Origin of the sequence: Synechococcus sp. CS-1333, assembly GCF_025128015.1 — a bacterium.
GTDB lineage: Bacteria > Cyanobacteriota > Cyanobacteriia > PCC-6307 > Cyanobiaceae > MW101C3.
In genome coordinates this window covers 1-55,093 of sequence record NZ_JAHLYO010000019.1, presented here as the reverse complement: position 1 = coordinate 55,093, position 55,093 = coordinate 1, and the positions used below count along the sequence as shown (strand labels likewise).

The 55,093-nt window shown below is 65.8% G+C and carries 58 protein-coding genes and 1 riboswitch; of the genes, 27 read left to right on the top strand and 31 right to left on the bottom strand.

The features are described 5' to 3' along the window. On the top strand, positions 1-1,966 hold a 1,966-nt coding region (locus KQ303_RS08875; RefSeq protein ID WP_259730017.1), incomplete at its 5' end, for a hypothetical protein. A gap of 1,127 nt (positions 1,967-3,093) precedes the next feature. On the opposite strand, the gene KQ303_RS08870 is transcribed toward KQ303_RS08875, so the two are convergent. Next, entirely contained in the window at positions 3,094-3,375 is a 282-nt protein-coding gene (locus KQ303_RS08870) for a hypothetical protein (RefSeq protein WP_259730016.1), read from the bottom strand. 461 nt (positions 3,376-3,836) lie between these two features. Here KQ303_RS08870 and KQ303_RS08865 point away from each other — a divergent pair, with 461 nt between their 5' ends. Beyond that, positions 3,837-4,043, top strand: coding sequence for a hypothetical protein (locus KQ303_RS08865; RefSeq protein ID WP_255140900.1), 207 nt, complete (start codon positions 3,837-3,839; stop codon positions 4,041-4,043). 358 nt (positions 4,044-4,401) lie between these two features. On the opposite strand, the gene KQ303_RS08860 is transcribed toward KQ303_RS08865, so the two are convergent. Beyond that, complete coding sequence (locus KQ303_RS08860) at positions 4,402-4,824, bottom strand: hypothetical protein (RefSeq protein WP_259730015.1); 423 nt, start codon at positions 4,822-4,824, stop codon at positions 4,402-4,404. A 31-nt stretch (positions 4,825-4,855) separates the two neighbouring features. Continuing rightward, entirely contained in the window at positions 4,856-5,974 is a 1,119-nt protein-coding gene (locus KQ303_RS08855; RefSeq protein ID WP_259730014.1) for an Acg family FMN-binding oxidoreductase, read from the bottom strand. Between the two features lie 513 nt (positions 5,975-6,487). Between KQ303_RS08855 and KQ303_RS08850 the strand changes: the two genes are divergently transcribed. Beyond that, positions 6,488-8,008 carry an MFS transporter gene (locus tag KQ303_RS08850; RefSeq protein ID WP_259730013.1) on the top strand — a complete coding sequence of 507 codons (1,521 nt, stop codon included), beginning with the start codon at positions 6,488-6,490 and terminating at the stop codon, positions 8,006-8,008. Between the two features lie 398 nt (positions 8,009-8,406). Continuing rightward, on the top strand, positions 8,407-8,589 hold the full coding sequence (locus KQ303_RS08845; protein WP_259730012.1) for a metallothionein: 183 nt from the start codon (positions 8,407-8,409) through the stop codon (positions 8,587-8,589). A gap of 14 nt (positions 8,590-8,603) precedes the next feature. On the opposite strand, the gene KQ303_RS08840 is transcribed toward KQ303_RS08845, so the two are convergent. After that, positions 8,604-9,440, bottom strand: a complete 837-nt coding sequence (locus tag KQ303_RS08840) for a phosphatase PAP2 family protein (protein WP_259730011.1) — start codon at positions 9,438-9,440, stop codon at positions 8,604-8,606. 130 nt (positions 9,441-9,570) lie between these two features. Between KQ303_RS08840 and KQ303_RS08835 the strand changes: the two genes are divergently transcribed. Continuing rightward, positions 9,571-10,131: a DUF924 family protein gene (locus tag KQ303_RS08835; RefSeq protein WP_259730010.1), complete on the top strand. Its 561-nt coding sequence runs from the start codon at positions 9,571-9,573 to the stop codon at positions 10,129-10,131. A gap of 18 nt (positions 10,132-10,149) precedes the next feature. Here KQ303_RS08835 and KQ303_RS08830 read toward each other — a convergent pair whose 3' ends face one another. From KQ303_RS08830 to KQ303_RS08820, 3 genes are all read right to left on the bottom strand, one after another. After that, entirely contained in the window at positions 10,150-10,581 is a 432-nt protein-coding gene (locus KQ303_RS08830; protein ID WP_259730009.1) for a hypothetical protein, read from the bottom strand. 243 nt (positions 10,582-10,824) lie between these two features. Further along, positions 10,825-11,268, bottom strand: coding sequence for a nuclear transport factor 2 family protein (locus KQ303_RS08825; RefSeq protein WP_094511474.1), 444 nt, complete (start codon positions 11,266-11,268; stop codon positions 10,825-10,827). 70 nt (positions 11,269-11,338) lie between these two features. After that, positions 11,339-11,737 (bottom strand): thiol-disulfide oxidoreductase DCC family protein, encoded by a 399-nt coding sequence (locus KQ303_RS08820; protein ID WP_259730008.1) that lies wholly within the window; start codon positions 11,735-11,737, stop codon positions 11,339-11,341. A 180-nt stretch (positions 11,738-11,917) separates the two neighbouring features. Here KQ303_RS08820 and KQ303_RS08815 point away from each other — a divergent pair, with 180 nt between their 5' ends. From KQ303_RS08815 to KQ303_RS08800, 4 genes are all read left to right on the top strand, one after another. Beyond that, on the top strand, positions 11,918-12,166 hold the full coding sequence (locus KQ303_RS08815; RefSeq protein WP_259730007.1) for a hypothetical protein: 249 nt from the start codon (positions 11,918-11,920) through the stop codon (positions 12,164-12,166). Then, positions 12,094-12,642 (top strand): MotA/TolQ/ExbB proton channel family protein, encoded by a 549-nt coding sequence (locus KQ303_RS08810; RefSeq protein WP_259730006.1) that lies wholly within the window; start codon positions 12,094-12,096, stop codon positions 12,640-12,642. The genes KQ303_RS08815 and KQ303_RS08810 overlap by 73 nt, the downstream gene beginning before the upstream one ends. Beyond that, on the top strand, positions 12,620-13,201 hold the full coding sequence (locus KQ303_RS08805) for a hypothetical protein (RefSeq protein ID WP_259730005.1): 582 nt from the start codon (positions 12,620-12,622) through the stop codon (positions 13,199-13,201). Before KQ303_RS08810 ends, KQ303_RS08805 begins: the two co-directional genes overlap by 23 nt. Before the next feature lie 112 nt (positions 13,202-13,313). Continuing rightward, positions 13,314-13,529, top strand: coding sequence for a hypothetical protein (locus tag KQ303_RS08800; RefSeq protein WP_094511461.1), 216 nt, complete (start codon positions 13,314-13,316; stop codon positions 13,527-13,529). A 128-nt stretch (positions 13,530-13,657) separates the two neighbouring features. Here KQ303_RS08800 and KQ303_RS08795 read toward each other — a convergent pair whose 3' ends face one another. From KQ303_RS08795 to KQ303_RS08780, 4 genes are all read right to left on the bottom strand, one after another. Continuing rightward, a complete protein-coding gene (locus KQ303_RS08795) occupies positions 13,658-14,392 on the bottom strand; it encodes a hypothetical protein (RefSeq protein ID WP_259730004.1) in 735 nt (244 codons plus the stop codon). A gap of 121 nt (positions 14,393-14,513) precedes the next feature. Next, positions 14,514-14,663 carry a chlorophyll a/b-binding protein gene (locus tag KQ303_RS08790; RefSeq protein WP_094511454.1) on the bottom strand — a complete coding sequence of 50 codons (150 nt, stop codon included), beginning with the start codon at positions 14,661-14,663 and terminating at the stop codon, positions 14,514-14,516. A 69-nt stretch (positions 14,664-14,732) separates the two neighbouring features. Continuing rightward, the gene (locus tag KQ303_RS08785) at positions 14,733-15,557 is read right to left on the bottom strand and encodes a peptidoglycan recognition family protein (protein WP_259730003.1); all 825 of its coding nucleotides are present in this window, start codon (positions 15,555-15,557) and stop codon (positions 14,733-14,735) included. 284 nt (positions 15,558-15,841) lie between these two features. Next, positions 15,842-16,210 carry an AbrB family transcriptional regulator gene (locus KQ303_RS08780; RefSeq protein WP_094511449.1) on the bottom strand — a complete coding sequence of 123 codons (369 nt, stop codon included), beginning with the start codon at positions 16,208-16,210 and terminating at the stop codon, positions 15,842-15,844. Positions 16,211-16,339: 129 nt separating this feature from the next. Between KQ303_RS08780 and KQ303_RS08775 the strand changes: the two genes are divergently transcribed. The 8 genes from KQ303_RS08775 to KQ303_RS08745 all read left to right on the top strand — a co-directional run bounded on the left by KQ303_RS08775 (position 16,340) and on the right by KQ303_RS08745 (position 22,335). Then, positions 16,340-16,732 carry a DCC1-like thiol-disulfide oxidoreductase family protein gene (locus tag KQ303_RS08775; RefSeq protein ID WP_255100344.1) on the top strand — a complete coding sequence of 131 codons (393 nt, stop codon included), beginning with the start codon at positions 16,340-16,342 and terminating at the stop codon, positions 16,730-16,732. 38 nt (positions 16,733-16,770) lie between these two features. Beyond that, complete coding sequence (locus KQ303_RS08770; RefSeq protein WP_255140888.1) at positions 16,771-17,247, top strand: hypothetical protein; 477 nt, start codon at positions 16,771-16,773, stop codon at positions 17,245-17,247. 67 nt (positions 17,248-17,314) lie between these two features. Next, the gene (locus KQ303_RS08765; RefSeq protein WP_259730002.1) at positions 17,315-18,280 is read left to right on the top strand and encodes an ion channel; all 966 of its coding nucleotides are present in this window, start codon (positions 17,315-17,317) and stop codon (positions 18,278-18,280) included. Continuing rightward, positions 18,277-18,855 carry a gamma-glutamylcyclotransferase gene (locus tag KQ303_RS08760; RefSeq protein WP_259730001.1) on the top strand — a complete coding sequence of 193 codons (579 nt, stop codon included), beginning with the start codon at positions 18,277-18,279 and terminating at the stop codon, positions 18,853-18,855. The genes KQ303_RS08765 and KQ303_RS08760 overlap by 4 nt, the downstream gene beginning before the upstream one ends. Before the next feature lie 379 nt (positions 18,856-19,234). Next, a complete protein-coding gene (locus KQ303_RS08755; protein ID WP_259730000.1) occupies positions 19,235-19,780 on the top strand; it encodes a hypothetical protein in 546 nt (181 codons plus the stop codon). A gap of 313 nt (positions 19,781-20,093) precedes the next feature. Continuing rightward, positions 20,094-21,059, top strand: a complete 966-nt coding sequence (locus tag KQ303_RS08750) for a nucleotidyltransferase (RefSeq protein WP_259729999.1) — start codon at positions 20,094-20,096, stop codon at positions 21,057-21,059. Positions 21,060-21,062: 3 nt separating this feature from the next. Beyond that, entirely contained in the window at positions 21,063-21,683 is a 621-nt protein-coding gene (locus tag KQ303_RS14780; protein ID WP_399233300.1) for a hypothetical protein, read from the top strand. Between the two features lie 190 nt (positions 21,684-21,873). After that, positions 21,874-22,335 carry a hypothetical protein gene (locus KQ303_RS08745; RefSeq protein WP_259729998.1) on the top strand — a complete coding sequence of 154 codons (462 nt, stop codon included), beginning with the start codon at positions 21,874-21,876 and terminating at the stop codon, positions 22,333-22,335. Positions 22,336-22,517: 182 nt separating this feature from the next. On the opposite strand, the gene KQ303_RS08740 is transcribed toward KQ303_RS08745, so the two are convergent. Together KQ303_RS08740 and KQ303_RS08735 are read right to left on the bottom strand one after the other, a co-directional pair. Continuing rightward, complete coding sequence (locus KQ303_RS08740; protein ID WP_259730021.1) at positions 22,518-23,312, bottom strand: HAD-IC family P-type ATPase; 795 nt, start codon at positions 23,310-23,312, stop codon at positions 22,518-22,520. 117 nt (positions 23,313-23,429) lie between these two features. After that, positions 23,430-24,404, bottom strand: coding sequence for an SDR family NAD(P)-dependent oxidoreductase (locus KQ303_RS08735; RefSeq protein ID WP_259729997.1), 975 nt, complete (start codon positions 24,402-24,404; stop codon positions 23,430-23,432). A gap of 91 nt (positions 24,405-24,495) precedes the next feature. Between KQ303_RS08735 and KQ303_RS08730 the strand changes: the two genes are divergently transcribed. Next, entirely contained in the window at positions 24,496-26,586 is a 2,091-nt protein-coding gene (locus KQ303_RS08730) for a class I SAM-dependent methyltransferase (protein ID WP_259729996.1), read from the top strand. A 79-nt stretch (positions 26,587-26,665) separates the two neighbouring features. Further along, entirely contained in the window at positions 26,666-26,863 is a 198-nt protein-coding gene (locus KQ303_RS08725) for a hypothetical protein (protein ID WP_259729995.1), read from the top strand. Here KQ303_RS08725 and KQ303_RS08720 read toward each other — a convergent pair. The 7 genes from KQ303_RS08720 to speB all read right to left on the bottom strand — a co-directional run bounded on the left by KQ303_RS08720 (position 26,830) and on the right by speB (position 33,199). Next, the gene (locus KQ303_RS08720) at positions 26,830-27,615 is read right to left on the bottom strand and encodes an ABC transporter ATP-binding protein (protein ID WP_259729994.1); all 786 of its coding nucleotides are present in this window, start codon (positions 27,613-27,615) and stop codon (positions 26,830-26,832) included. The two genes, KQ303_RS08725 and KQ303_RS08720, sit on opposite strands and share 34 nt — an antisense overlap. 1 nt (position 27,616) lies before the next feature. Next, the gene (locus KQ303_RS08715) at positions 27,617-28,393 is read right to left on the bottom strand and encodes an ABC transporter permease (protein ID WP_399233294.1); all 777 of its coding nucleotides are present in this window, start codon (positions 28,391-28,393) and stop codon (positions 27,617-27,619) included. Next, on the bottom strand, positions 28,390-29,418 hold the full coding sequence (locus KQ303_RS08710; RefSeq protein WP_259729993.1) for an ABC transporter substrate-binding protein: 1,029 nt from the start codon (positions 29,416-29,418) through the stop codon (positions 28,390-28,392). The genes KQ303_RS08715 and KQ303_RS08710 overlap by 4 nt, the downstream gene beginning before the upstream one ends. 84 nt (positions 29,419-29,502) lie before the next feature. Beyond that, complete coding sequence (gene glnT, locus KQ303_RS08705) at positions 29,503-30,885, bottom strand: type III glutamate--ammonia ligase (RefSeq protein ID WP_259729992.1); 1,383 nt, start codon at positions 30,883-30,885, stop codon at positions 29,503-29,505. Then, positions 30,885-31,592 carry a hydrogenase nickel incorporation protein HypB gene (gene hypB, locus KQ303_RS08700; RefSeq protein WP_259729991.1) on the bottom strand — a complete coding sequence of 236 codons (708 nt, stop codon included), beginning with the start codon at positions 31,590-31,592 and terminating at the stop codon, positions 30,885-30,887. Before hypB ends, glnT begins: the two co-directional genes overlap by 1 nt. A gap of 5 nt (positions 31,593-31,597) precedes the next feature. Continuing rightward, entirely contained in the window at positions 31,598-31,990 is a 393-nt protein-coding gene (locus tag KQ303_RS08695; protein WP_094511388.1) for a hydrogenase maturation nickel metallochaperone HypA, read from the bottom strand. Between the two features lie 3 nt (positions 31,991-31,993). After that, a complete protein-coding gene (speB, locus tag KQ303_RS08690; RefSeq protein ID WP_259729990.1) occupies positions 31,994-33,199 on the bottom strand; it encodes an agmatinase in 1,206 nt (401 codons plus the stop codon). Between the two features lie 26 nt (positions 33,200-33,225). Beyond that, a riboswitch (guanidine-I (ykkC/yxkD leader) is annotated at positions 33,226-33,347 on the bottom strand. A 141-nt stretch (positions 33,348-33,488) separates the two neighbouring features. Here speB and KQ303_RS08685 point away from each other — a divergent pair. Then, a complete protein-coding gene (locus KQ303_RS08685) occupies positions 33,489-34,871 on the top strand; it encodes an APC family permease (protein ID WP_259729989.1) in 1,383 nt (460 codons plus the stop codon). On the opposite strand, the gene dnaB is transcribed toward KQ303_RS08685, so the two are convergent. The 3 genes from dnaB to KQ303_RS08670 form a co-directional block, all read right to left on the bottom strand. Then, entirely contained in the window at positions 34,831-36,291 is a 1,461-nt protein-coding gene (gene dnaB / locus KQ303_RS08680) for a replicative DNA helicase (protein ID WP_094511379.1), read from the bottom strand. The genes KQ303_RS08685 and dnaB overlap by 41 nt on opposite strands. Before the next feature lie 169 nt (positions 36,292-36,460). Continuing rightward, positions 36,461-36,919 carry a 50S ribosomal protein L9 gene (gene rplI / locus KQ303_RS08675; protein ID WP_259729988.1) on the bottom strand — a complete coding sequence of 153 codons (459 nt, stop codon included), beginning with the start codon at positions 36,917-36,919 and terminating at the stop codon, positions 36,461-36,463. A 114-nt stretch (positions 36,920-37,033) separates the two neighbouring features. Further along, positions 37,034-37,975 (bottom strand): fatty acid desaturase, encoded by a 942-nt coding sequence (locus tag KQ303_RS08670; RefSeq protein ID WP_259730019.1) that lies wholly within the window; start codon positions 37,973-37,975, stop codon positions 37,034-37,036. Between the two features lie 106 nt (positions 37,976-38,081). On the opposite strand from KQ303_RS08670, the gene KQ303_RS08665 reads away from it, so the two are divergent. Further along, positions 38,082-38,852, top strand: coding sequence for a hypothetical protein (locus KQ303_RS08665; protein ID WP_259729987.1), 771 nt, complete (start codon positions 38,082-38,084; stop codon positions 38,850-38,852). Here KQ303_RS08665 and KQ303_RS08660 read toward each other — a convergent pair. Further along, on the bottom strand, positions 38,834-39,721 hold the full coding sequence (locus tag KQ303_RS08660) for a fatty acid desaturase (RefSeq protein ID WP_233132887.1): 888 nt from the start codon (positions 39,719-39,721) through the stop codon (positions 38,834-38,836). The genes KQ303_RS08665 and KQ303_RS08660 overlap by 19 nt on opposite strands. Before the next feature lie 313 nt (positions 39,722-40,034). On the opposite strand from KQ303_RS08660, the gene KQ303_RS08655 reads away from it, so the two are divergent. From KQ303_RS08655 to KQ303_RS08640, 4 genes are all read left to right on the top strand, one after another. Beyond that, positions 40,035-41,306, top strand: a complete 1,272-nt coding sequence (locus KQ303_RS08655; RefSeq protein WP_259729986.1) for a methionine gamma-lyase family protein — start codon at positions 40,035-40,037, stop codon at positions 41,304-41,306. A gap of 52 nt (positions 41,307-41,358) precedes the next feature. Beyond that, a complete protein-coding gene (gene gcvH, locus KQ303_RS08650; RefSeq protein ID WP_094511364.1) occupies positions 41,359-41,748 on the top strand; it encodes a glycine cleavage system protein GcvH in 390 nt (129 codons plus the stop codon). A gap of 197 nt (positions 41,749-41,945) precedes the next feature. Further along, positions 41,946-44,888 carry an aminomethyl-transferring glycine dehydrogenase gene (gcvP, locus tag KQ303_RS08645; RefSeq protein ID WP_399233313.1) on the top strand — a complete coding sequence of 981 codons (2,943 nt, stop codon included), beginning with the start codon at positions 41,946-41,948 and terminating at the stop codon, positions 44,886-44,888. Positions 44,889-45,267: 379 nt separating this feature from the next. Further along, positions 45,268-45,480, top strand: coding sequence for a hypothetical protein (locus KQ303_RS08640; RefSeq protein WP_233132877.1), 213 nt, complete (start codon positions 45,268-45,270; stop codon positions 45,478-45,480). A gap of 9 nt (positions 45,481-45,489) precedes the next feature. Here the strand turns inward: KQ303_RS08640 and KQ303_RS08635 are convergent, their stop codons facing one another. The 3 genes from KQ303_RS08635 to KQ303_RS08625 all read right to left on the bottom strand — a co-directional run bounded on the left by KQ303_RS08635 (position 45,490) and on the right by KQ303_RS08625 (position 47,867). Next, positions 45,490-45,729, bottom strand: coding sequence for a hypothetical protein (locus KQ303_RS08635; RefSeq protein WP_255100362.1), 240 nt, complete (start codon positions 45,727-45,729; stop codon positions 45,490-45,492). Between the two features lie 151 nt (positions 45,730-45,880). Continuing rightward, on the bottom strand, positions 45,881-46,678 hold the full coding sequence (locus KQ303_RS08630) for a pirin-like bicupin family protein (protein ID WP_259729984.1): 798 nt from the start codon (positions 46,676-46,678) through the stop codon (positions 45,881-45,883). A 115-nt stretch (positions 46,679-46,793) separates the two neighbouring features. Continuing rightward, positions 46,794-47,867, bottom strand: coding sequence for an alkene reductase (locus tag KQ303_RS08625; protein WP_259729983.1), 1,074 nt, complete (start codon positions 47,865-47,867; stop codon positions 46,794-46,796). 242 nt (positions 47,868-48,109) lie between these two features. Here KQ303_RS08625 and KQ303_RS08620 point away from each other — a divergent pair, with 242 nt between their 5' ends. Next, positions 48,110-48,460, top strand: a complete 351-nt coding sequence (locus KQ303_RS08620; RefSeq protein ID WP_259729982.1) for a helix-turn-helix domain-containing protein — start codon at positions 48,110-48,112, stop codon at positions 48,458-48,460. A 35-nt stretch (positions 48,461-48,495) separates the two neighbouring features. Here KQ303_RS08620 and KQ303_RS08615 read toward each other — a convergent pair whose 3' ends face one another. Beyond that, positions 48,496-49,206, bottom strand: coding sequence for a rubrerythrin family protein (locus KQ303_RS08615; RefSeq protein ID WP_094511352.1), 711 nt, complete (start codon positions 49,204-49,206; stop codon positions 48,496-48,498). A gap of 249 nt (positions 49,207-49,455) precedes the next feature. Between KQ303_RS08615 and KQ303_RS08610 the strand changes: the two genes are divergently transcribed. Next, positions 49,456-50,100: a histidine phosphatase family protein gene (locus KQ303_RS08610; RefSeq protein WP_259729981.1), complete on the top strand. Its 645-nt coding sequence runs from the start codon at positions 49,456-49,458 to the stop codon at positions 50,098-50,100. Here the strand turns inward: KQ303_RS08610 and KQ303_RS08605 are convergent. The 3 genes from KQ303_RS08605 to KQ303_RS08595 form a co-directional block, all read right to left on the bottom strand. After that, complete coding sequence (locus tag KQ303_RS08605; RefSeq protein ID WP_259729980.1) at positions 50,094-51,944, bottom strand: diflavin flavoprotein; 1,851 nt, start codon at positions 51,942-51,944, stop codon at positions 50,094-50,096. The two genes, KQ303_RS08610 and KQ303_RS08605, sit on opposite strands and share 7 nt — an antisense overlap. After that, positions 51,944-53,683 (bottom strand): diflavin flavoprotein, encoded by a 1,740-nt coding sequence (locus KQ303_RS08600; protein WP_259730018.1) that lies wholly within the window; start codon positions 53,681-53,683, stop codon positions 51,944-51,946. The genes KQ303_RS08605 and KQ303_RS08600 overlap by 1 nt, the downstream gene beginning before the upstream one ends. Before the next feature lie 150 nt (positions 53,684-53,833). After that, positions 53,834-54,721, bottom strand: coding sequence for a DUF6671 family protein (locus tag KQ303_RS08595; RefSeq protein WP_259729979.1), 888 nt, complete (start codon positions 54,719-54,721; stop codon positions 53,834-53,836). Positions 54,722-55,093 lie beyond the last annotated feature (372 nt).

Here is a 55,093-nt window from a genome sequence, read left to right as displayed (position 1 = left end):
CTTCCAGCTCGCTGTTACCCCCACCGGCGGCGCACTCTCCACTGGCACTGCCACCATCAATGATGACGGCACCGGCAATATCTACCCTGATAACAACACCGGTAATACCGATCCAGGCGCTCTCAAAGATGACGATCGCGGCCCCGCAATCCTCGTTCCCACCAATGATGGCACGGGATTGGAGGTAATCGGAACGGAGGGGGATGAGCTCTGGGTCGACCTCTCAGTCGTTCTAGCGAATGCACTGAAGCAAAACGGGCTTGATCTCGTGCGGATCTCCTCCGACGGCAGCCAATCCAGAGTTGGCTCCATTGGAGCAACTCCGGATTCCGGCTTTCTAGGAGATACCCGTGTAAAGCTTGCCGTTGGTGATCAACTTCAGTTCATCCAAGTCAGGGGTAATCTGCCAGCCAATGATTCTCCCGCTTTGTCTATAAGCAGCGACGGTGAACGTGTCATCGTGCGACTTGACGACAACAGCGACGACAACGACTTTAATGACCTTGTACTCAAGGTAAAAACCTCAACCTTTGACCCCTTCCCTCAAAGTACAAAGCTCGCAAAGTTTCAACAGGCATCCGATCAAGCCTATCTGGATCTCAGCTGGATCTCAGCCAATGGAATCATGCTGAGTATGGATGTAACAACCGAAAGTGACTTTAACAACAGATTCGGCCTAGTGAAGGTTGACACTGACGTCAACGGAACCCCTCTCGGCACGGTAGGTGGCTTGGCCCCATCCGCAGGCGCAGACTTTGATGAAGCAGTTCGCAGGAATCTGCTGAGCTTCAGCTACACGCAATCTGGGAAACAGACAGTTGCTGGGCTTAGCGTAGCGCTGCAAGGCAGCCAAGCCGGGGTGTACGCACCTGTATTGATAACGCCGACAGGAGCGATCTACACCTTTGGTGCATCATCGAGCAGCGATCAGAAACAGCACATTAAAGTGCTTGGGGCCAATAGCTTCGGCTTTGAAGATTTACCAAGTGGCTCTGCGGACTGGGACTTCAATGACGCTGTGATTACCTTCCAGGCCACGAATGCCGAACCGCCCAAGTTAGTGATTTCAAGCGATGGTCAAGGGCTCACAGTGGTGGCTGGCACTGGCCAGGGAACAGGCCTTTGGCTGGACCTCAATGCCGTAATCGCAAACTCAGCGCTACAAAACAGCTTCGATCTTGTGAAGCGTCTTGCCAACGGCCAGGAGACATCGATTGGGAGTGTCGGTGCTACTGCGCAGGCCACCTTCCTGGGCGGCAAGGAGTTGTTCCTGGGCGTGGGTGAAACCCTAAGATTCGTACAGAACAGCAATGACGACAACGAAAACGTCGATCCTGCTCTCCGCATCGAAAAGATCGGCGAACGCTATCGTGTTTCTCTTGACGACAATGGAGATCCTAGCCCTGACTCTGATTTCAACGATCTGATCGTTGATGTCGACAGCACACCATTGGATCCGTTCGAATCGGTGGTCTCGCTGGCAAGTCAGCAGCGTACAAGCTCTGATGGCATCCTCGATCTCACAAATCTACAAGAAGGCAAGTTAACACTGAACCTCTCGATCGTTACAGACTCCGAGAACATCAACACCCTAAGCTTCGTAAAGCTCGATGTAGATCCTGTGACAGGCAAACCACTCAGCCAAGTCGCCGGAGTTTCTGCTAGCGAAGGCGAGGCGTTTAGAACTGCTGTACGCGACAATCTCGTGGACTTCAGCATAGCGGCTGGTGGTCAAGCAAAGAGTCTTGCGACATGGGAAGTTGGAGCATCCGACAGCGGCTATTACGCAGCTGTCGTGGTTTCATTCGAAGGTAATCTCTTTACGTTAGGAGATACCACTGCGGCTGACGGTCGCCAGCACCTCAAGGTGTTTGGCGACAACAGCTTCGGATTCGAAGACCTTCTCAGCTCCGGTGGCGCTGACTGGGATTACAACGATTTGATCGTCACGGTGACGCCGTTCTGAGTTCCTCTTCAGGAACTAGCCCACTAACCACATCCAATGGTGGTTCCTTACTACCAAGCTGTTCATTTCAGCAGCCGAACAAGACGCGGTGCTGATGCATGGCATCACGCAGACCCTCCCCAAAGGGACAGTGCGCCTGCGCTGAAATAGAACAAATTAGCTATCGACTTCAAAAATGATCAACTCGACACAAGTACAGCGAAAAGAATCCGGTTTGGCTGACATTGATCGGTGTAAGCGTCATCATTGGCTCTCGTTAGAGGCCTGCTTCATGCAATGTGGTGACAAGCTCTCTGGCACCAAATGGTAGATCAAGCTCGCTGAGCTCATTTCCAAGGATGAACTGGAGGATGACTACGTGCCAGCTCTGCAAAGACATTGGGTCACCTGCCAAGCTATCTCGAGTGGCACTGGTTGCCAAGCTCATCAAGGCTCGCCTTGTGATCACAAACGAAGGGTTGGCAAAGCAAATCAAGAGAGCTCCGCATCTTCAGTCCTTCATTGGATTGGAAACGTACCAGTGATGATGAGGATACCGTGAAGGTGGTGGTTTTTCATCAGGGCATTGCAGCAGGAATCATACGCCTGCGCCATCACTCAACCAAGCACCACTCTTGAGGAACGCCACCTGCGCACCTGTTGGTATGAACAACAGAGTAATGGATCCCTGCTCAACGCAGCCAAACAAGCTACGTAGAAACTGAATGAGACGATGGGTCCACGAATTCGTGGAGCACTTGATCAGAAGCCACGCACGAATCGCAAGATGTGCTGGTAGCAATGTCTTACTGTGGCTAAACGAAGTGTTCTCGCATCCGCAAGGATCGCAAGGCACTCAAGTGGCAGGCCGGCCATCTGGAGCACATTCTTACGGGCATTGATGCTCTTATCCACTACGGTGGCTGGCCGCTGGCTGCAAGAAGACACTGGTGCCAAAAGCTCTTGGTGAGGAGCAGACTGGGACTCCAGCGGAGAACTCTCTACCACTCAGGTCGCAGAAGCTGCTACGATTGATTCGTGAACCTCATAGATGCTTCTCTCAGGTCAACTGTTCATTGCGAGGCTAGGTTCAATGTCGAACTCGAAGCCCTTGTCTGTATCGAGTCAGCATGTGGTAGATCTCTCTATCAGTCACGGGTGATGGGTTCACCAGTGTGGATCAGTTGAGCCACGCCCCCTCCAGTGAAGGAGCAGGCCTGAAGGATCAAGCGAGAGTCAGTCGCTGCCGTCATGGTCATCAGCCAGAGGTGATCGATGCCGACAGGATTCATCGGACGCGAGCCAACCGTACGCTCTGGCAGCGTCATCGCAATCGCATGGGTAGAGCTCGACTTGATCGGTCCAAGAGTGATCCCAAGTATGTCGAAGAAGAGAAGGGGCAATATCTTGATGATCAGCTTGGGGATCATGCTGTCAGTGACAACGTCGCACAAGGGAGGCAGCGGGATGAATGGGGACTGATTCACAAGCAACTAGCTGCCACAAAACAATCAACAGTGTGATTGTCTGCACTGGTGAGGAACAATGACAAGCAGGTAGGGTGTCTCTCTATCCGCGTTGGCTTCTTGGCGCAGCTGGTGATGTCGATGAAGCCATCAGAAGAGTCGAGTATCGACCCCTGAGCAATCAAACAGCTGCAGCCTGAGGATCGCTCGGAGGTGAGTCAGTCTTCCCCGGTGTGAGACAGGGGAGGGGTCGTTGTTCCTCAACAAACCCAAGACCAACCGCTTGAGGGCTTTCCACTGTAAAAACCAGCGTGTCTAAACAATGGTCAACGCCACTGTTTCCCTATCCCAGCATAAAGTCAGAGACCAAACTTGGTGGCAGCCTGCTGCTTGCAGATTGTCTTGGCATTGCTGATGCTCACACGTTGGTGCACCTGATCAACGACACAGGTGCACGTGTACGTAGCCAGACCGGCGGGCGCTGGCTTGCCCGAAAGGGCAACTTCAGCGTTGACGGCATTGGTGCGGTAGTGCATGATCAGATCATCTTCCATATTCTGCGCATGGGCGCCGCAGGGGAAGCAGGCAAGGGTGCCGCAGCTGATGGCCGCGAGAGCAAGCAACCGGGCTGATGCCATCACTGATCAGATTGGAGGCTGGTGAACGTAGCTTACAGGCATTGACAGATCTGAGCGAAAGCCTGGGCTCGTGGGGTTGATGTGCCGATAACTCACAGTGCCGGAAGACCGGAGGCCCCCACACATTGAGTTCAGCGGGAAGGCTCTGATACAGGGAATCCGTGTATGGAATCCGTGCATGGATTTTGTGTATAGATTCTGTGCATGGGTTCTGTGCATGGAATCAAGGCACACTGTCTGCCGATGCTGCCGGTGTGATTGGGCACTCCTCGCAACTTGTCTGTGCGGCGCTGGGAACCAACGACAAGGCGCGGCATCATCAGGCAATAGGTGGCTGGATGATGGAGAAGGCTCACACACGGGAAGCCGATGGGAGGCGCGCCAGAACAAGCGGCATCACAGCAAACAGCACCAGCATGGCCAGATAGACACCACCAGAAACTGGATCCCGGCTGGCTACATACTCGCCAAGTGTGCGCTCCTGAATGGCAACTGCAAGCAAGACCTCGGCGCCAACCAACAGACCCAGCGCAAGACATCCAGCCCCCAGGCGGATCATGGAACTGGCGGGAAGGCGAAAACGCCAGATGATCAGACGGGCCGACACCACAATGGCCACGAACATGAACGGCATTTCAATGAGTTCCGCCGTCCGTTCACCAAGGCGCGGCACAAGCAGTGTCACACGAATCGCACCCAGCACAAAGCCCACACCGAACACCAATACGAAGTAAGTGATTCCAGCCTTAATGGTTCGAAAGGGGAGACGATCCATCAATCCATCAGTGGTAGCGCAGCCGTGCGAATCAAATCAGGACCTCCTGCAGTGGCCGTCGCAGTGAAGACGGCAGCTTGGGACCTCGGCCGAACCTGACGACAAGATCGGGCCGCCATCCTCCGAGAGCCAGATCATCAGCAAGCTGCGGGCGCAGCGTAGACACCTCAACAGGCTGATTGAGCATCGCAGTGCGAATGCCCAAGGCTGCCGATTGCAGGGCAAAGCGCTCATAGCAACGCCCCACCTCCACCCACTGCTGCGGAGTTGGGGATTCCGAGGCGAAGATCGCGATACCGGCAGAACTGCGCACATGCTTGGCGTACGAGTCGTTTTCGCCTTTCGGTGAAAGCAGCAGGCTGAAAAGCAGGCGTCCCAGCCATGTCGGCACAGACGGATGGCCAGACGATGCAGCGTAGAGTCCATCCCCCGTTCGAACCGCCTCACGGCCGTTGAATCGGATCCACTGCTTTAATTCAGCCACGAAGGCGGCATCATTCAACTGGATCGTGTTGCCTTCAACGACAGACTCCAGGAGCGTCTCCATGGCCTTGCGTTCGGTCAGGACAATCAGCTGAACACCAGCGCCCGTACCGGCCTTCACCAACAGTTCCAGTTCATCGCGAGCAAGGGGTTGGCCGTCATACTCACCACGTGTGCTCTGGCGCTCGGGAATCGCCTGAAACAGTGTTGACGCGACAGGTGTTGTGGGCGTTAAAGCGAAGCGCAAGATAGTGCCCCCTGCCGCATCAAAGCCGGAGTGGCTCATCCACCCATGGGCCAAAGCCGCCTGGCTCAGGTTCTCAGCGGCACAGCCAAGGGAAACGAACAGATGGTGGTTCTCCGGGTCGACAGCAGGGCAGCGTCGTGAAAGATCCGGTTCAAGCGAGATGGCGCCATCGCGGAGGCGGAACTTCCAGCACTGCGTGTTATGGCTGGACGGCGCCAGAGTGGCGTAGCGCACAAGCTCATGCAGCAGAGAAGGCATGTCGCCGGACGCGGCCTTGCTGTGACGCCAGGTGCGATCCACTGAGGCTTCATAGCTGTCAGCACTGGGCTCCGGTGAGCATGAAGAGATGCCGGCACTGGCGGTGGCAGTGCCGGCTGCGGTGGCCAGTGCGGTGACCACAAATTCACGACGGGTCGTCATGATTCAACCTACTGCTCATAAAACCAGACGGTTCAGCTCAGAGTGCAAAAAGAGATCTGAGGCTTAGCCCGTCGCAATGAGAGATTGCTGGGATGACGGTCTACTGGAGCTGCACGGTCACCGCAGGCTTCAGCCGCGCCTGCGCCTAACGGAAGTGAGCAAGCGTGGCAGCCGGCGGATTCCGGTATCGGTCATGGGCCAGGGCAGAAATGGGGATGGGAAATGGGGCGCATGGACCCAGGCGAAGGTGATGGTCAAGCATTCGCCAACGGCACAATCCTTCATCCTGCCAACCCAACGACAAGACAGAAAAGGGCGATGGCTCTCATCACGACGTGCAGGCAGAGGTCCCTGCCAATCCCGTCCACCTGCATGATCGTTCGACCATAGGGTCACGTCGGGCCCTGGCTATCGATCCCTGTGAATGCTTCAGCAGCGGCTCGCTGCCTTCCACGACCAGCACGTTACTTAGAGTCAGGCAACGAAGGCTTCTCTATCAGGGCACACACTGCCATGGTCTCAGTCAACCCAGCTGCCCTCACACAAACAGAGACGCCCCCGCCTAATCCCGATCGCTGGTGGACCCTGGCCGCCGTGGAATGCGGCAACTTCGTTGTTTATATGGATGGGTTCATCGTCACACTCGCCCTGCCGGCGATGGCGCGTGAGTTCGGCGTTGGCCTATCGGTTCTGAAATGGGTGATCGTCGCCTACATGCTTACCGTGACGGTCACCCTGCTGCCGGCCGGCCGCCTGGCCGACATCTGGGGACGCCGCCGCATCGTCGTTATCGGCATGGGCGTCCTCGTCGTGACGTCGGTCCTGTGTGCGCTGGCGCCCACGGTGGAAACCCTGATCGCCTTCCGCGTTCTCCAGGGTGTGGGCGGCGGCCTGGTGCTGGCCAACGTGATGGCCGAGATCACCGCCGTCTTCCCGAAGCAGGAGCGGCGCAAAGCCATGGCCGTCAATGCCTCGATCCTGGCGCTGGCTCAGGTCACGGGGCTGGTGCTCGGCGGCCTGCTGATCGGCCAGTTCGGCTGGCGCTCCCTGTTTCTGGTGATCCTCACTGTGAGCCTGGCCGGACTGATCCTCAGCCTCCGGATCCTCAAGGCCCGCCCCCGCAGCCTGGACCGCACCGCCATGGACTGGACGGGTGCCGTGCTGGCAGTCGTGGCCACCAGTGCTCCCTTCCTGGTGATTGAACAACTCTCCGAGGCTGGACTGAAACCAGCCAGCCTGGCGATCCTGCTGGGCGGCGTGGTGGCATTGGCCCTGTTCGTGCAGGTGGAGCGACGCCTGCCGAGACCGCTGCTGAATCTCGAACTGTTGCGACGGCGTGCCTTCACCTGTGGCTCGGTGGCTGCCGCCTTCTACTTCGTTGCCGCGGTGTCCTGCTATTTCCTGCTGCCGTTGTATGCGCAACTTGTGCTGGGACGCTCGCCCGTGATGGCGGGTGTGCTCATCGTGCCGCTCTCCTTGGTTCTCACGGCCACGAGCCTGACGGTCAGCAGCCAGGGCGATCGGATCGGTGCGCGAACCCTCAGCACAGCAGGAATGCTCTGCATCAGTACAGGCCTGGTCGGATTGTCCTGGCTGGGTCCCGACGCCTCCACCGCCAGCATTGTCTGGCCGCTGATCCTGCTGGGCATGGGCGGCGGGCTCTTCCATCCCCCCAACAACAGCGCCACGCTCAACACGGTTCCTGCCGAGCACCTCAGTGTGGCGAACGGCTTCCTGTCGATGGCTCGGAACTTCGGACAGGCGATCGGGGCGGCGCTGGCGGCATCACTGCTCGCCAGCGGCCTCGGCGCTGCAGGGGCAGAAGCAGCACTGGCGGGGGAGGTGGGTGCGCGGCTTGGCGGATCCCAGCTCGAGGCCTTTCTGGGGGCGCAGCAGTTGGCGTTTCGTTTGGCGGCAGCACTCGGGCTGGTGGGAGCGGCGGTGTCCGTTGGCCGCGGAGCAGAGGTGCCGGTGGTAACGCGCGTGACGGAGAGGCCCATCGCAAGCCGTAGCGATGGGAAGGGGATCCGGTGATGGGGATGCAGAGCGCACTCTCCAACTTCCGCACCACGCCTTCATGGCTGGGCTTGAATCTGTCCTTTCTCTTGTCAGAAAATCCAGCACCCCCTACCAATTGCCAGCGCTGAATAGCAGTTGCAACATCGCAAATCCCGCCAGACAGGTGGCGGCCAGGAGCGGAATGGTATGCAGCACGGTCGGAACATCCTGGTGCTTCGGTTTCGTCATGCTGCGACCGCTTGCGGGCCGCGCAATGGCCAGGTGCGGAGAAGCACAGACACACTCGTCCATGAAGTTGTGTGCCCGGCGCCAGCCTCTGCACGGCGATGGCGCCGCTCCATCCGGTTTCAGAATGAAGCAGCTGGGCGGCAGCGGCAGCAGAGTGGAGGCAGAAACCTGCTCGCGGAAAGGCTATGAATGCCACCCTGGAGAAAGCCACCACCACCCAGTGCGCCTGCCCCGGCTGCCACTGCAACGTGAAGGCCGACACCCCCTTCCGCAACGGCGCCCTGCTGTTCTGCAGCGACGCCTGCGCCAGTGGCCACCCCAACGGTGAACCCTGCCACGCCGGCTGCGGCTGCGAGTGTCACGGCTGAGGCTCGGCGGAGGGCTAGAGCCCCTCGCTATCTGTTGAGGCGTAGGTGAGCACCGGCAGACCGGCGGGCGGGGCCACCAGCAGCCGCTGGCGATCCTGCGCCACCTGCTGCCGGAACACCTGCCACTGGGGAGACGCGATCACCTGTTGGCTGATCGCCTTGGCCAGGCGCTGGCTCGCCAGCACATCACTGGGGTAATGCACGCCGCAGTAGGCACGGACATGGCCCCCCTGGCTGCCCACCAGCAGCAGCCGTTCCCGCCGTTCCGGCACGACATCGGCCAGGAGCAGGGCCGCCGTGGCAAACCAGGTGGCATGGCCACTGGGGAACGACCAACCCGATTCCAGCGGCAGGCAGGGCCTGAGATCCCGGTGGCTCAGAAAGGGGCGCGGCCGGGCAACGGCGTTCTTGAGCTGATTCTTGAGGGTGTCGGCACGGCTGAGGAACGCAGGAAGGCCCTGGTAGAGCGTCGGTGAGGCGTCCTGCAGGTTGGTGCCGATGGCGGCATCAAACACGCTGAGATTGCGGTTGAGGAAGTGCCAGCTGAGTAACACTCCCTCTGCCGTGCGGGTGCGCTGGTTCCAGCGCAGGATCGCCAGATCGTCGCGTTCCGCCTGGCTGGCGGGAGCGGGCGGCTGGCCGATCACGGCACGAAAGCCGGCCGGATCCAGCTGCAGGCCTGCCGCCGGATCGGCGGGCGGGGCGGCGGCTGGAACACCAGCCGTGCGGCCACTCGGCTGGCCCGAAGACTGGGCGACGGACTCGGTGCTGGGCCTGGCCAGGGCATCACCGCTGAACAGCACCAGGCAGGAGGGCAGCAACAGGCTCGACAGACAGAGTCCAAGGCGCATGAGCTTGATCCTCAGCTGCTCGCGGAAACCGACTGTAAAGAGTGGGAATAACGACCTATCACCATCTGAGGGGCCGCAGGATCTGCAGCCCCAGCCGGCCGATCAGGATGCGGGCAACTGCTGAAGGCTGATGGCTGCTGCTGCCGAGGAGCTGGGGGCTGAGGTGCTGGCCTTCTGGTTTGAAGCCGCGTCGCCCAGCCAGTGGTTCCTCAAGGATCCGGCCTTCGACCACCAGGTGCGGGAGCAGTTCATCGGCCTCACCCGCCAGGCGGTGGCCGGGGAGCTGGCGGCCTGGGGCCGGCAGCCGCACACCGGCCTGGCGCTGGTGCTGCTGCTCGATCAGTTTCCCCGCCAGATCTGGCGGGGCTCCGCCATGGCGTTCAGCGGAGATGGTGCGGCCCTGGCGCTCAGCCAGAGCGCGGTGGCGAACGGCTGGGTAGCGGCCGAAACCGACCAGGCCCGGCGGCAGTTCTGGTTGATGCCGCTGATGCATGCGGAAGACCTGGCCGTTCAAGAGGCGGCCGGCCCGTTGTTCGAGCAGTTCACCGATGCGCGCACCGCCGCCTTTGCCCGCCGCCACCTTGAGGTGATCGCCCGTTTCGGCCGCTTCCCGCACCGCAACGACTCCCTCGCGCGGGTTTCCAGCAGCGAAGAACTCGCATTCCTGCAGACCCCCGGCTCAGGGTTCTGAGGCGGCCAGGCCGATGGTTCACGCGGGATTGTTGCCGCTGATCTCTGTACAGGATGGCGAAAGGAACTGATCAGCCTTCTTGCGCTCGGCTTGCAGTTCGAGTTTGCAGCGATACACGAGCGCCTCGTAGCCAGGATCGCGATGGGCCGGGATGTATGGGTTTGTCCCAGAAGGCGCAGGGGCGGCCGCAAGATCAATGCCCGCAGTGCCTGTTTGCGGATTCTCCTGGGGTGGGGTCAGGGGTCCGCAACCCGGGTCGACGGATCCAAAGCCCTGGCCCATGGCTGAAGCTGGGTGCTGGTCCACCGGAATCAGAGAGAACAAAAAATGGCCAGGCAAGGCTGCAATCTGAAGCAGCTTGATATGAGCGCTAGTTTTACTCATTTGTAGATAAGAGTCAAGCACAGAATGAGCCAAGAGCTTCTCACTTCTCTCTAATAGTTCACTCATGCCTGCCTATCAATTTTTCCATCCCTGATCATTCTGCTTTGCCCTCTCGATCACTCACACAGCCAATCCCAAGGCAGCAACTGAAGATCCGCTGAGCACCCATCGTGAGCTGAACGGCTGAGGATCAGGCAGGACCAACGGTCGATGCTGCAGTCGTGCCGCCGCCGCCCAGCACCATCAATGGGCCCCCTCCACAGGCCTGTCTGTGCCGCCTTCCCCTGCTCGCACCGCTCCGGGGCAGCTTCAGCTCACGAAGCGGCGGTACATCCAGCGCACGAAGGGGCCGATCACGGGCACCGGGGCGAAGGTGGGGCCCACGAAGTCGAAGTAGTCGCGGTGGTCGACGATCCTGCCCGCCTCATCGAGCAGCAGGCGGGTGGTGCCGGGATAGACGAACTCCACACCCTTGATGCGCAGACCCATCACCCACTCCACGAAGGCGGTCCGGTCGCTGACGACCACCGCTTCGGAGCGCAGCATCACGTCGTCGCAGCGCTTCATCAGCCCCTCCTGGGCGGCGAGGTAAGCATCGATGCCGGTGGCCTCCTGCGTGGGATCACTGAAGTGCACGTTCTCGGCATACACGGCACGCCACTGCTCCGGCGTGGGGGCCGGCTGTCCATAGGGCTTGGTGAACAGGGCCTGCAGCGAGGCGGCGGTAAGGGGCGGGACGGCGGGATCAGTCATGGGGCAACGGGTTGGGGGTACGGGCTGAGGCAGAGCATCGCAGCGCTGAGCGGGCGGCCCGGCGCGGAGATCAGTGGGCGGCCCGGCGGGCGCAGAGGGTGTCAAGGTCGGGACGGCCGGTGAGGCGCAGCCGCCAAGCGGCCCAAAGCCGGTAGATGGCGTCGACGGCCGGGCCCAGCAGAGGCCAGGTGGTGGGGGCATAAATCCAGCCCAGACCCACCTGCCGGTAGGCCTCGCGGAACACCGCCACATCGCGCAGCACCGTGCCATCGGAGCTGAGGCCATGGATGCGGCCCATCGCGTCGCGGTAACTGATGCCGGCATAGGCAGCGGGGTCGTAGCCGGGGGCGTCGATATCGACGAACGCCAGCCGGCCCCGGCCGGCATCGCGGCGGCGCAGTACCGCCACCTCGCGCAGGCAGAGCGGGCAGGCTCCGTCGTACAGAAGCGTGAGAGCGGTGGCCGTCATCGACTGAGGCTAAGAAAATCGGTGCAGGGGCCGGGGGCGAGACCTTGCGTTGGGGCCCGTGCGCGGCAGCCTGCCGCTGCCAACCACCAGGGGAGTCCGCCCTAACGTCGAAGCCGGCACCAGCGCCCGCCACCATTCGCCGTCGCCCCCGCCGCTGCCTCGGAGTCCCATGGCCCGCCGATGATCGACACGCCCGGGCCGGCCGCCAGCGACTTCGAGGATCTCGCGCCTGCCCTGCTGGATCTGCCGCCGCGGCGCTGGATCCGCAGCCCCGCCCTGCTCTCGATCGTGGTGGGGGTGATCCTGACCCTGGCCCTGGTATTCGCCGCCACCCCCTACCGCGGGAGCGGCGCCAGGTGGGCCGCGACTGGGTGCCCCGCGGGCTGGTGGATCTGCGCCCGGCCGATTCCGATGTGCGCACGATGTTGATCCTGCTGGGCCAGCGCCGCAGCCTGATCGCCAATCGCCTCTGCCGGCTGCTGCGCTGCTTCCAGGATTCCCGCTCCCGCGGGGCCACCCGCGAGCTGCATCAGGACGACATCGCCCTCACCCAGGCCGACATCGAAGACGGCTACGGCGTGACCCGCACGATGATCTGGGTGTTACCGATGCTCGGATTCCTCGGCACGGTGCTGGGCATCTCGATCTCGATCGGTGGTTTTTCCGGTCTGCTGGCCAATGTGGAGGATCTCGACAAGGTGAAGTCGAGCCTCACGGCGGTGACCGGCGGGCTCTCCACCGCCTTCGACACCACCTTGCTGGGCATCATCACGGCAGTGCTGTGCATGGTGCTGATGAGCATCAGCGAAAGGAGCGAAAACCAGCTGGCCGGTGAAATCGAAACAGCCCTCAACGACGGATTCTTCCCCCGCCTGAGCCGTGATGAGACCAGCCCGGCGCCGTAGGCACGCGTCGATCGATCTGATCGGCTTCCTCGACATCCTCAGCGCCGTGATGGTGATCGTGCTGCTGGTGATCTCCGTGCTGGCGCTCTCGCTCGGGGTGGACCGCGGCCGCACGGCCCGGGGCGATCCCCGCAGCAAGCCCACCGCGAAACCGGCGGCGGCAGCAGCGAAACCGATCGCGGATCCGTGGATGAAGGTGCCCACCGCCGCGTCGTCCCCGCTGGTGGCGCTCAACAGCGCCGATGGGCTGCGCCCCCTGGGGCTGGGTGGTGAAGGCCTGCTGCAGCGCTATTTCTTCGTGACAGCGGAGCAGGGCCAGCTGGTGCTGGATCCCCGGCCCGCCTCGGTGATGAGCGCCGGTGCCTTCCGCGACTGGATCCGCACCTACAGCACCAGCCGCCATCACATCGTGGCGGTGGTGAGCCCGGATGGCGCCGAGCGCTACCGGGAGGTGAGGGAGGCGGCGCGGGCGGCCGGGTTCCGCTCCGGCTGGCTGGAGCATCTGGGCGGCCCACTGCGTGTGGGCGAGGGCGGCCGGAAGGGCGAAAGCGTGCAGTGAGGCCAGAGGGCGAAGGCGTCCAGCGGCCAGAAGGGCTGGCTTGCACAGCAAGGCCTGAATGGAGCCACGCTTAACAGAACGTCACACTAGAGTGGATAAAAGGATGTACCCCATGGACGCACTGTTTGCCTTCTTCTATTTCGCCTGTTTCGCGGCCATCGCTGGCGGTGCCTTTGCGTTGATGCGCCAGAACCTCCGCCAGACCGACTGGCGCGCCGCTCCCTCAGCCCCCCGCCCCCATCCCGAAGCCCCGGAACCAGGCGATTCGGTGATGTACGTCGACCTCAGCCGCGAACGGCTCGAGAGCCTCTACAACCAGGCCAGCTGAACGTGCCAGCTGAGCGGGGCCGCAACCGCGCCATCGAGAGGATCGAAGCTGAAACCATCAACCGGCTCCGGCCGGTTTTTTGATGGCGCACATGACCATGCAGTGAGCTCAACACTGCAGGGCCTGGATCAGCCCTGATACGTGGTGATCGTGGAGGTCACCTGCAGAGGTTGTTCGGCCTGGCTGTCCACCTGAAAGGCCATCCAGGTGGTGTCGACGGAGCGCTGGCGCTCGATCAGCGGGAAATCCACGCGGCGCCGCTCGTAGGTGAGGCCAACGCAGCGCAGGCATTCCTCATCGGCCATCAACGACCACAGCACCTTGATGCCGGCGCGGTCGTAGGCGAAGGGGGTGTCGCTGAAGCGCAGCTCGGGGGTGAATCCGGGCAGGCAGCGCACCTGTTCATTGGTGGCACAGGAAAGGTAACGGCCGTCGTCGGTGGGAAAGAACCAGCAGGTTTCGTTGGCCGCTGCGGCGAGCGGGAAACTGTCGAGCAGCCGCAGCTGGCGGGGTTCCGCCTGCGGCGAGGCGTTTTCACTCTCGAGGTCGTAGACGCTGAGCCAGAGACGCTCGGCCGCGAAGCGAGGAATGGTGGCGTTGCAGAGCAACCGCCGGGCCGGCGAGCTTTCGGCGGAAGCGTCTGGCAACGCTTCGAACGGATCGTCGCCGGCGGCGTTGGCCCGGCCGGCGCTCACCAGTTCATCGAGGGAGCCGTCCCAGCCGGGGGGGCAGCGAAAAATCCTGAGGGACTGGGCCTCCGTGATCGCCTCGTGCTGCTGGGCCAGCAGCTCTGACCACTGGGGCGGCCCGCTGGAGGCGCCGGTGGCGCTGCCGTGAAGAACGAAGCAGAGGGCGTGGGCCATGGCAGAGAGAAGGGGGCGAGGGCGACCGGATCAGGCAGGGCTCAGCTCCCAATAGCAAAGCCCACGGCAGGTGGACCGCCCGAAGCGATCGACCTGCCGTGGGCAGTGGCTGGGCCTGGGTTCAGCCGAGGCCGATCTGGGAGAGGATGCCTTGGCCGGTGAGCAGCTCGGTGCCGAGGCCGATCACGAAGCCGAGCATCGCCAGACGGCCATTCCAGGTTTCGGCGAAGGCAACGAAACCGAAGCGGGAAGGGGTGGTGCTGTTGGTCATGGGGTGGGTAGCGAGGTGCTTCGCAAAGCGTAACAGAAATCTTTGAACTTCGTTACGAAGCCGCCGCCATCAGTAGGTGGCCCGCTCGGTGTCGTAGGCGGTGAAGCCACAGGCCTTGGCGGCCAGGCGGTAGTGGGCCATGAACTGGTCCCAGCGGAAGCTGCGCGGGTCGTAGCGGGAGTGGCTGCGATCGACGGCGGCGTGGGTGGTGAGGCGGCTGAGCGGGATGCCGAAACGCGCCTGCCACAGCAGCACCTGGGCGGCGGCGGAGCGGTACTGGGCGTCGGTGTAGCCGGAGTGGCCGGGGGTGTCGCCACGGCCGTCGGCGGGTGACACCAGGGCGAGGTGCAGCGCCACGTTGTTGACCGAGCCCACTGAGGTGGGCCGGATCCGCACCGTGAAATCCCCGAAGGCCGACATGCCGGCGCCGTAGGCGCGGTTGGCATCGGGAACGATGCGCAGCCGATCGCCGGCGGGGTTGATCACCAGGTGGTAGCTGACCTGGTCGTTGTCGTTGGGGTGCGGGGTGCGGAACAGGGCCAGGGTCTGCGCTTCATCGATCACGGTTTCGTGCAGCACGATCAGGGCGGGCCCGGCCGGCACCGCACGACCGAAGGCATCAGCGAGCTGGCGTTCGCCGAAGTTGGTGGGATCGGCGGGCTGGTTGCGTTCCGGCGCCAGGCCGAGGGCGGCGGCGCAGCGGGCCAGCTCAGGCTCGGAGCGCCGCGGCAGGCCCGGATCCGCGAGGGTCTGCACCTCCCAGCTGGGGCGGGGGCCATCGGATCGGGGCGCCTTGGGCCCTTGCCCCTGGCAGCCGCTGAGCAGGGCCGCTGCGGCCAGAGCCGCCAGCCAGGGTGCGCGGGTGGAGGAGAACCGAACGCGTGGATGTTCCATGGCGGCCATCCTCAGAGCTCGCCGGCCAAGGAACACACCAGCGTGTCGATGCTGCAGCACCAGAAGCTGAACTCAGACCTGGACAACGGAAATGCCGCCCGAGACATTTCAGGCATGAACGCCAGAAATGAATCGAACGGCAGGGGTGGCAGCAAACCGGTGCAGATCTAGACGCAGGAAAAACGCGCGGCTAGAAGCAACGCATAGTCCAGCGCCAGAACCAGATCCGCAAGGAGCGACAGGGGCGACGACGGAATCAGGGGCGTTGTGCCACCCCCTGAAGCTCATTCGTCGGCTTCTTCGCCACCCACGGGCACGAGGCGGATCTGCTTCTTGCCGAGCTTGATTTCGAACTCATCGCCGGGCTGCAGACCGAGGATGGCGGTGTAGGCCTTGCCGATCAGCAGGTTGCCATTGAACTGGACCTTGGTGACGTAGCTGAGCTTGCGCCCGCCCTGACCAACGCCATTGCTGCTGGCGGAACCGAGGCTGACGCCCTTGGCTTCCAGCAGGGCTTCGTAGAAGGCCGTGAAGTTGAGACGCTCGCTGCCGTCCTTTTTGGTGCTGACGTACCCAGCGGCACGCACAAGCTCGGATTTACCGACATCACCAAGCTCCTTGACTTTCGCCAGGAGATCAGATCCGGTGAGCATGGGGTTGTTGTGTAAGACAAGGTCAATATAGCCACACGAGGCAATCGCTTGCCAGAGGGTTCCTTTCAGCCAGCCAAATCCGACCGCTCTCCCCTGCTTCCTAAGATCGGACCTGTTGGAAGTTGCCCAGTGAGCGCCGATCCCCACACTCCAGCGTTGCAGTTGGTGTATGACGGCGGCTGCCCTTTCTGCCGCCATTTCGCCAGCACAAGTGAGCTGCGCGGAGGAGTGCCCCGGCTCACGATCATTGACGGCCGCGCCGATGCGGAGCTGCGACATGCACTCCAGCAACAGGGATTCAACCTGGCAACCGGTGCCGTGTTGATGGAGGGAGAGCGGATCTGGCACGGCGCTGACGCAGTGGCAAAACTGTGCAGTGAACTGGAGCCCAGTGACGGCTTGTTAAGGCTGTTGCAGGTGATCTTCGGCAACCCGGATCGCACCCGTCTGCTCTATCCCGCGCTGCTGCTCGCTCGCCGCCTGGCGCTAGCTGCCAAGGGGCTGCCGGTGGATCCCGGCTGAAGGGCCGAAAGCGGCAGATGGCTTACGCTGCAGGGCAAGTGGCCGGAACGCTCTTGAGCTATCTGCGCGAGATCATGGGGCGGCTCAAAGAACGGGCCGAGGCTGATCGCCGCAGCCAGGCGGCACCGGCTGAGCCCCTGGCGGCTGGTTCCACAGGCGGCAAGGTACCGGCGCTGAGTGGGGCCGTCGAGCAACACATCGCCAGCTACCGCCAGCATCTGAACGCCTGCAGCGACGCCATGCTGCTGTATGAATGGGCCTGGATCGACGACCATCTCTCCAGCCTGCGGCTGTCGTCTGGGCATGAACCGATGCGCCAGGCGTTGGGCGGCAGCACAGCGGTGGATCAGTTGCTGCAGGAAACCAACGCCTTTCGCCAGGCGCTACGCGAGGTGATGCAGGCGCGTGACCTGGAGCCCAGCAACCGCACGGCGCCGATCGAACCGATGGAGCATGCCTGGGAACTCAGTCATCCTGTGATACGGGAGGCCTGGGGGATCGAACCCCACAGCTGAGGCCTGAAAGTTGCCCGCTGGCGGGCTACAGCTGGCGCCCTCCTGCCGCACGCCATCGCACCGCACCATGGCCCGCTCTCGCCCACGCTCCCGTCCCCAAGCCAGGCCCCGGCGGCTGAAACCGATCCACCTGCAGCGGGAAGGGGGGGTGTACCGCACCGACGAGATCGATCAGATCTTCTCGTTATGGCGTGAGCCCTACCGGCTGATGCTGTCGTGCCCATGGTGGGGCTTCCTGCTGCTGATCGCGGCCGGGTATCTGGCGATCAATCTGCTGTTCGCCGGCCTGTATCTGCTGGATCCGGCCGGCATCGGCGGCGTGCCGGAAGGGTCGGTGGCCGGCTTCAGCGAGGCCTTTTTCTTCAGCGTGCAGACGCTCGGAACGATCGGTTATGGGGTGCTGCACCCCCGCTCGCTGACGGTGCATCTGCTGGTGACCTTGCAGGCGCTGGTGAGCCTGATCTTCACGGCGGTGACCACCGGGCTGGTGTTCGCCCGCTTTTCACGCAGCAAGGCGGAGATCCTGTTCAGCGAGATCGCCACGGTGCAGCCGTGGAACGGGGTGCCGTGCCTCACCTTCCGCATGGCGAACGTGCACCACAACAGCCTGGTGGAGGGGCACCTGAACGTGTTCCTGGGCATGGACGAGTACAGCACGGAGGGGCAGCGCATGCGCCGCGTGCATACGCTCAAGCTGGTGCGCAACCATGCCTTTCACTTCCGGCTGATGTGGACGGTGATGCACCTGATCGATGAGCACAGCCCGCTGGCGGGGCTGGAGATCGAGGAGCTGAAGGCCCGCCATGGCGAAATCCTGGTGTCGTTCCACGGCATCGACGAAACGGTGCGCAGCCCGGTGTTCGCGCGCATGTCTTATCCCGCGTCGCAGCTGCGGCCCGATGAGACCTTCGAAGACATCGTGCTCGACCAGGGCGACGGCGACCGCACGCTCGACTTCAGCCGCTTCAACCTCACCCGCCAGCGGCCGCCCGCCACGCCACCCACCGATCCCACCCCCGCACCAGCCCCATGAGCGCCGCCGGCCCCACCCATCTGGTGTTCGTGTACGGCACGCTCAAGCGGGGCCAGGCCAACCACCACTGGCTGGTGGGGTCCGAAGCCCTGGGCCACACCCGCCTGCAGGGAATGGCAATGCACAACCTGGGCCCCTACCCGATGGCCGTGCCGGTGCCCGCACCTGCGCCCGACTCAGCCACTACTCCCCCGCCGCTGCTGCACGGCGAGCTCTACCGCGTGGACGCCGCCGGCCTGGCGCGGCTCGATCTACTGGAAGACGTGCCTAATGAATACCAACGGCTGCGCCGCCCGTTGGTGGACGGCCAGGAGGTGTGGGTGTACGCCGGCGAACCCGAGCAGGCCGCCCACTTACCGCCGGTGCCCTTCGGCGATTGGGGCACCACGCCGGTGTTCTTTCCGCGTGAAGGCGAAGGCGCCTGCCCCAAAGAAGTGCTCGCTCAGCGCGATGACGGGCAGTGGGGGGTGGTGGTGCACCTGGGGCCAGAGGAGTTGGAGGGGGTAGGGGAAGCGTTGGTGGTGACGGGGGTGTTTGGGGAGAAGTTTCTGGTGGTGGGTGGAGTGGGGGATTGAGGATGGTGTATCAAAGGTTGCGCGCAGTTCTCGCGTGCAGGCTGGGGCGGAGTTGTGACTCTCGGGTGTGGCCTGTACAGGGCTAGGGAGTGAATCTGAATGCGCCTATCGCCAATGCATTCAGGGCACGGGAAAAGGTTGAGTGATGGCCATTGAGTAGCGAAGCGCACATGTGGTTAGCGGATCCGCATAAGATGGAAAGTGCCAGGCGGGCATTTCGCAAGCCTCTTGTCATCACAGGGCTTTGGCGATATAGGCGCAGATGATCGGGGTGATTATACGGTCAAGACTGCTGCCATCAGGGTGGTTACAGGAACCGTCCAATCAGCGTTCGGCAGTAGCCACCATTCGGAAGGGCTCTCAATCTAAAGTATTAGAAATGAAAGTCGATGAAGTTTCTCAAAACCCGAGCTCAACCATGTCATCAAGTGATGCCCCAGGCACGAATCCTCATGGACCAACCCTCGAAGAGCTACAGCGGCCAATAATCGCCCAAGGCGTTGAAGTGAGAAATGAAGCCTTCGATCTCCTGGCTAAATCAATGAATCTGAAGGCAAATTGCATCAGTCCATGGTTTCACGTAAAATTGCATCGACTTCAAAGATCTTTTCTGCTCCTGAATCAGCGCTACATTGACCTTGATGCTAAAGCAACAGAGTTTCTTGCTCGTGCCGCCATGATTGACAAGGTTCTGCTGCCGTCAGGAGAAGTCAAAAGTCCCGACTTGGGCCATTGGATTCAGTTCGCAGTCTTGTCAAGGAATGTCGAGAGCATGCGTGATTATAATCGGAATACAATCTATCAGGCAGGCACAGTTCTGAGTGTTCTTCAGCAGCAGTCTTACAATCAGACCATCTTGCTGACCGCATTCGCCTCCATTCTCCTCGCGGCAATCGGTGTTATCGTATCTGCAAATAAGTCATAGATTTCCCGTTTCCGACCATTGCCTTTGGCGAGGATACTCGCATATCAGAAAGCTCGCAATGCAGGCATGCTTCGGTGAATATAGGCTTAATACCACCGGGTGTTGTCTGGCATTTCTTCGGACTCGGGTGCTGCCAGTCGTGCAAGTAGCTCTATCAGGTTCTGATCTATCCCAGGCTCTGCCGAACAAGCCCCTCGAGTCGACAAGCCTCCTGCGATTTTATGCTTGCGCTCTAAACTCATTGCCTGCCACTCAGGGGCAGCGTTAGGTGGCTAAGAACACTGCCTTAGCGCAAAGTGTCAGGTACATATGCTTGTGTCGTAAGGCCACAAGCGAAGATGCGCCGGCTGGCGTCTATCTCAAAGCCCGCGTTCGAGAACTTGCTATGGCGAACTTAGAGCAAACGCTTTCTGGCTGGACCGGCCCGTCCAGCAATAGCGAGCAAGAGAAGCAGGACCGCACGGAGAGGATGATCCGCGAAGCAATCGCTGAGCATTCGGCACTCAGTGGTGTCAGATTGCGCGTGTTCGCCAAAGGGTCATACGCGAACAATACGAATGTCCGCACGGACAGCGATGTGGATATCGCTGTGCAATGTACTGAAGCGGAGTACTGGGAAGAGGCGCAGCCGGGTCTTCGACCATCCAATACCGGCGGCGTCTATGGGGGCAAATGGACGCCCAGCCTCCTCAGGTCTGAGCTCACAGCGGCACTCATTGCAAAGTTTGGCACGGCTGCCGTGGATACTTCGAACTCGACCGCAATCTTCGTGAAGTCCAGCAGTGCTCGCGTCGACGCTGACGTCGTCCCGTGCTTCAGCTTTCGACGCTACATGCCTGGCGGTGACGACCGTCTAGGTACCATGATCTTCAAGCAGTCGGGTGAGAGAATCATCAATTATCCCGATCAGCAACTCAAAGAGGGCCGCGCGAAGAACACAAGCACCGGAAACGCATACAAGAAGAGCGTGCGCATCCTAAAGCGCTTGGAAAACGTGCTCGTTGCTGAGAGTCGGTACAAGGAACTGGCTTCATACTTCGTCGAGTGTCTCGCATACAATTGTCCCGAGCCGGCGTTTGCTCATTCGACTTGGACTGAGACGGTAAAAGCAATGCTCATCGCGATCTGGAACAACACGCAGGGCGATGAACCTGCCGACGAATCATTGCGGTGGCTGGAGGTGAACAGGTGCTTCTTCTTGTTTCATCCGAAGCAAAAATGGACACGAGCGGACGCGCAAGGATTCGCGCAAGCCGCCTGGACGTACCTGAGGTTCTGATCCGTGACACAAAAAGCGCTCATCCAAGTCGCCACCACAACAGTCGTCCTTGTCTTTGCGATCGGCATCATCCTCAGCGGCGACCAGGTGAAATCAAGCTGGTTGGGCTACTACTCCTACGCCGTAACTGCAGCCACCATCGTTCTATCTCTGTGGAACAAGTGGATCTGGCGATGGGAGTGGGTTCAGAAGCTGCCGCACGTTCCTCGTTCGATCCGAGGGACGTGGCGTGGCACCTTAGAGTCGGCATGGAAAGACCCAACGACGGGTCAGTCGCCCCCGCCTAAGCCAGTATTCCTCGTCATTCGGCAGTCGGCAACAACCGTATCTGCTGTGTTGTTCACGGACGAGTCTTCATCGCGGTCGACTATGGCCAGCCTGACAGAGGACGGATTTGGAACTAGTCTCACATACATCTATCTGAATCGACCCCAAGTCAGGGTAGAGCATCGAAGTCGGATGCACAATGGCTCTGCATTCCTTGAAGTCAGCGGCCGGCCCGCCAACAGGCTCCGCGGCCGCTACTGGACAGACCGTGACACTCGCGGTGCGTTCAATTTCGATCAGCGGCGCGCCGAAATCGCAGAGGATTTTGAGGAAGCTACGCGCATCTTTCAGTCTTGAGATCCTTGCCCAAGCGCCACTAGCACAACCGTGTCTCCTTAAATCGTAGTCTGCGCATTCCGCCGTCATACGCTTCGGAGCATACTCGTCGCCACCTAACATCATCATTCACCCGACCCGGCCCAGAGGCTGGGATTAACAGCTCCAATGTCCTGCGGGCGGGTGATGATGAGCGTTAGGCCGTCACGTTATGAACAGAACCGTGTTGCGCTCATTTGCGATCCTGAGTCTCTGGTCATGTCTGTCCACACAAGCGCTATTCGCCGCACCGGACACGGCACAGGCGACTGGTACGCAGACAACCGGGAAACATCGCCAAATCGATATCAAAAACTTTTTCCAGCACTGGGTTCGCTCCAGTGAGGAGGAACAACCGGGCGGCACGGTTCAGATCTTCCGCCCCGCCGGGTCGATGAACGTTCCGCCGAGCCGATTCAGGATGGCCTACAAGTTCGCTCCGAACGGAGGTTGTGAGTTCTACTATCTGTCTCCTGACGATGCCCATCATTTCAAGCCATGCACCTGGACAATTAGTTCCAACAAATTGATCCTTCAGATCAGCGCGAATGGAAAATCGACTTCTTACAGGATCGCCCAGCTCACTGGAAAGAGCCTGAGACTTAAACCGCTAGAACCGCCGCACAGTAATTGAACGGCGGGCCTAACCCCCGGTTGCAGGCGATGCGCCAGAAGCGGCGCGTTGGGCTTCGATTCAGAGCTTTAGTTCTGGAAGCAAGGAGTTACGTGGGCCGAATCAGGTGCCTTTTTCGGCGACTGGGGCCCCACACCTGTCTTCAGCAAGCACGCAAACCTCCAACCCCCAACCCGCCGGCCTCAAACCGCCAGATGCCGGTAGAACCAGCGCTTGGCGAGTTCGGCGCTGGCCACGTAGGACAGGAGAATCAGCAGCAGCGGCGGCAGGAACGCCAGCGGCAGGGGCACAAAGCCGAAGAGGCGCCCCAGTGGTGTCCAGGGCAGGGGCAGGGTGAGGAGCACCACGGCGAGGGTGGCGCCCAGCAGCGGCCGGGAGGGGCGGCTGTGCAGCAAGGGGCCGTGGGTACGGATCACCAGCACGATTGAGGCGGCGGAGATCACCGATTCCAGGAACCAACCGCTGCGGAACTGGGCGGCGTCGGCGTGGAGGAGCAGCAGCAGCACCGCGAAAGTGATGACGTCGAAGACGGAACTCACCAGCCCGAACACGACCATGAACCGCTGGATGAAGGGAAGGCTCCAGCGGTGCGGCTGCGCAATCCAGTCGGGGTCCACCCGGTCGGTGGCGATGGTCATCTCCGGTAGATCGGTGAGCAGGTTTGTGAGCAGGATCTGCTTGGGCAGCAGCGGCAGGAAGGGCAACAGCAGCGACGCGGCCGCCATCGAAAACATGTTGCCGAAGTTGGCGCTGGTGGCCATGAACACGTACTTGAGCGTGTTGGCGAAGGTGCGGCGGCCTTCGCGGATGCCCGCCAGCAGCACCGCCAGGTCGGGCGCGAGCAGCACGATGTCGGCGGCTTCCTTGGCCACATCCACCTCCCCCTGCACCGACAGGCCCACATCGGCGGCATGCAGAGCCGGGGCGTCGTTGATGCCATCGCCCAGGTAGCCCACCACGTGGCCGGCGCGGCGCAGGGCTAGGAGGAGCCAAGGGGATTACTTACGTGCCGTTCGCCGTGCAGACACCCGATCAGATCAATCCAATGCCTTCCTGTTCAACGGACGACCATGGGAGCAGTCATCGCCAGTCCTTCACCCCACCACCCCCTCACTCGCCACCCATAACCGTCGCGCCAGCGCCAGGTCCTGCCCCTCAACACTGGTGGCGCTCGCCTCAAATACCCGCCGGCCTGGCCCGACCACGCGGTTGCGGTGGAAGCTGAAGCCGTTGGCGGCGTAGGCGGAGTCGCAGCAGAGGGCGGCCAGCAGGGCGCCGGCGGTTTCCACGCTTTCGGTGAGGCGCAGCACGGAGCGGGCCGCGAAAGCGAACAGGCGTTGGCCCAGTTCGTTGCTCTGGCGGCTGTAGCGCCAGAAGCCGCCCTCGCTGGTGGGCGGGATCACCAGGCCCGGGCTCCAGCTGAGCACCGGCAGCGGCGTGCCGGCCTCCTCCATGCGGCGCGCGAACTCACGGGCGAACAGCACATTGCAGAGCTTGCTGTCCTTGTAGGCCTTGTCGGCATCGAAGCTGCTGCCATCCAGCATCAGCACCGGCTGCCCCGCTCGCAGGCCGGCCAGATCGCCCAGCCCCGCCGGTGAGCCCACCTTGCCGCCGGCGGTGAGCGGGTCGTGCACTTCCGACGCCGTGACCACCAGCCGCGGCGCCTGCCCCGCCAGCAGCAACGGCGTGAGCTGCTGGGCCAGCAGGAAATGGCCCAGGTGGTTCACCGCGACGGTGAGTTCATGGCCCTGGGGCGTCAGCCGTGGGGTCGTGGCGCCGGCGTATTGCAGGCCCGCATTCAGCACCAACGTGTCGATCGGCTGCCCCTGCGCCAGCAGCGCCTGCCCGCAGGCGCGCACGCTCTCCAGATCGCCCAGGTCGCACACGGCCACCGCCGGCGCCGAGCCTCCACCGGCGCGTTCAGCCAGCTGCCGCTGGGCCGTCTCGGCCGTTGCCGCATCGCGGCACAGCAGCGTGAGCGAATGGCCGGCCTGGCACAGCCGCACCGCCGCCTCGAAGCCGATGCCGGAATTGCCGCCGGTGAGCAGCAGGCGGCGCGTGGCAGCCATGGGCAGACCTCACCAGGTGCAAGGGGCGCCAACCCTAGAAACCGCCGGCTTCACAATGGTGCGCGCAGCCCCTCCGCCGGCCGGTTCGTTCATGCAGTGGCGCGCCACGATTCGCCGCCTCGAACGCAACGGCCTCGGCCTGCTGCTGTTTCCCCTGCTGGTGCTGCGCCGCTACGTTCACCTGCTCGGCCGCACGCTCGAAAGCCTGCTGTGGCAGGAGCTGATCGCCAACCAGCCGCTCGACAGCCAGCTCGGCAACCTGCTCGCCTTTCTGCTCTTCTCCGCCTTCTGCCTCTGGGCCACCTTGGAAGGGGCCATCCCATATGTGATCGGCCTGCTGCTGTTCCTGCTGCCCCTGGAGCTGCTCGCCAACCAGCTCGGCCATTCCTGGCGGCCGGAGTGCCGGATCCTGCTGGAGCGCTGGGGGGATCGGCTCTCCTGGCGCTGTGATTCCGCCGGCAGCCACGAGCAGCTGGAGCTGCAGCACAGCGCCCTGTCCGCCGTGCTGATCCGTGCCGCCCCGCTCGCCCTGCCGCTCGGTGAAGCCCGTCCGCAGGGCTGGGATGTGCTGCTGGCGGTGCAGGATCCTGCCCGCGAGCTGCTGCTCGACCGTCAGCCCACACTCGCGCTCGCCTGGCAGCGCGCCTTTGCCCTCGCCCGCAAGCTGGCGTTGCCGCTGCGGTTGGCGGAGGAGGCGGCTGGGGGGGCCGCGCTCGCCGCGGCACCGGGGTTTCAGCTGGAGGGCGATAGCCAGGAGGAAACGGGGCCGCCGGCGAGCGTGTGGGCGGTGGTGGAGGAAGAAGGCGCCACCCGGATCTTCCGCGACCGCAGCACCGTGAGCGCCTCGCAGTGGTGGCGGGCGTTTGTGCACCAGGGCGGCTACCTGCTGTTTCTCGCCGTGCTCAACACCGTGATGGTGAAGTACGGCGGCTTTCTGGTGTGGATGCTGGGTCCGCGGCTGGGCCTGACCGCCCCCACCACGCTCGTGCTCGATCTCTCCCTGCCCGGCCTGCTCTCGCTCGCCCTGCCCGAAGGGAGCGTGATCCAGGCGCTGCTGGTGGTGGCGGCGCTCGGTGCCGCCGGCTTCGGCAGCTACCGCCACTGGAGCCGGCAGGAGCTGCGCATTGATGCCGAACACGTGGGCGTGTGGCGCACCGGCCATGCCGCCGTTCACCTGCCCACCCGCGCGCTGGTGGTAGCGCTGCCGCTGCACCAACCCGAGCCCCAGGTGCTGCTCTGGAGCGAGCGCCGTCCACCCGTCCAGCTGCAGGGCCTCGCCGATGCCCGCGAAGCCGCCGCACTGGCGGGCGCGCTGCAGGCGGCGCTGGAGCGCTGGAAGCCGGAAGCCCCCGCGAACAACGAGCAGCAGCGGATCGTGAGCAGTGCCGCTGCCCTGCCGCTGCAGCAGCGGGCCGACTGGTATGTGCCGGCCGCAGCCGCCTACGACGCCGTGCGTCCCGACTATCCGGCGGCGGTGATCGAGCAAGTGGCGGCCCTGGCTGGGATGGGCGACGGTTCAGAGCTGCTGGAGCTGGGCTGCGGGCCGGGCACCGCCACTGTGGCTTTCGCGCGGCTCGGCTGCGCCATCACCGCCCTGGAGCCCAACCCCGCCTTCGTGGCCCTGGCGCGCGAGCGTTGCGCCGGCTTCGGGCGCGTGCGCATCGAGCCGCTGGCCTGCGAGCAGTGGCCGGTGCAGGAGCAGGCCTTCGACGCCGTGCTCGCCGCCAGCTCCTTTCACTGGATCCCCGCCGGCCTCGGCTCGCGCACCGCCGCCCGGGCGCTCAAGCCAGGCGGTGCCCTGATCCTGCTCTGGAACAAGGAGCTGCAGCCCTCGCTCGCCCTGCACGAACGCTTCGCCGCCAGCTACGCCCCCTTCGCCCCCCACCTGCACCGCCACGAAAGCGAGGCCGAGCAGGAGGCGATCCTGGCCAAGCTGGCCCACCAACTGGTGGATCCGGCCCTGTTCACCGACCTGCGCCCCGGCCACGTCCGCATCGAGCTGCGGTACACAGCCGAGCAATACCTGGCCCTGCTCAGCACCTACTCCCCCTACCTGCGCCTGGAGCCCGGCCCCCGTGAGGCCCTCTTCGCCGAGCTGCGCCGCCTCATCGACACCGAGGCCGGCGGCAGCGTGGAGCTCACCGGCCACTCCGCCTTTCACGTGGCCCGCAAACGCGGCTGACCCCCGGATCGCCCGTCACAGCCATAGAATCTGTTCACAATGAACAGACACTGAGCGTCGAATCCGCTCAGCAGAGGCCATGCCCCGCACCCTTCGCGATCCTCGCCAACACGCCATGCTGGTGTCGCTGCAGCGCCGCTACCGGGCCGCCATGCACACCGGCAACGTGAGTGCCAAGCAGGCGCTCTACCGCGAGGCCGTGTATCTCGGCATCCAGCCCGCCCTGCTGCATGGCGGCAGCGATCACACCGGCGGCAGCGGCGTCACCGCCTCCTGACTCAACCCCCGCAGACAGCGGGCCAGGTCTTCGCGCACCTCCAGAAAACGGCGGTCCACCCGCAGCGCGCCCAGATCGCTGCGGTCGAGCTCGGCTTCCACCGTGCGCACGATCCGGCCCGGATGCGGCGCCATGATGTGCACCCGCTGGGCCATCAGCAGCGCCTCCTCCAGGTCGTGGGTGATCAGCAGGGCGGTGAGCCCGGTGCGGTTCCACAGCTGATAGAGAAACTCCTGCATCGATTCGCGGATCTGCAGGTCGAGGGCGCCAAAGGGTTCATCCAGGAGCATCACCTTCGGATCGGCCGCCAGGGCGCGGGCGATCGCCACTCGTTGCTGCATCCCGCCGGACAGCTCCCGTGGCAGACGCCCTGCCGCATCCTGCAGGCCCACCACTTCCAGGAAATAGCCGGTGCGCTCACGCACCTCCCTTGCCGGCCGCCCCTGCAGCTTCATGCCGAAGGCCACGTTCTCGGCCGCCGTCATCCACGGATAGAGGCTGTATTTCTGGAACACCATGCCGCGGTCGTGGCCGGGGCCGGTGATCGGGCGGCCGTCCATCAGGATCGTGCCGCTGGTGGGCCGATCGAGCCCGGCGATCAGGCGCATCACCGTGCTCTTGCCCGATCCGGAGCTGCCCACCAGCGCCACGAATTCCCCCGACTTGATGTCGAAGCTGATCGTGTCGAGCACCTGCTTGGCAGCACGGCCCTGCCCGAAGGATTTGCACACCGATGTGAGCGAAAGATGCATGTCAGATGGCCCAGCGGCAGGTGCGGCGCAACACGAGTCGGAACAGCAGATCGATCACCAGACCGATCAACCCGATCACGATCAGGTACGCGAAGATCTCATCGGTGCGCAGGAAGCGCTGGGCCAGGCTGATGCGCTTGCCCAGCCCCTCGTTGGCGGCCACCAGCTCCGCCACGATCACCAGGTTCCAGGCGGCGGCCATGTTGATGCGGTACGCATCCAGCACCTGGGGAGCGATGAAGGGGGTCACCACGCGGGTGAGGATCTGGAAGCGGCGCCCACCCATGGTGAGGGCCGATTCCAGCAGTTCGGCCGGCACGAACTTCACCGCATCCATGATCATCAAGGTGTTGAAGAACAAGGTGCCGATGAAGATCAGCAGCACCTTGGGCAGCTCCCCCAAGCCGAAATAGATGATCAGCAGCGGGATGAAGGCCGGCGCGGGCATGTAGCGGATCAGCCCGATCAACGGCTCCAGCAGCCGGCAGATGATCCGGTTGCTGCCCATCGCGATCCCCAGCGGCAGCGACACCAGCATCGAGAGCGCATAGCCGCCCAGCACCCGGCCGATGCTGGCGATCGCATCGGCCAGCAGGATGCCCGCCTCCGCCTGGGCGGAGCCCGCCGCCAGCACCGCCGCCGGGCTGGGCAGAAACAGCTTGTCGACGCTGCCACTCGCCGCAATCAGCTGCCACAGCACCAGCACCGTGAGGATGCCGAGCACACCCAGCACCCACGGATGGTCGAGGCGTCGCCGCAGGCCCGCGCTCAGCTTCACTGCGCCGCATCCACGAAGCGCGGATCAAACAGCTTGGTGAGATCCGGCGGAGTCTTGGCCAGGCCCACCTCCTGCAGGAAGGTGCTGATCTGGGCGGCGGCGAACGGCAGCGAATCCATCGTCTCGCCCGGCTTCATCGCCTGGCGGTTCTGCTCCAGCGTGAAGATCGTGGTGCCGGCGTCGTACTCCGTGTACTCCGCCTCGCTCACGCCAGCGCGGGCGGCCAGGATCGCCAGGCTCGGGGCTGGGTTGGCCTTGATCTCCGCCAGCGTGGCGAACCAGGCGTTCACCACCTTCTGCAGCTGCTCAGGATTCTTCTCCACGAATTCGGTGCGGCACACCAGGTGGTCGCTGATCGAGCCGGGGAAATCCTTCGACGAGAACAAGGTGGTGCTGCCCGGACGCTTCAGCGCCTGGGTGGTGAAGGGCGCGAACACACCCACCGCATCCACCTGGCCGGCCACGAACGCAGCGGCGGCGGCGCCGGTTTCCAGCGGCACGAAGGTGATGTCGGAGGCACTCAGGCCCGCCTTCTTCAGGCCCAGCAGCAGCAGGTAGTGATCGACGGTGCCTTCTTCCGCCGCCACCTTCTTGCCCTTCAGATCGGCCACGCTCTTGATGCCTTCGGCGGCGATGATCTGGTCGTTGCCGGTGGAGTTGTCGTTGGTGAGCACCACCGTGAGGGCGGCGCCACCGGCGATCGAGCTGATCGTGTCACCCAGCGTCTGGCTGTTGCAATCCAGCTGGCCGGCATTGAGGGCGTTGATCGAATCGAGGTAGCCGTCGAACCACTGCAGGGTCACCGGCACGCCCGCCGCCTCGAACAAGCCCTTTTCTTCGGTCACCTTCCAGGGGATCCAACCCGGCCAGGCGCTGTAGCCGATGCGCACCGGCGTGGCCGAGGTTTCCGCCGGCGGCTGCTGGCAGCCCACCAGCAGGCCGCCGCCCAGCAGGGCCGTTAGCAGCAGGCTGGTGGTGCGCCGCAGCCTGAGGCGCGGGAAGCGGAAGCGGGAGGGTGCAGTCATGAAGAAACGGGTGGGGGGGAATGGAGCCAGAGCCGGGGGGGCTAGAGGAGGCGGCAGGTGCTGGGGCTGGCGCGGGCGGGCATGTCAGAAGAACTCCAGGTAGTGCTCCAGCTCCCAGGCCGAAATCGCGCCGTGATAGGCCTCCCATTCCGCCCGCTTCAATGACACGAAGGCGTCGAACATCGCGGGCCCGAACACCTCACGGCAGAGCGGATCGGCGGCAAACGCCTCGACCGCTTCGCCAAGGTGGCGCGGCAGCGTGTGCAGCCCGCGTTCGGCCCGCTCCGCCGCACTCAACCGGTAGGCATTCACCCGGTTGGCGGGGGGCGGCACCAGCTGCTCGCGGATGCCTTCCAGGCCTGCTGCCAGGATCAGCGCCGCACCCAGGTAGGGGTTGCAGGAGCTGTCGGCGGCGCGGCACTCCACCCGCCCGCCAGCGGAAGGAATGCGCAGCATGTTGGTGCGGTTGTTGTTGCCGTGGCAGATGAACACTGGTGCCCAGGTGAAGCCGCTCATGCTTCCCTGTGCCACCAGCCGCTTGTAGCTGTTCACCGTGGGGGCGATCACGGCGCAGATCGCGGCGGCATGGCGCAGCACCCCGGCGATGAACTGCTCCGCCAGCGGGGTGATCGCGCCGGGTTCGCCACTGCCGGGATCGAACAGATTGGCGCCGCTCTGCACATCCGCCAGCGACATGTTGAAGTGGGCGCCGCTGCCGGTGCGGTGCGCGAACGGCTTGGGCATGAAGCTGGCGATCAGCCCATGGCGGCGGCAGATCTCCTTCGCCATCAGCTTGAAGAAGGTGAGCCGGTCGGCCATGGTGAGCGCCTCGGCATAGGCGAAATCGATCTCGAACTGGCCGTTGCCGTCTTCGTGATCGAAGGAATACACGCCCCAGCCCAGGCCATTCATGCTCTGCACCAGCTCATCGAGCCAGTCGAGGTTGTCGAGCAGGCCGCCCAGGTCGTAGCAGGGTTTATCGAGCGTGTCGCGGCCGCTGGCCGGCACCAGGGCTCCATCGTCCTGGCGGCGCAGCACGAAGAATTCGGTTTCGATGCCGAGGTTGAAGCGGTAGCCCAGCGCCGCCGCCTGCTGCCGCACCCGCGTCAGGATCTGGCGGCTGCAGGCCTCGAACGGGGCGCCGTTGAGCTCCAGGCTGCTGGCCAGCCACACCACATCACGGCGCCAGGGCAACACCGTGGCGCTGGCCAGATCGGGGATGGCCGCCACTTCGTCGTCGCTGACATCCTGCGGCACGCCATCAAGCGCCGCGCCGGTGAACAGCTCCGAACCCGACAGCATCGAGGCGAAGTGATCGAGCGGCACCGCCTTCGCCTTGCCGTTGCCGTGGATGTCCACGAAGCTGGCCAGCGCATACTTCACGCCGCGGCTGAGCAGATCCACCTGCACGTCTTCCCCCACGCTTGCGGTCGTCGGCAGCGGCGCCGATGGGCTGGCCAGCTCCATCAGGCGTTCACCAGGGCCGGCGGCTGGCTGGCGGCGTGCTCACGCACCGTGGCCAGCAGCCAGCGGTGCCACTCGCCCATGCCCTGACCCGTGCCGGCCGACACGCGGAACACCTGGGCGCGGGGATTCACCGCCCGCACATGCTCCTCGATGCGGCTCACATCCACCGGCACATACGGCAGCAGATCAATCTTGGTGATCAACACACAATTGGCCTCGCGGAACATCACCGGATACTTGAGCGGCTTGTCATCGCCTTCGGTGACACTCAGAAGCGCCACCTTGAGGTGTTCACCCACCTCGAATTCCGCCGGGCACACCAGATTGCCCACGTTCTCCACCCACAGCAGATCCAGCGCCGCAGGATCGAGCCGCTGCTGCAGCAGGGTGAGGCCGCCGCTCACCATCGCCGCATCGAGATGGCAGGCCCGTCCGGTGGTGATCGGCACCACCGGCACCCCCACCGCTGCCAGCCGGTCGGCATCCAACTGGGTGGTCATGTCGCCCTCCAGCACCGCCATCGCCAGCTCGGGCGAAAGGGCCGTGATCGTGCGCTCCAGCAGGGAGGTCTTGCCGGCGCCGGGGCTGCTCATCACATTCAGGCAGAGCAGCTTCCAGGCATCGAAATGCTCGCGGTTGTGGTCGGCACGGTGTTGATTGGCCGCCAACAGGTTGCGTCCGAGTGTGTCTTCCAGGGGCATGTGCATGACGTTCAGGCGGAAAGGATGGAAGCCCGGTCTGCGGGTACAGCGGGGGAGGTGTAATCGATGCTGCGAATCCTCAGCTCACGGCCCGAGAGGATCTCCTCCATCGGGTGGTGGCAGCACGGGGATTGGTAGGCCTGGGCAGGGTCGGGGCTGTAATCACTGCCGCAGGCCACACAGCGCGCCCGCAGCGGCACCGATTCGATGCGCAGCTCCGAGCCATCCAGCCAACTGCCCTGCACCGCGGCCCCGTAGGTGAACACCAGCGCGGCGGGTTCCACGCAGGTGAAGGTGCCCACCTGCAGATGCACGACCTGCACGCAGGGAACGTGGGGATGGTGCTCCTGCTTCCACTCTTCGAGCGAAAGCAGCAGGCAGCGGGTCATGTCCACTTCATGCATGGCTCACCTCCATTTCTGGTCGACGTTCATGTTGCAGGCCTCATGCAGCCAGGCTGGCTTCTGCTTGCGGGGCAGCTGACCGCTCACCACCAGGTGGGCCATCACATCGCAGATCACGCGCGTGGCCATCAGGGACGTCATGTCGCTGATGTCGTAGGGGGGGGAAACTTCCACCACCTCAAGGCCACACACCGGCACGTTGCGCACGATCAGCTCCAGCAGCTTGAGGGCTTCCCGTGGCAGCAGCCCGCCCGGTTCCGGCCAGCCGGTGCCGGGCACGAAGCCGGCGTCGATGCAGTCGATGTCAAAGGAGATGTAGACGCAATCGGTGCCATCGGTGGCGCGCTCGATCGCATACTTCGCGGCGGCCTCCAGGCCCATGTCGCAGATGTCCGTGACGGTGAGCACGTTCGTGCCCCGCTCGCGGCACACCTTCACCCCTTCGCGCGGCACCTGCCAGCCGCCGATGCCCAGCTGCACCAGGTTCTCGGCCGGCGCGTTGGCCATGTTGGTGGCATGGAACCAGGGGCAGGTGTGCATGCGTTCATCCAGGTCGATCTCCTGGGTGTCCACATGGCGGTCGAAGTGGATGATGCCCACCTTCTTGTCGCCGAGGTGGCGGCAGACGCCCCGCACGGTGGGGAAGCCGATCGAGTGATCACCGCCGAGCAGAATCGGGAAGGCGCCGCTGGCGAACACATGCGCCACCCCCTTGGAGATCTGATCGAAGCTCTTCTCGTTGTTGGCGGGAATCGTGAAGATGTCGCCCACATCGCAGAGGCGGATCGACTCGCGCAGATCCACCCCCATTTCGTAGTTGTAGGGGGTGTAGAGCGCCGAGATGCGGCGGATGCCCTGGGGCCCGAAGCGGGTGCCGGGGCGGTAGGTGGTGCCGCAATCGTGCGGGATGCCCACGATCGCCACATCGAATTCACCGACGCGGTTCACCTCTTCGATGTAGGGCGCCTTCATGAAGGTGTTGATGCCCGCGTAGTGGGGCAGCTCACCGCGCGAGAAGGTGGAGATGCGCCGGTCAACGATGCTTTCGGCCGCTTCGAGGCCATACCGCAGCCCCTGATCCACCTCCTGCTGCCAACCGGTGAGCGGCAGGCGGGCTTCCTTCTCGAGCGCCTCGGCGCCCTGCTGGCCGGCGCCTGCGCTGGAACTGCGGCGGTCAAAGGCCTCTTCAGGCCCTGGGGTTGCTGTCATGGCGGAACACGGAGGTGGGGGGTGCGGTCTCCCGGGCTTTTATCCCTCCGTGCAACCGGGTGACCCCGGTGAGCCTCTCTCGGACCAGACGCCCATGCCGGCTCGCTGATGCGAACAGACGCAGACCGGAACCCTAGAAGCTTCTTCCGCTGCGCCCAGAGTCCACCGAAGCCCCAGGAAAGACTGTGGCCACAACTACGGAATGGTCAGCTGGCCGGCCGCGCCGGGGTGCTTGCAACCGCGCGCCGCTGCACCAGCCTTACGCTTCGGAGCCGCCGTGGGGCCTGCGATGGAACCCAACCCAACGGCCAGAACGCCGGAACCGGAACCACCAGCGCCCGCCGCCGCCGGCGGCCTGCTGCACATCCTCGGGCTGGGCTTCGGGCTGGCTGGGGCGGTGGGCGGCTCGATGGGTGCCGGCATCCTGCGCACCCCGGGGCTGGTGGCGGCCCAGCTGGGCAGCGCTCCGCTGATCCTGCTGGCCTGGCTGGTGGGTGGGCTCTATGCCCTCTGCGGCGCCTTCGCCGTGGCGGAACTGGGAGCGGCCCTGCCCCGTGCCGGTGGCTGGACGATCTACGCCCGCCGCGCCCTCGGCGATCGCGCCGGCTTTGCCGTGGGCTGGATCGACTGGCTCGGCCATTGCGCCGGCCTGGCCTGGGTGGCGATCACGATCGGGGAGTTCGCCCGCGGCCTGGTGCCGGCGCTGCCCCCCGGCGGCAAGGCGGTGGCCCTGTTCACCCTGGTGGGCTTCGCCCTGCTGCAACGGCTGGGCCTGCGGGCGGGCAGCCTCAGCCAGCAGATCCTCAGCCTGCTCAAGGCCGTCGCTTTTCTGGCCTTGATCGGCGCCTGCCTGCTGGTGGCCCCGCCCGCCGCCAGCACGAGCGCGCCGCTGATGGCCCCGAGCGGCACCCCGCTGGCCCTGGCCGCCGCCGGCGTGTTCGCGCTTCAGGCCGTGATCACCACCTACGACGGCTGGCAGAGCCCGATCTACTTCGCTGAGGAGTTCACCGCGCCGGCCACCGACCTGCCCCGCTCCCTGATCGGCGGCGTGGTCGCCGTCACGGGGGTTTACCTGCTGGTGAACGTGGCCCTGCTCAAGGTGCTGCCGCTGGAGGCGATGGCCGCCTCCACCCTGCCGCTGGCCGACGCTGCCGCCCGCCTGTTCGGGCCGTTCAGCGCCCAGCTGATCACCGCCCTGGCGCTGCTGTCCTCGATCGGGCTGGTCAACACGGTGATCATGTGTGCGCCGCGCATCCTGTTCGGCCTCAGCCGCGATGGCCTGTTCCTGCCCGTCTTCGCGCGGGTGAATGCGGGCGGCACCCCCGATGCGGCCCTGCTGCTCACCACCGCCGTGACGGCGACCCTGATCCTCTGCGGCGATTTCCAGCTGCTGCTGGGTGTGTCCGTCTTTTTCTATGTGCTGCTCTATTTCACCGGCATCACGTCGCTGTTTCTGCTGCGCTGGCGGGAACCGGAGCTGGAGCGCCCGGTGCGGGCCTGGGGCTACCCGCTCAGCGCGGCGGTGGTGTGGCTGGGCTCGCTGGCCTTTCTGATCAGCGCCGCCATCGGCGACAGCACCAACAGCCTGATCGCCGCCGGGTTGATCGCCCTCAGCCTGCCGGCGCAGCTGCTCAGCCGCCGGATGGGCTCGCCAGATTGCGGAAGCGGGTGAACTGCGGCTCGAACAGCAGCTTCACCGTGCCCACCGGGCCGTTGCGGTGCTTGGTGACGATCACTTCGGTGATGCCGCGATCGGCCGTGTCCGGGTTGTAGTACTCGTCGCGGTAGATCATCAGCACCAGGTCGGCGTCCTGCTCGATCGAGCCCGATTCACGCAGATCGCTCAGCATCGGCCGCTTGTTGGTGCGGCTCTCCACGCCGCGACTGAGCTGGGAAAGGGCGATCACCGGCACGTTCAGCTCGCGGGCCATGCCCTTGAGGCCCCGGGTGATGCGCGACAGCTCCTGCACGCGGTTGTCGGGGGTGGAGCCCTCCATCAGCTGCAGATAATCGATCACGATCAGGCCCAGCTCCTTGCCCTGCTCGGCCATGAGCCGCCGGCAGAGCGAGCGCATCTCCAGCACGCCCGCATTCGGCTTGTCGTCGATGAACAGGGGCAGCTGGCCCAGGGTGTTGATGCCCTGCCCCAGCAGCGGCCATTCCTCCTGCTGCAGGCGCCCGGTGCGCAGCCGGCCGCTCTCGATGCCCACCTCCATCGAAAGCAGCCGGTAGGTGAGCTGCTCCTTGCTCATCTCCAGCGAAAACACGCACACCGGCAGCTGGTGGAGCTGGGCCACGTTCTTGGCGATGTTGAGCACGATCGAGGTTTTGCCCATCGCCGGCCGGCCCGCCACGATGATCAGATCGCTGCGCTGCAGGCCCTGGGTGATGGCGTCTAGGTCATAGAAGTTGACCGCGATGCCAGCCATCGACGTGCCGACGGAGCGGCTTTCGATCTCGTTGAAGGTGCTGGTGAGGATTTCGGCGGTGGGGGTGAGCCCCACCGACGGCTTCTCCTGGCTGATCGCGAAGATCTGCTGCTCCGCCTCATCGAGCACCTGCTCCATCGGCTTCGACTGGTCGAAACCCAGCCGGATCACCTCGTTGCCGGAGCGGATCAGCTGACGGCGCAGGTATTTGTCCATCACCAGGCGGGCGACCTGGTCGATCGAGGCGGTGCTGAGCGTGCGCTCCACCAGCTCCACCAGCCGGTTGGTGCCGCCCACCTTCTCCAGCTGGCCCGTATCGGCCAACCAGGCGGCCATGGCGGTGAGGTCGGTGGGCTTGCCCTGGCTGTGCAGCATCAGGGCGGTGCGGTACACCTCCCGGTGGGCCGTGAGATAGAAGGCCTCCGGACGCAGCACGTCGGCGATGCGGCCCATGGCGTCAGGGTCGAGCAGGATGCCGCCCAGCACCGCTTCCTCCGCCTCCAGGTTCTGGGGAGGCAGCTGGTCGGGCAGGGCCTCGAAGCGGGCTTCGTCCTGCTCGCGCCCGCGCCGCCGGAACGGCCCGGCACCGCCCGCCGCCCCGCCTGGCGCGGTCGTGGGCACGGCACCGGGGCCGTCCGCAGCTGGAAAAGGGACGCTCACCATGGCGGCAGGCTAAGGGTTCCGGGCCGACGCTCCGGTGTGCGTTGGTGCCCCACGCGGGCGGCGGCGGGGCCGTTGCAGCCGCCGCACGGGCCCACAAAAAAAACCGCCAGAACCCTCAGGCGCCTGGCGGCGGGACATGGAAAGAGCGGGCGGCGAGGCCGCCTGGCGTTCAGTGGCTGACCACTTCCAGGTTGATCTCGGCCACCACGTCGTGGTGGAGCTTGATCTGCACCTTGTAGGAGCCGGTGCGGTGGATCTCGGGCACCTCGATATGGCGGCGGTCGATCTCTTTCTTGGTGGCCGCTTCGATGGCCTCGGCCACATCGCCGTTGGTGACGGTGCCGAAGAGGACGTCGTCACCGCCGGTCTGCTTCTTGACCGTGAAGCGGCCGATGGTGTTCAAGGCCGTGCGGAAGGCTTCCGCCTCCTGCAGCAGCACGGCCTGGCGCTCGGCCTCCTTGGCGCGGCGGTGCTCCACCTGGCGCAGCACCGCCGGGGTGACGGGAACGGCTTTGCCCTGGGGGAGCAGGAAGTTGCGGGCGTAGCCGGGCGCCACTTCCACCAGCTCACCGTCCTTGCCGAGGCTGAGAATGTCCTCGCTGAGGACAACGGATACACGCTTGGCCATGGGATCGGGTTAGGGAAACAGGGAGTGCCGCTGGGCGGATCGATGAGCGGGGGCCACCGCCGGGGTGGCGTGCCGCTCAGGCAATCCGACAGCTTAAGTCAGAGGGCTGCCGCCTCAGTGGCTGGCCGCAGACTTCGGCAGGCGCACCTGGGTGGCCAGGCCCAGGGCCTTCAGCAGCCGGATGTGCTGCCAGGTGAGGTCGAACTGACGGGGACCGAAGCCGTGGCGGGCCGAGTGGGGGAAGGCGTGGTGGTTGTTGTGCCAGCCCTCACCGAAGGTGAGCGCTGCCACCCAGGGGTTGTTGCGTGACTTGTCGCCGCTGACGTGAGCGATGCTGCCCCAGCAGTGGGTGGCGCTGTTCACCAGCCAGGTGCAGTGGTAGAGCACCACCAGGCGCAGCGGGATGCCCCACAGAACCAGGGCCCAGCCGCCGGCACCTGTGACCGTGCCGATCCAGAACAGCAGCAGGCCCAGGGGCACCTGCAGCAGCAGGAAGTTGGTGTTCAGCCAGCGGTAGTAGGGGTCGCGGGCCAGATCACCGGTGAGCCGGGGCACGGCGGCCATCGCCGGGATCTCTTCCATCATCCAGCCCATGTGGCTCCACCAGAAGCCCTTGTGGCTGTTGTGGTGGTCGGCGTCGGTGTCGGAGAACTTGTGGTGGTGGCGGTGCAGGCCGGCCCAGTCGATCGGACCGTGCTGGCAGCTGAGCGCGCCGCAGGTGGCGAAGAAGCGCTCCAGCCAATGGGGCACCCGCAGAGCCCGGTGGGCCAGCAGGCGGTGGTAGCCGAGCGTGACGCCCAGGCAGCCGGTGACCCAATAGAGCACCAGCATGGAGGTGACGGCCGGCACGCTCCAGAACTGGGGCAGCAGGGCCAGCACGGCCAGCAGGTGGATCACGATCATGAAGCCGATCGTGCCCCAGCGACGACCCGGCGGCGAGGAGGGGATCGGTTCACCGCGGCGGGGACGATGCAGCGCCCGAGCCCGGGGCAGGGAGTCGGCGGCCGAGGCAAGGCTGGCCACACCGGCGGGCTTGGTGGCTACGGCCTCGGCCATCCTTTCTGAGACGGCCGCCCATGGGGCACGGCGCTGGGGCGTGACGGTCATAGAAGCTGGTTCCTGATCGGTCTTTTAGAATAGTAGCAGTTCGGATTCAGATTGAGTGGGATATCAGGAAGAAATCGGATCAGGCCGCGAAGCCTTTGCGCATCTGATCAGGGCCTGGCATGAGCGCAACGGCTGGTCCCACCGCATCCTTCCCGGTTTAGCCGAGGTGCTTGATCTCGGCCGCCTCCACAGTTCCCAGGTGTCGATGCTGCGCAACCGCAAGCTGGCCTCCCCGGGCCCGGAGGTGTTTCTCGCCCTCGGGCGCATCAACCAGTGGATCGCCGCATCCGGCAGCGCCGACAGCCGCAGCGCCCTGACCGGCCACCCGGAACTGCTCGAAGCGCTGGGGACCGGCAGTGTGCCGCTGCTCAACGACGACGACGGCCGGCCCCTCGGGCCCGGGGGATTTCTGGAAATTTTCGTGGGCCAGCGTCAGCCGCCGGCCGCTTTCGACCTGCGCATCGCCTCGGCCGAAGCCCCGGCCCTCAGCTTCGCCTTGGCGGAGCTGCTCACCGCCGGCAGGCCCTGGCGCCTGTGCCGCGAGGCCGTGCTGGGGGCGTACCCGCCGGAGAAGGCGCAGCGGCGCGAGCGCTTCGCGGCGGTGATGGCCGGTCAGCGGGATTTTGAAGCCGCAGAGCTGGAAAGCGAGCTGCTGGACCTGAAAAGCACCCTGGCGGGCCTGGGTGCTGCCGGCGACCAGGAAATGAGCACAGCTCAATTCCTGACCGTGCTGCGACGCAAGGCGGCTCAGCTGGCTGACAGCACGGTGACCGGTGCGACCAGCAGCGAACTGGGGGCCGCCATCCGTCAGGAGTTGGGGGCGTAGGCCGCACCGGGCACGTAGCGGGCCTCACGGATTCGCTTGGCCAGGCCCAGGGAACGCAGCAGCTTGATGTGCTGCCAGGTGATGTCGAATTCGAACCAGCGCAGGCCGTGGCGTGCGCTGGCCGGGTGGGCATGGTGGTTGTTGTGCCAGCCCTCGCCGAAGGAGAGGATTGCCACCCACCAGCAGTTGCGCGACAGATCGGGGCTGTCGAAGTTGCGGTAGCCGAAGGCGTGGGTGGCGCTGTTCACCAGCCAGGTGACGTGATACACGATCACCAGCCGCAGGGGGATGGCCCAGAGCACCATGCCCAGGCCGCCGCCGTGCACGTTGGCCCGCTCGCCGTACCACCACAGGGCCGCGCCCAGGGGGATCTGCAGCAGCAGGAACCAGCGATCCAGCCAGCGGTAGAAGGGGTCGCGCTGCAGGTCGCCCGTGAACCTCTCCACGTGCTGCACGGCAGGGATCTCATGCAGCATCCAGTCGCTGTGACTCCACCAGAGGCCGCGGCCGGCGTCGTGGTGGTCATTGGCCTGGTCAGAGAACTTGTGGTGGTGGCGGTGCAGCCCCACCCATTCGATCGGGCCGCTCTGGCAGGCCAGAGTGCCCATCAGCACCAGGGTGCGCTCCACCCAGCGGGGGGCGACGAAGCTGCGGTGGGCCAGCAGGCGGTGCAGGCCGAGCGTGACCCCCAGCACCGTGACCCAGTAGAGAACCGCCAGCGCCACCACGCTCTGCCAGCTCCAGAAGCGGGGCAGCAGGGCGAACACCGCCCCGACGTGGATGGCGAGCATGAACGCCGTGGTGCCGAACTTGTACGTCCGCTGGCCCTTTGGCAGAGGCGGGCGTCGGGCCGTCACACCGGCGCGGATGAGGGCTTCCTGGCGATCGGAAGCGTGGCCCCCATGGCTGCGCAGGGGCTTGAACGGGGCCCGCGGATCCGCCGGGGTAGCGGTCGAAGGGGCATCTGAAGCGGCGACCAAATGAACTCTCGCGAAAGTGACGCAGGCTGGAGTTCACCCGTTCGCCCTCAGCGGGCAGAACCCGCTGCTGGAAGCTCCCGAAGGAGAGAGTGGCTCACCAGAACCTGGTGATGAAGGCCGTTTGTAGCCAACACATCAGCAGGAAATCTAGCGGCGAGGGTGAGGCCGGCAGGCAGCATGGCCACCGGCTTGGGTGGCGGGGATGGACGGGCAGGACGAGAAAGGAACCGCCTCGGCCTGGGCCTGCGAGCAGGTGGCAGCCGCCGCTGCGCGGATCGCGCCGCTGGCGGCCCGGCACACCGCCGCGGTGAAGCCTGGGCTGGAGAGGGTGCTGGCCGCCTTCGCCGCCGAGCGTCTCGGCCCCCATCACTTCGCCTCGGTGAGCGGCTACGGCCACGGCGACCTGGGCCGGGAGGTCCTGGACCGGGTGTTCGCCCGGGTGCTGGGGGCGGAGGCGGCAGCGGTGCGGCTGCAGTTCGTCAGCGGCACCCACGCCATCGCCGCAGCCCTGTTCGGCGTGCTGCGGCCGGGCGACCGCCTGCTCTCGATCACCGGCCGCCCCTACGACACATTGGAAGAGGTGATCGGCCTGCGTGGCAGCGGCCAGGGGTCGCTGGCCGAGTTCGGCATCCACTACGACGAGCTCGCCCTGCGGGCCGATGGCACGGTGGAGGAAGAAGGCCTCGCCGCCGCCCTCACACCCCCCACCCGGCTGGTGCTGATCCAGCGCAGTTGCGGCTACAGCTGGCGGCCCTCGCTGCAGGTGGCCACGATTGGCCGCCTGGTGGAGCGCGTGAAGCAGCTGCAGCCCGGTTGCCTCTGCTTCGTCGACAACTGCTATGGCGAATTCGTGGAGGGGCTGGAGCCCCCGGCCGTGGGCGCCGACCTGATCGCCGGCTCGCTGATCAAGAACGCCGGCGGCACGATTGCCCCCACCGGCGGCTACGTGGCCGGCGGCGCCGAATGGGTGGAGCGGGCCTGCTGCCGGCTCACGGCGCCGGGCATCGGCAGCGAGGGGGGCACCGGCTTCGATCTCTATCGGCTGCTGTTCCAGGGGTTGTTCCTGGCGCCTCAGATGGTGGCAGAGGCCCTGATCGGCGCCGAGCTGGTGGCCTCCGTGTTCAGCGCACTCGGCTATGCCGTGCAGCCGCTGGTGGGGGCCCCCCGCAGTGACGTGATCCAGGCAGTGCGCTTCGGGGCGCCGGAGCCGTTGATCCAGGTGTGCCGCGCCTTTCAGGCCTGTTCGCCGGTGGGCGCTTACCTCGACCCGGTGCCGGCGCCCATGCCGGGATACGCCAGTGAGCTGGTGATGGCCGGCGGCAGCTTCATCGACGGCAGCACCAGTGAGTTCTCCGCCGACGCCCCCCTGCGCGAGCCCTACGTGCTGTTCGCCCAGGGAGGCACCCACCGCGCCCACGTGGAGCTGGCCCTGGAGCGGGCGCTCACGGCCCTGAATCCGCAGCGGCTGAGCTGAGCCCGCAGCGCCAAGGCCGGTCAGACTGGCCTCGTCTTTGCTTCCGCCTTCGATGGCGCTCCAGTTCCCCGACGACTGCCGCTATGCGGACAGCCATGAATACGCCCGGCCGGATGGGGAGCTGATGCGCATCGGCGTGAGCGCCTTCGCCGTCGATCAGCTGGGCGACATCGTGTTCGTGGAGCTGCCGGAGGTGGGCAGCCAGCTGGAGCGAGGCTCCAGTTTCGGCTCGGTGGAATCGGTGAAGGCGGTGGAGGAGATGTACGCGCCGATCAGCGGCACGGTGGAGCTGCGCAACGAAGCGGTGCTGACCAGCCCGGAAGAACTGCAGAACGATCCCCACGGCGAAGGCTGGCTGCTGCTGGTGCGCCCCAGCGACGCCGCCGAATTCGCTGATCTCATGGATGCCGCCACTTACCGCCTGAAGGTGGAAGGCAGCTGAGCGACAAAGGGGCGGCTTCGCAAGGCGGGCCTCGCGAAAGGGCTGGGCGGCGTGTTGGAGCGTCGTCTCGACAGATTTCCCTAAGATCCGCCCCTATCGCCGGGCGTCGCGCCGTGACCGCACCCTTCGCTGACCCCGACGGCTCCTCTCCTTTCCTGGAGCGGCATCTCGGGCCATCGCCGCAGGAGCTGCAGGCGATGCTCGAACGGCTGGGCGCCAGTGATCTGGAGACGTTCGTGGCCGAGGTGGTGCCGGCCGACATCCTGATCGACGCGAGCGCCGCGGCGGCCGACCTGCCGCTGGGGGTGGATGAAGCCCAGGCGCTGGGCGAGCTGCGCGCCATCGCCGCCACCAACCAGGTGCGCCGCAGCCTGATCGGCCTCGGTTACTACGGCACCGTGACGCCGGCACTGATCCAGCGCCACGTGCTGGAAAACCCCTGCTGGTACACGGCCTACACCCCTTATCAGGCTGAGATCGCCCAGGGCCGCCTGGAGGCGCTGCTCAACTTCCAGACCCTGATCAGCGAACTCACCGGCCTGCCGATCGCCAACGCCTCGCTGCTGGATGAAGGCACCGCCGCGGCCGAAGCGATGGCGCTCAGCTTCGGCGCCTGTCGGCGGCCTGAGGCCCGCCGCTTCCTGGTGGATCAGGACGTGTTCCCCCAGACCCTGGCCGTGCTGCAGACCCGGGCAGAACCGCTCGGCCTCGTGGTGGAGCTGGTGGATCCCGCCACGCTCGCCGCTGGCGATGCGGCCTCTCCCCTCGACCCCACGGTGTTCGGGCTGCTGCTGCAACTGCCCGGCGCCAGCGGCCGCCTCTGGGATCCGCGCGCGGCGATCGCCGCCGCCCATGCGGTCGGGGCGATGGTGACGGCGGCGGTGGATCCGCTGGCCCAGGTGCTGCTGGAGCCGGTGGGCGCCCTCGGCGCCGACATCGCCGTGGGCAGCACCCAGCGCTTCGGCGTGCCGCTCGGTGGCGGCGGGCCCCATGCCGCCTTCTTCGCCACCACCGACGCGCACAAGCGCCAGATTCCCGGCCGGCTGGTGGGTCGCTCGCTGGATGCGGAAGGCCGCCCAGCCCTGCGCCTGGCCCTGCAGACCCGTGAGCAGCACATCCGCCGCGACAAGGCCACCAGCAACATCTGCACCGCCCAGGTGTTGCTGGCGGTGATGGCCAGCTTCTATGCCGTGCATCACGGCCCCGGCGGGCTCACGGCGATCGCCCGGCGGGTGCTGCGTCAGCGGGCCGCCCTGGCCGAGGGCCTCGCAGCCCTCGGGCTGGCGGTGCAGCCTGGATCCGCCTTCGACACGCTCAGCCTCACCCTGCCCGGGGCCGGCGAGCTGCTGGAGCGGGCGGATGCCGCCGGCTTCAATCTGCGGCCGCTCACCGCACCGGGCGGGGCGCTCACCGGTGTGGCGATCAGCCTGGATGAGCGCACGGACAGCGTCGAGCTCGATCGCCTGCTCGCCCTCTTCGCCGCAAGCGGCCCGGATGGCGCAGACCGCCCAGAAGGCCCTGACAAGGCGGAGCACAACGCTGGCCCCCTGCCCGCTGCCGCCGCCCTGCTCGCCGCCCTGCCCGACGACGCCACCCTGCTGGCGGGGGTCCCCCTGCGCCAGCAGCCCTGGCTGCAGCAGGAGGTGTTCCAGCGGCACCACAGCGAGACGGAACTGCTGCGCTACATCCAGCGCCTGGTGGCGAAGGATCTCTCGCTGGTGCACGGCATGATCCCGCTCGGCAGCTGCACGATGAAGCTCAATGCCGCCGCCGAACTGGCGCCGGTGAGCTGGCCCGCCTTCGCCGAACTGCATCCCTTCGCCCCCGCCGCCCAGCAGGCCGGCTACCAGCGGCTGGTGGCCGATCTGGAGGCCTGGCTGGCGGTGATCACCGGCTTTGCCGGGGTGTCGCTGCAACCCAACGCCGGCTCCCAGGGGGAATATGCAGGGCTGCTGGTGATCCGGGCCTGGCACCACAGCCGCGGCGAGGCGCACCGCAACGTCTGCCTGATTCCCACCAGTGCCCACGGCACCAACCCGGCCAGCGCCGTGATGGCCGGGTTGCAGGTGGTGCCGGTGGCCTGCGATGCCAACGGCAACATCGATCTCGATGACCTGGAGGCGAAAGCCGCCCAGCACGCCGATGCTCTCGCGGCCGTGATGGTCACGTATCCCTCCACCCACGGAGTGTTCGAAACCGGCATCCGCCGGCTCTGCGAGGTGATCCACGGCCACGGCGGCCAGGTGTACCTCGATGGCGCCAACCTCAACGCCCAGGTAGGCCTGGCCAAACCCGGCCACTACGGCGCCGACGTGTGCCACCTCAACCTGCACAAAACCTTCTGCATCCCCCACGGCGGTGGCGGGCCGGGGGTCGGGCCGATTGCCGTCGCCAGCCATCTGGTGCCGTTCCTGCCAGGACACCCGCTGGGGGCCGTGGGCGGCCAAGCGGCGATCGGGCCAGTGTCAGCCGCCCCCTGGGGCAGCGCCGGCATCCTGCCGATCAGCTGGATGTACATCCGCATGATGGGTGGCGCCGGTCTGCGGCAGGCCAGCGCGGTGGCGCTGCTCTCCGCCAACGTGATCGCCGAGCGGCTCCAGCCCCACTACCCGGTGCTGTTCCGCGGCAGCGACGGCCGTGTGGCCCACGAATGCATCCTGGATCTGCGGCCGCTGAAACGCAGCGCCGGCCTCGAGGTCGACGACCTGGCCAAGCGGCTGATGGATTACGGCTTCCATGCCCCCACGGTGAGCTGGCCGGTAGCGGGCACGGTGATGGTGGAGCCCACTGAAAGCGAATCCCTGGCGGAGATCGACCGCTTCTGCGACGCCATGGTGGCAATCCGCGCCGAAGCGGCTGCGATCGAGGCGGGGCAGGCCGATGCGCAGGACAACCCCTTGAAGCGGGCGCCGCACACCCTGGCGGCCGTCACCGCCGACCTCTGGGATCGCCCTTACAGCCGCAGCGAGGCGGCCTTCCCGGCTGGCGACAGCCAGCGGCAGACCAAGTTCTGGCCGGCGGTGGCCCGCATCGACAACGCCTATGGCGATCGCAACCTGGTGTGCACCTGCCCCTCGGTGGAGGAGCTGGCCAGCAGCAGCGTGGCCGTCACGCCGCAGCGGGTGGCGCTGGCGATCTGAGCGCCCGCCATGCCGTGCCGATCAGGCCGGGCGGCTCCAAGCAGGCCTGGGGCCTCGCCTCTCTATCGGCGCTGAGCCGGCACGCATAGCCGTTCAGACGCCGCCCACGATCAACGCCATCACGATAGGGAGCTGATCAGGCAGTGACTGGAGTTTCAGAAGGGCATGTGTGCCACTGCTACAATCAACTGATTGTTTAAAGAATTCCCGGTTGCTGGATCCCACCCCACGAGGCAAGCTCGGGCGACAAGTCACAGGATCAGCAGCCCCCAAGGCCACGGCAAACGTCTCGACCCACCCAATGAACGGCAACGACGGCCCTCCCTTCAATCCTCCGACGCTCTCTGAGCTGTCGATCCGTGCTGACAAACCCGCTCCGTTGACGCGCGCCCCCGAACTGCCGCCGATTCCCGGATCCCTGGCCCATTCCTCCGCCCGCGGCGAAACAATCCGTGTGGAGGGCACCAACGTGGTGCGTGTTCCCTTCGGCGTGCGTCAACCCCGCCGGCACCGTCCTGCACGTCCGGACACCTGGGTCACCCTGGTGCTTCCCTTCCAGGCCGGGGGGCCCACACCGCCGCAGGCGGCCTGAGCCAAGGTCTCAGGCGGCCTTGCCGAGGCGCCAATCCACCAAGGCCTTCACATCCGCCAGTGAACTGGCGGGAGCCCGGAAGGGCAGCACGTCCATGGGGCTGCGCTCCGGGCGAACCAGCCAGGTGAGATCAGGCTGAGGCATGAGCACGAAACCGCGGTAGCGCACCACCCAACTCCGGCCGTTGCCATCGGCAGACGGAAGAATGGTGGGCAGGCTGGCGTCAGAGCGAGAGCGGGCTGTGGCCATCACCGAACGCGGTAACGGGAACACCCCCATTTGAGCGAACCCATTCGCATTCGGCAGCATCTTTCGCTTCCTTTCGGCAAGGAATTAACGACGCCTAGGACACACCCAGGTCGACCTGGATCCAGGCCAGCCAGCACCAACCCGCCCGAACTCAGGCCAGCTCAAACAGCAGCAGGTCGGCGCCGGCTTCACCGGTCACCAGCTCACGCGGCACCGCATGGGCGGCGGCGGGGAGGGCGCTGGTGGGGGTGCTGGCCGGCGGAGTGCCAGTGCCACTGGCGGAGCCTGGGACCTCGAAGCCCAGGCCATCGCCGCGCTCCAGCCGGCGGCCGCCTTCCAGCGTGAGGCTGCCGTCGATCAGCTGCATCCAGAGCCGGTGGCCGGCCGCCGCCGGCAGCTCCAGGCGGGTGCCGGGCGCCGGCCGGGCGCGCCAGAGCCGCACCGGTCGGTGCACCGCCATGGCGCCGTCCCGCCGCTCGGGGTCCAGCAGCAGGGTCCAGCCTTCCCCGACGGCGAAGGGCTTCTGCTCATAGGCGGGCGGGATGCCGGTGCTGGAGGGTTCGATCCAGATCTGCAGCAACCGGCAGGGGGTCGCCCCTTTGTTTATCTCGCTGTGCACCACACCGGTGCCGGCGCTCATGCGCTGCACTTCACCGGCGCGCAACACCTCACCGTTGCCCATCGAATCGCGGTGGGTGAGTTCCCCTTCCACCATCACCGTGACGATCTCCATGTCGTTGTGGGGATGCATGCCGAAGCCGCGGCCGGCGGCGATCGTGTCGTCGTTGATCACCCGCAGCGGACCGAATCCCATCCAGGCCGGATCGAAGTGGCTGGAGAAGGAAAAGCTGTGCCAGCTGTCCAGCCAGTCGAGCTGGCTGTGGAAGCGCTCCGTGCCGGGGCGGAACACTGGGGTAGCGGCAGAACGCTGGGCGTTGGTGGTGGTCATGGCGAGGCTCCCGGGAGTGGATGGTGGGTGAGGAGGGGATGGGTCGGGCCTGGCGCAGGCAACGGGTGGCACTGGGTCTCGAGCAGCACAGGCTGGGGGCCTGCGCCAGCGTTGATCAGGCAGCGGCGCTCAGGAAGGGGTAGTCGGTGTAGCCGGCGGGGCCGGGGCTATAGAAGGTGGCAGGGTCCGGCGTGTTGAGCGGTGCGCCGCTGCGCAGCCGCTCCGGCAGATCCGGATTGGCCAGGAAGGCCGTGCCGAAGGCCACCGCATCGATAGCGCCGGCGGCGATGGCGGCGTTGGCTTCGGCGGCGGTGTAGCCCATGTTGGCGATCAGCACCCCCTGGAAGCGCTCGCGCACCGGCGTGAGCACATCGCCCAGCTGCTGCTGGAGGAAGTCGCCGCGCATCAGGTGCAGGTAAGCGAGGCCGGTGCGGTTGAGGTGATCGGCCAGCCAGCTGGCGAGCGCCACGGGATCGCTATCGCGCATGGCGTTGTAGCTGTTGAGCGGCGAGAGGCGCAGCCCCACCAGCTCCGTTTCGGCGCGCACCGCCTCGATCACCTCCAGCAGCAGCCGCGCCCGGTTCTCGATCGGGCCGCCATAGGGGCCGCTGCGCTGGTTGCTGCCATCGCGCAGGAATTCATCGAGGAGATAGCCATTGGCGCCGTGCACCTCCACGCCGTCGAAACCGGCAGCGATGGCGTGGCGGGCCGCCAACCGGAAGCCCGCCACGATCGCCGGCAGCTCGTCGTCGGCCAGGGCGCGCGGCACCACGTAATCCACCTTGCCCTGGGGGGTGTGGATCTGGTCGCCGCTGATGGCGATGGCGCTGGGGGCCACCGGCTGAAGGCCGTTGTTGAGCAGGGGATGGCAGGCCCGGCCGCCGTGCCAGATCTGCAGCACGATCCGGCCGCCGCGGGCGTGCACCGCCTCGGTGGTGCGTGTCCAGCCCTCCACCTGGGCCGCCGAATGGATGCCGGGTTCGCGGATGAAGGCGGAGTGGCCCTCCATCGCCATGGTGGCCTCGGCGATGATCAACCCGGCGGACGCCCGCTGGCTGTAGTACTCCGCCATCAGCGGACCGGGGATGTGACCCTCTTCAGCGCGGGATCGGGTAAGCGGGGCCATCAGCACCCGGTTGGGCAGCTCCAGGGGCCCTACGGCCAGGGGCGTGAACAGATCGATGGTCATGGCGAAAGTGACGGATGACCGGGACGGGCTGCCGCCACAGGATGGCCCCGTTCCACTGGCTTGGCAGGTGTGCAACGTCACCGGTCGGCCAGGCGGAAGCGATGGGGATCAGCCCATCAAGCGGGCGGCAGCTCTCCCTCTTGGATCAGAGTGGATCGCTTGGGCCCTGCCTGACAAGAACGCACCGCCATGTGCGTCACTCACCTGTGGGTAACCCTGGTGCCACTGGATGGTGCAAGCGCATGGAGCAAGCGGATGGATTCGCGGATGGATTCCTGGACGCCCACGACCACAGCCAATGCCCTGCCGAGCTGGCGCTGAGCGTCATGCGGGGGCGCTGGAAGGTGCCCGTGCTGCGGGAGCTGGCGGAGGGCACGCAGCGGTTTTCCGGCTTGCAGCGGGCCCTGGTGGGCGTGAGCCACAAGGTGCTCACCAGCCAGCTGCGGGAGCTGGAGGCCGCAGGGGTGGTAGAGCGCGAGGTGTTTGCCGAGGTGCCGCCGCGGGTGGAATACCGCCTCACCCCGCGCGGCCGGTCGCTGATTCCCGTGCTGGAGAGCCTGCACGCCTGGGGGGCGGCGCCACCGGAGTCGTGATGGACGCGGCGGCGCGCTCCAGCGGTTGCGGCGGCTCAGGCCGGCAGCAGCACCGGCTCCCGGTAGGGGATGAAATTGGCCTTGCGGGTGCCGCAGAGCGGGCAGACCCAGCTGTCGGGGATGGCCTCGAACGGCGTGCCGGCGACGATGCCTGAGTCCGGATCGCCCAGGGCCGGGTCGTAGATCACCGAGCAGACCTTGCAGATCCACAGGCCGGCCACGGGCTCGCTTTCTCCAGCCGCGCCCTGGCCCTGAAGGGCTTCGAGGGCCACGCTGTAGCGGTCGGCGTGGTGGTGCTCGATCGGGGTGAGCCGACCGAAGTTGCTGGCCGCCTGACGGAAGAGGCCGGCATGCTGCTCGGATTCGGCGATCTGCTCGGTGAATTCGGCCACGGCACCGTCATCGCGATCGGCGCGGGCCTGGGCGGCGAACTCCGGATACATGGTGGTGTACTCGTAGGTTTCACCCTCGATCGCCAGCTCCAGGCAGCGGCTCAGCACCTGTTGTCTGGCTTCTTCTGAGAGCGCGGCGGGATCGGCCACCACCAGCTCGGGGTGGAGCAGGCGGAAGTGCGCGAAGGCGTGCTCGGTTTCCTGGGCGGCGGTGTCGCGGAAGAGGCGGGCCAGCTCGCTGTTGCCGAGCTGCTTGGCCACATCAGCGAAGAAGAGGTACTTGCGGTTGGCCATGCTCTCGCCGCCGAAGGCCGCTTCGAGGTTGGCGAGGGTGCCGGGTTTGGCGATGTCCATGGAGACGGCGTGCGGTGGGATGGGAGGTGGGCCGTTGCAAGGCGACGGTGGCGCAGCGCGGTGCCCCGGGCCTGTGGGGAGGCTGGGATGAGGCCGCTTCGGAGGCTGTGGTGGAACGGCCACCCTCGCGGGTCGAGCCTGCTGCACTGCCACCATGGGACCCTGCGCCCGCAGGCGTCTGTTCCGGCCGGACCCACAGCTCACAGCTCACCGCCCATGGCCTTCCCGGGTTCACACCGCCGCCGTGCTGTGGCCACCATCGGACCGCGGCTCCGCGCCACTGCGGCCGCCGCTGTTGCTGTGGCCGCCTTCGTCCTTGGTGCCGCGCCTGTGGGGGCGCTGCCCCGGCAGGTGATCCTGCTGCGCCACGGCGACAAGGTGGCCTCCGGCGATGGCAACTACAACCTCTCGGCCCGCGGCTTCCTGCGCTCGATCAACCTGGGCCGGCTCCTCCCCGCCTGCTTCGGGGCTCCGACCCACATCCGCACCTTCTTCCTCAACCCCGAATCCAGCAAGAACGCCCGCAGCTACCAGAGCGCCGTACCGCTGGGGGTGGCCACCGGCATCAACATTTCGATTGCCCAGTCGTCACTGGAGGATTCCTTCATGGATGGGCAGGAGATCCTCAGCCAGCCGGCCTACAAGGGCGGCAACGTGGTGCTGTTCTGGGAGCACCGCCACATGCCGGAACTGGCCCGGGGGCTGGGCTGGGCGACGATGCCCGCCATCGGTGCGATGGAGTTCGACCAGATCTTCGTGCTGAGCTACTCCAAGCCGGGCGTTCCCCCTCGGGTGCAAAGCCTGAGCCAGCGCCGGCTGTTCGAGGCGCCCTGTTTCCGCGAGGCCCGTTCGCCCCTCCCGAACGTGCCGCTGCCTCAGTCAGTGGCTCAGTAGCTGGCACCGCTGCGGCGCTGGTGCACAGCGGTGACGCCGGTGCCGTCAAGCAGGCCGCCATGGCTCACCTGGGCATACACCAGCCAGTGATCGCCGCATTCCATCCGCTGGCTCACGCTGGCCTCCAGCCAGGCCAGCGCTTCGGGCAGCACCGGCTGGCCCGCCGGACTGTGCTCCAGTTCCAGGCCCGCCAGCCGGTCGGCGCCGGGGGGGTAGGGCTGCAGGAAGCGCTTCATCGGGCCGCTCTCGCGGCCCTCGGCCAGCACGTTGAGCACGAAGCGGTCGCCCACGTGCAGCAGGCTCTCCACGGCGCGATCCCGGGCCACCGCCACCGTGAAGCCGGGCGGGGTGAAGCTGGCCTGGCTCACCCAGCTGGCCACCATGCCGCCGCTCAGGGCGGCCGCCCCTTCTCCCTTCACGCAGGTGAGCACGCAGAGCGATCCCACCACGCGCCCGAGGGCCAGCACCGCCGGGTTGCTGCGGCTTTCGCTGAGGCCGCCGGCCACCACGCGCCGTTGACGCTTCTGCTGGTTGAGCAGCTGCCGCCCCAGGGCCGTGCCCGTTTCCTCCATGCGCTTGAGCGTGGGCGGATCGGGGCTGAACTTCACCCGGATCGGCTCGAAGGCGAAGCGGAAGCCGCCATCCCGCAGCTTGGTTTCCAGAAGATCGATGGCTTCTCCGCTCCAGCCGAAGCTGCCGAACACCCCCACAGGCCGGGCGCGGTCGCCTTCGGCCAGCAGGGTGCCGAGCGCCGAAACGATCGGCGTGGGGGCGTGGCCGCCCAGGGTGGGGGAGCCGATCAGCACCGCATCGCAGCTGCGGATCGCTTCGAGCAACTGGTCGGGGGGAGCGAACTCGCAGTTGATGCTCTCCACCCGCACGCCCGTGCGCGCCACGCCCTGGGCGATGGCATCGGCGAGGGCGGCGGTGTTGCCGTAGGCACTGGCGTAGAGCAGCGCCACCGACAGGCGGGTTTTCTCGAGGTTCTCGCCCCAGCGCCGGTAATCGGCCAGCAGGCTGCGCCAGCTCTCGGTGATCGCCGGGCCATGGCCCGGCGCGATGGTGCGGATCTCCAGCTCATCGAGCCGGTCGACCACCGTTTCCACCTGGCGGGCCATCGGCGCCATCAGGCAGTCGTAGAAGTGACGCCGGTCTTCCTCGGTGCTGTCGCGGTTGGCCTCGGCATAGGCCTCGCTGCAGAGGTGGGCGGCGAAGAACTTGCCGCTCATCAGCAAGCCGGTGCGCTCCTCGAAGGCGATCAGGGCGCCGGGCCAGCGGGGCGTGGGGGCCGGCAGCAGGGTGAGGCGGAAGCTGTTGGCCAGCTCGCGGCTGACCTCCTGCTTCACCACATCGATCGGCGGCAGGGCAGGCAGCGGCGGCTCCTCCGCCTCGCTGCCCGGAGCCGGGGGCCGGCGTTGCTGCCACAGCTCCTCCACCAGCCGGGCGCCGGTGTTGGAGGCCACCAGCATCAGGGCGGGCCAGGCGGCCGCCAGCTCGCGCAGCAGCGCCACCCGGTTGGGGTTGACGTGACCGACCACCACCTTGAGCGGCGCCTGCGCCGGCACCATGGCGGCCAGCTGGGCCAGGAACGGCGCCGTGAAGGAAGCGCCCGGGGGATGCACCAGCACCGGCGGGATCTCCCGCTGGGCATTGTTGACACCACCGGCGAACAGGAAGGCATTGGCGCTGGTGCCGCGCTCCAGGCCGTACTCCACCTCGAAACGCAGCCGCTTGGGGCTGAGGCAGCGCAGGCAGGTCAGGCCGTCTTCCAGCGGAATGGCGATGACGCTGCGGTCGATCACTTCCGCGGCCGCAATGGTGGGATCTAGGACGAGATCAGCCATCAGTAATGGTTCCCCACCTTGCGGTGATGCACGGCCGTGGCGGCTTCGGTGTCGGACACCGTGCCCTCCTCCACTGCGGCGTAGATGATCCAGTGGTCGGGGGTTTCCATGCGCTGCACCACCCGGCAGCCCAGGAAGGCGAGGGCATCGCTCAGCACCGGACCACCGGCGGCAGCGCCCTCAAGGGTGGGCACCCCGGCGAAGCGGTCGGCGCCGGGGGGGAAGCGCTTGAGGAAATGGCGCAGCAGGGACTGGTAGTTGTCTTCGCGCAGGATGTTGAGCACGAAGCGGTCGTCCACCTGCATCAGCGCCTCGATGGCGCGGTCTTTGGCCACGGCGATCGAGAGGCCCGGTGGATCGAAGCTGGCCTGGCTCACCCAGCTGGCCACCATGGCGCTGCTGCGTTCCTCCTGGCGGGCGGTCACGATGTAAAGCCCACCGCTGAGCCGCCCCAGCGCCTTGTCCACATCGGCGTCGATCGCCTTCATGGCAGCGATCGTTTTCGCCTTGGTGAGCAGCTGGCCCAGGTCGGTGCCGGCCTCTTCGCACCGCTGGTAATCGTTGCCATCGGGGGCCTGGCGGATGCGCAGCGGCGCAAAGGCCTCCTTCTGGCCCAGGCCACGCAGCTGGCTGGCCACGCTGTCGATCGGTTGATCGTTGCCGCCGAAGGCGTCGTAGCAGGCCACCCACTGCTTGGGCTTGAGCGCCGCCAGCAGCGTGCCGATCGATTGCTGCAGGTCGCCATCGGGGTTGGCGGGCCAGGTGGGCACCACCACGGCACTGGCCTCCCCCACCAGGGCGGCCAATTCCTGAGGATCGGAGGCGCGCAGATCCACCAGCTGCACCTGGGCCTCCGCCTTGCCGATGCCGCGGGCGATCGCCTGGCTGAGCCGGTCACAGAAGCCGTACTGGCTCACATAACAGACCGCCGCATAGGTTTCGCCGGCGCTGCGCTGGCTGCTCCAGTCGCGGTAGTCGCCGATCCAGAGGCGCAGGTGCTCACGCAGCAGCGGCCCGTGGCCGGTGGCAATCATGGCGATCTCGGGCAGAGCGTCCATGCGCTTTAGCGCCTGCAGCACGCTGCGGGCGTTGGGGCCCATCAGGCAGTCGTAATAGAAGCGGAAGTCGGGGGCGATGGCGCCGGGATCGCTATCGAAGACGTCGTTGCCGCAGTAATGGAGGCCGAAGGCATCACAGGTGTAGAGGATGCGGGTGCCGTGATCGAACGAAAAGATCGTGTCGGGCCAGTGCAGGTTGGGGGCACTGAGGAATTCGAAGCGGTGCGCCACACCGCTCTCGGGGTTCGTGCCCAGATCGAGCTCCTCCCCGCTTTTCACCGCGCGGCTGCGGAAGGGGCGGTGCACCTGGTCGGCCAGGTAGGCGATCGCCACCTTGGAGGCCACGATCTCGATCTCCGGGTTGCGGTCGAGCAGGGCGCCGATCAGGCCGGAGTGGTCGGGTTCGGTGTGGGACACGATCAGGAAATCGATCGCGGCTGGATCGATCTGCTCCTCCAGCAGCGGCAGCCAGGTGTCCTCGAACTTGGCGTGGCTGGTGTCGATCAGGGCGGTGCGTTCCCCCCGCACCAGAAAGGCGTTGTAGGTGGTGCCGTTGCGAAGGCCGAACTCGATGTCGAAGCGGCTGCGGTCCCAGTCGAGCGAGCGGAGCGTGGTGGTGTCGGGCCCGATCGGCTCGCACTGCAACGAAAGGCGGGGCGGGGCGGGGGGCGCAGCGGCCATGGCGACGGGTGTCATGCCTGGTGCCTCGGGAGAGAACGGGTCGGTGGCGCTCAACCTAAGAACAGCAGCGGGGAAGCAGGTCGTGTGTTCGATTGGAGCTCCTAATGCCCGCCACAGGCCAGGACGATCAACCCCAGGCGGGCCCCGCCTTCAGGGGTTGCAGTAAGGGCAGTGCTGCGGGTCGGCCTGCAACAGCCCATCCCTACGCGGATGCTCCTTGCTGGCCTCGCAGCGAACACAGCCGAAACGCTCCGCCCGCAGCAGCGAGGTGGGACTGCCGCACCAGCCGCAGGGCAGTCCCGGCAGGGACTCCACCGGCCCCCAGCCGGGTGCCCCACAGGCGGGGCAGAGGGTGGCGATGCGCCGCGCCAGCCGGAAGGTGAGGGCGCGGATCGAGGCCATGCGGGTGGGGTTGCAGTGGGCCCGCATGTCCGTTTCCACCAGCGCCAGGCCATCGGCGGACGCGGCGCTGGCCTCATCGATCGCCTGCGCCAGCTCCGCCGCACCACACACTCCCTTGCGCAGGAACGGCTGAGCGCCGGGCTGATGGGGACGCACGATCACGGCATGGCGCGGGAAGCCGATGCGGGTCAGCCAGGGCTCGAGCGGCGTGCCGGGAGCCGCGGTGCAATGGTCGAAGTTCGTGCGGCAGCCGCTCAGCCGCTCGGTGATCACCAGGTCGTGGCGACGGTCCACCCAAGTCATCCACTCGGTGGCCAGGGGCAGGAAAGGCAGCGCCGGATGGGGCCCGAAGCTGCCTTCGCTGGCCAGGCCGAGGTCGAGGCCAGTGGCCGCCATACCCGCCTCCGCCTTGAGGCGACAGGTGGTGGCGGCATCCGCCGGGCGGGGCCGTTCGCCGCAGAAGGTGCCGAGACTGTCGGTGTCGAAGCCGACGGCGAGCACCAGCTCCACGCCGAGGGCCCGGCGCAGCGGCCGGGCGATCACCCGTTCCTTGCCATGGCAGGTGGCCAGGCTGACTCGCCGCCCGCACACATGCCAGGCGGCAATGGCTGAAGTGGCGCCCGGGGCCGCACTCACGCTCCTGCAACCAACGGCACAGGCAAACTACGCCGCCGCAGCAAGCGCGGCCAGAGGCACGACGAACGAAGGAGAAGGGATGGCCCGTGCGGCTTTCATCAACGGCTCTGATCGCCGGCATTTTGAATTCTGTGGCTCGGCACCGCCCAAACCTGAACACGATCCCTAGTCTTTCCCGGTCTCCAGCAGATCGCCTCACCCTTCATCACGCACACCGGGGCGCTGACCCTGCTCCAGCCAGCCTCGATTCAACCGCACCTGTCTCTACAGCTCCCGAGACGATTGGACCTGCTTCGTAGGTTCCTCTCTCTTGATCCTGCGGAACACCCCCCTGCTCCAAGGCCCTGAGACGATCGTCTCAGGGCCTTGGAG

Bases quoted from the DNA above. Each gene is read 5' to 3' on its own strand.
- KQ303_RS08870 (WP_259730016.1), bottom strand. From the start codon at position 3,375: ATGATCCCCAAGCTGATCATCAAGATATTGCCCCTTCTCTTCTTCGAC.
- KQ303_RS08860 (WP_259730015.1), bottom strand. From the start codon at position 4,824: ATGGATCGTCTCCCCTTTCGAACCATTAAGGCTGGAATCACTTACTTC.
- KQ303_RS08855 (WP_259730014.1), bottom strand. From the start codon at position 5,974: ATGACGACCCGTCGTGAATTTGTGGTCACCGCACTGGCCACCGCAGCC.
- KQ303_RS08850 (WP_259730013.1), top strand. From the start codon at position 6,488: ATGGTCTCAGTCAACCCAGCTGCCCTCACACAAACAGAGACGCCCCCG.
- KQ303_RS08845 (WP_259730012.1), top strand. From the start codon at position 8,407: ATGAATGCCACCCTGGAGAAAGCCACCACCACCCAGTGCGCCTGCCCC.
- KQ303_RS08840 (WP_259730011.1), bottom strand. From the start codon at position 9,440: ATGCGCCTTGGACTCTGTCTGTCGAGCCTGTTGCTGCCCTCCTGCCTG.
- KQ303_RS08835 (WP_259730010.1), top strand. From the start codon at position 9,571: ATGGCTGCTGCTGCCGAGGAGCTGGGGGCTGAGGTGCTGGCCTTCTGG.
- KQ303_RS08830 (WP_259730009.1), bottom strand. From the start codon at position 10,581: ATGAGTGAACTATTAGAGAGAAGTGAGAAGCTCTTGGCTCATTCTGTG.
- KQ303_RS08825 (WP_094511474.1), bottom strand. From the start codon at position 11,268: ATGACTGATCCCGCCGTCCCGCCCCTTACCGCCGCCTCGCTGCAGGCC.
- KQ303_RS08820 (WP_259730008.1), bottom strand. From the start codon at position 11,737: ATGACGGCCACCGCTCTCACGCTTCTGTACGACGGAGCCTGCCCGCTC.
- KQ303_RS08815 (WP_259730007.1), top strand. From the start codon at position 11,918: ATGATCGACACGCCCGGGCCGGCCGCCAGCGACTTCGAGGATCTCGCG.
- KQ303_RS08805 (WP_259730005.1), top strand. From the start codon at position 12,620: ATGAGACCAGCCCGGCGCCGTAGGCACGCGTCGATCGATCTGATCGGC.
- KQ303_RS08800 (WP_094511461.1), top strand. From the start codon at position 13,314: ATGGACGCACTGTTTGCCTTCTTCTATTTCGCCTGTTTCGCGGCCATC.
- KQ303_RS08795 (WP_259730004.1), bottom strand. From the start codon at position 14,392: ATGGCCCACGCCCTCTGCTTCGTTCTTCACGGCAGCGCCACCGGCGCC.
- KQ303_RS08790 (WP_094511454.1), bottom strand. From the start codon at position 14,663: ATGACCAACAGCACCACCCCTTCCCGCTTCGGTTTCGTTGCCTTCGCC.
- KQ303_RS08785 (WP_259730003.1), bottom strand. From the start codon at position 15,557: ATGGAACATCCACGCGTTCGGTTCTCCTCCACCCGCGCACCCTGGCTG.
- KQ303_RS08780 (WP_094511449.1), bottom strand. From the start codon at position 16,210: ATGCTCACCGGATCTGATCTCCTGGCGAAAGTCAAGGAGCTTGGTGAT.
- KQ303_RS08765 (WP_259730002.1), top strand. From the start codon at position 17,315: ATGGCCCGCTCTCGCCCACGCTCCCGTCCCCAAGCCAGGCCCCGGCGG.
- KQ303_RS08760 (WP_259730001.1), top strand. From the start codon at position 18,277: ATGAGCGCCGCCGGCCCCACCCATCTGGTGTTCGTGTACGGCACGCTC.
- KQ303_RS08755 (WP_259730000.1), top strand. From the start codon at position 19,235: ATGAAAGTCGATGAAGTTTCTCAAAACCCGAGCTCAACCATGTCATCA.
- KQ303_RS08745 (WP_259729998.1), top strand. From the start codon at position 21,874: ATGAACAGAACCGTGTTGCGCTCATTTGCGATCCTGAGTCTCTGGTCA.
- KQ303_RS08735 (WP_259729997.1), bottom strand. From the start codon at position 24,404: ATGGCTGCCACGCGCCGCCTGCTGCTCACCGGCGGCAATTCCGGCATC.
- KQ303_RS08730 (WP_259729996.1), top strand. From the start codon at position 24,496: ATGCAGTGGCGCGCCACGATTCGCCGCCTCGAACGCAACGGCCTCGGC.
- KQ303_RS08725 (WP_259729995.1), top strand. From the start codon at position 26,666: ATGCCCCGCACCCTTCGCGATCCTCGCCAACACGCCATGCTGGTGTCG.
- KQ303_RS08720 (WP_259729994.1), bottom strand. From the start codon at position 27,615: ATGCATCTTTCGCTCACATCGGTGTGCAAATCCTTCGGGCAGGGCCGT.
- KQ303_RS08710 (WP_259729993.1), bottom strand. From the start codon at position 29,418: ATGACTGCACCCTCCCGCTTCCGCTTCCCGCGCCTCAGGCTGCGGCGC.
- glnT (WP_259729992.1), bottom strand. From the start codon at position 30,885: ATGGAGCTGGCCAGCCCATCGGCGCCGCTGCCGACGACCGCAAGCGTG.
- hypB (WP_259729991.1), bottom strand. From the start codon at position 31,592: ATGCACATGCCCCTGGAAGACACACTCGGACGCAACCTGTTGGCGGCC.
- KQ303_RS08695 (WP_094511388.1), bottom strand. From the start codon at position 31,990: ATGCATGAAGTGGACATGACCCGCTGCCTGCTGCTTTCGCTCGAAGAG.
- speB (WP_259729990.1), bottom strand. From the start codon at position 33,199: ATGACAGCAACCCCAGGGCCTGAAGAGGCCTTTGACCGCCGCAGTTCC.
- KQ303_RS08685 (WP_259729989.1), top strand. From the start codon at position 33,489: ATGGAACCCAACCCAACGGCCAGAACGCCGGAACCGGAACCACCAGCG.
- dnaB (WP_094511379.1), bottom strand. From the start codon at position 36,291: ATGGTGAGCGTCCCTTTTCCAGCTGCGGACGGCCCCGGTGCCGTGCCC.
- rplI (WP_259729988.1), bottom strand. From the start codon at position 36,919: ATGGCCAAGCGTGTATCCGTTGTCCTCAGCGAGGACATTCTCAGCCTC.
- KQ303_RS08670 (WP_259730019.1), bottom strand. From the start codon at position 37,975: ATGGCCGAGGCCGTAGCCACCAAGCCCGCCGGTGTGGCCAGCCTTGCC.
- KQ303_RS08655 (WP_259729986.1), top strand. From the start codon at position 40,035: ATGGACGGGCAGGACGAGAAAGGAACCGCCTCGGCCTGGGCCTGCGAG.
- gcvH (WP_094511364.1), top strand. From the start codon at position 41,359: ATGGCGCTCCAGTTCCCCGACGACTGCCGCTATGCGGACAGCCATGAA.
- gcvP (WP_399233313.1), top strand. From the start codon at position 41,946: ATGCTCGAACGGCTGGGCGCCAGTGATCTGGAGACGTTCGTGGCCGAG.
- KQ303_RS08635 (WP_255100362.1), bottom strand. From the start codon at position 45,729: ATGGCCACAGCCCGCTCTCGCTCTGACGCCAGCCTGCCCACCATTCTT.
- KQ303_RS08630 (WP_259729984.1), bottom strand. From the start codon at position 46,678: ATGACCACCACCAACGCCCAGCGTTCTGCCGCTACCCCAGTGTTCCGC.
- KQ303_RS08625 (WP_259729983.1), bottom strand. From the start codon at position 47,867: ATGACCATCGATCTGTTCACGCCCCTGGCCGTAGGGCCCCTGGAGCTG.
- KQ303_RS08620 (WP_259729982.1), top strand. From the start codon at position 48,110: ATGGAGCAAGCGGATGGATTCGCGGATGGATTCCTGGACGCCCACGAC.
- KQ303_RS08615 (WP_094511352.1), bottom strand. From the start codon at position 49,206: ATGGACATCGCCAAACCCGGCACCCTCGCCAACCTCGAAGCGGCCTTC.
- KQ303_RS08605 (WP_259729980.1), bottom strand. From the start codon at position 51,944: ATGGCTGATCTCGTCCTAGATCCCACCATTGCGGCCGCGGAAGTGATC.
- KQ303_RS08600 (WP_259730018.1), bottom strand. From the start codon at position 53,683: ATGGCCGCTGCGCCCCCCGCCCCGCCCCGCCTTTCGTTGCAGTGCGAG.